The 54979-nt window shown below is 72.8% G+C and carries 55 protein-coding genes (2 of these 55 cut by a window edge); 30 read left to right on the forward strand and 25 right to left on the reverse strand.

Annotated elements, in window-relative coordinates; translation table 11 throughout:
• From ACFZB9_RS29655 to pstA, 3 genes are all read left to right on the forward strand, one after another.
• Positions 1–632: the final stretch of a hypothetical protein gene (locus tag ACFZB9_RS29655; RefSeq protein ID WP_391452229.1), read on the forward strand. It extends 2089 nt beyond the left edge of the window; the window shows 632 of its 2721 coding nt (coding positions 2090–2721); its start codon lies beyond the left edge, outside the window; it ends in the stop codon at positions 630–632.
• A 117-nt stretch (positions 633–749) separates the two neighbouring features.
• Positions 750–1775 carry a phosphate ABC transporter permease subunit PstC gene (pstC, locus tag ACFZB9_RS29660; protein WP_391452231.1) on the forward strand — a complete coding sequence of 342 codons (1026 nt, stop codon included), beginning with the start codon at positions 750–752 and terminating at the stop codon, positions 1773–1775.
• 65 nt (positions 1776–1840) lie between these two features.
• Entirely contained in the window at positions 1841–3010 is a 1170-nt protein-coding gene (gene pstA / locus ACFZB9_RS29665) for a phosphate ABC transporter permease PstA (protein ID WP_391452233.1), read from the forward strand.
• Here pstA and ACFZB9_RS29670 read toward each other — a convergent pair.
• A complete protein-coding gene (locus tag ACFZB9_RS29670; protein ID WP_391452235.1) occupies positions 2968–3156 on the reverse strand; it encodes a pentapeptide repeat-containing protein in 189 nt (62 codons plus the stop codon). The two genes, pstA and ACFZB9_RS29670, sit on opposite strands and share 43 nt — an antisense overlap.
• On the opposite strand from ACFZB9_RS29670, the gene ACFZB9_RS29675 reads away from it, so the two are divergent.
• Genes ACFZB9_RS29675 through ACFZB9_RS29685 form a run of 3 tightly spaced genes read left to right on the forward strand, consistent with a single transcriptional unit; the run spans position 3136 to position 6936 of the window.
• On the forward strand, positions 3136–5106 hold the full coding sequence (locus ACFZB9_RS29675; protein ID WP_391452237.1) for a substrate-binding domain-containing protein: 1971 nt from the start codon (positions 3136–3138) through the stop codon (positions 5104–5106). The genes ACFZB9_RS29670 and ACFZB9_RS29675 overlap by 21 nt on opposite strands.
• Positions 5103–6059, forward strand: coding sequence for a sortase (locus ACFZB9_RS29680; RefSeq protein ID WP_391452239.1), 957 nt, complete (start codon positions 5103–5105; stop codon positions 6057–6059). The genes ACFZB9_RS29675 and ACFZB9_RS29680 overlap by 4 nt, the downstream gene beginning before the upstream one ends.
• A 55-nt stretch (positions 6060–6114) precedes the next feature.
• On the forward strand, positions 6115–6936 hold the full coding sequence (locus ACFZB9_RS29685) for a phosphate ABC transporter ATP-binding protein (protein ID WP_391452241.1): 822 nt from the start codon (positions 6115–6117) through the stop codon (positions 6934–6936).
• Between the two features lie 34 nt (positions 6937–6970).
• On the opposite strand, the gene ACFZB9_RS29690 is transcribed toward ACFZB9_RS29685, so the two are convergent.
• Complete coding sequence (locus tag ACFZB9_RS29690; protein WP_391452243.1) at positions 6971–7828, reverse strand: HAD family hydrolase; 858 nt, start codon at positions 7826–7828, stop codon at positions 6971–6973.
• 320 nt (positions 7829–8148) lie between these two features.
• On the opposite strand from ACFZB9_RS29690, the gene ACFZB9_RS29695 reads away from it, so the two are divergent.
• From ACFZB9_RS29695 to ACFZB9_RS29710, 4 genes are all read left to right on the forward strand, one after another.
• Positions 8149–8787, forward strand: a complete 639-nt coding sequence (locus ACFZB9_RS29695; RefSeq protein WP_391452245.1) for a helix-turn-helix domain-containing protein — start codon at positions 8149–8151, stop codon at positions 8785–8787.
• A gap of 195 nt (positions 8788–8982) precedes the next feature.
• A complete protein-coding gene (locus ACFZB9_RS29700; RefSeq protein WP_391452246.1) occupies positions 8983–9612 on the forward strand; it encodes a hypothetical protein in 630 nt (209 codons plus the stop codon).
• Positions 9613–9685: 73 nt separating this feature from the next.
• Entirely contained in the window at positions 9686–11020 is a 1335-nt protein-coding gene (locus tag ACFZB9_RS29705; RefSeq protein WP_391452248.1) for an MAB_1171c family putative transporter, read from the forward strand.
• 122 nt (positions 11021–11142) lie between these two features.
• Entirely contained in the window at positions 11143–12333 is a 1191-nt protein-coding gene (locus tag ACFZB9_RS29710) for a serine hydrolase domain-containing protein (RefSeq protein ID WP_391452249.1), read from the forward strand.
• Between the two features lie 68 nt (positions 12334–12401).
• Here the strand turns inward: ACFZB9_RS29710 and ACFZB9_RS29715 are convergent, their stop codons facing one another.
• The 5 genes from ACFZB9_RS29715 to ACFZB9_RS29735 all read right to left on the reverse strand — a co-directional run bounded on the left by ACFZB9_RS29715 (position 12402) and on the right by ACFZB9_RS29735 (position 17596).
• A complete protein-coding gene (locus tag ACFZB9_RS29715; RefSeq protein WP_391452251.1) occupies positions 12402–12587 on the reverse strand; it encodes a hypothetical protein in 186 nt (61 codons plus the stop codon).
• 136 nt (positions 12588–12723) lie between these two features.
• A complete protein-coding gene (locus ACFZB9_RS29720; RefSeq protein ID WP_391452253.1) occupies positions 12724–14790 on the reverse strand; it encodes a phosphocholine-specific phospholipase C in 2067 nt (688 codons plus the stop codon).
• A gap of 147 nt (positions 14791–14937) precedes the next feature.
• The gene (locus ACFZB9_RS29725) at positions 14938–15582 is read right to left on the reverse strand and encodes a response regulator (protein ID WP_391452254.1); all 645 of its coding nucleotides are present in this window, start codon (positions 15580–15582) and stop codon (positions 14938–14940) included.
• Complete coding sequence (locus tag ACFZB9_RS29730) at positions 15522–16850, reverse strand: histidine kinase (RefSeq protein ID WP_391452255.1); 1329 nt, start codon at positions 16848–16850, stop codon at positions 15522–15524. The genes ACFZB9_RS29725 and ACFZB9_RS29730 overlap by 61 nt, the downstream gene beginning before the upstream one ends.
• Entirely contained in the window at positions 16847–17596 is a 750-nt protein-coding gene (locus ACFZB9_RS29735; RefSeq protein WP_391452257.1) for a CPBP family intramembrane glutamic endopeptidase, read from the reverse strand. The genes ACFZB9_RS29730 and ACFZB9_RS29735 overlap by 4 nt, the downstream gene beginning before the upstream one ends.
• Before the next feature lie 355 nt (positions 17597–17951).
• On the opposite strand from ACFZB9_RS29735, the gene ACFZB9_RS29740 reads away from it, so the two are divergent.
• The 12 genes from ACFZB9_RS29740 to ACFZB9_RS29795 all read left to right on the forward strand — a co-directional run bounded on the left by ACFZB9_RS29740 (position 17952) and on the right by ACFZB9_RS29795 (position 31422).
• The gene (locus tag ACFZB9_RS29740; RefSeq protein ID WP_391452259.1) at positions 17952–18680 is read left to right on the forward strand and encodes a WXG100 family type VII secretion target; all 729 of its coding nucleotides are present in this window, start codon (positions 17952–17954) and stop codon (positions 18678–18680) included.
• Positions 18677–22414, forward strand: coding sequence for an RHS repeat-associated core domain-containing protein (locus ACFZB9_RS29745; protein ID WP_391452261.1), 3738 nt, complete (start codon positions 18677–18679; stop codon positions 22412–22414). The genes ACFZB9_RS29740 and ACFZB9_RS29745 overlap by 4 nt, the downstream gene beginning before the upstream one ends.
• Positions 22414–22698 (forward strand): hypothetical protein, encoded by a 285-nt coding sequence (locus ACFZB9_RS29750; protein ID WP_391452263.1) that lies wholly within the window; start codon positions 22414–22416, stop codon positions 22696–22698. The genes ACFZB9_RS29745 and ACFZB9_RS29750 overlap by 1 nt, the downstream gene beginning before the upstream one ends.
• Positions 22699–22872: 174 nt before the next feature.
• The gene (locus tag ACFZB9_RS29755) at positions 22873–23760 is read left to right on the forward strand and encodes an LLM class flavin-dependent oxidoreductase (protein ID WP_391452265.1); all 888 of its coding nucleotides are present in this window, start codon (positions 22873–22875) and stop codon (positions 23758–23760) included.
• 325 nt (positions 23761–24085) lie between these two features.
• Positions 24086–24820, forward strand: a complete 735-nt coding sequence (locus ACFZB9_RS29760; protein ID WP_391452267.1) for a hypothetical protein — start codon at positions 24086–24088, stop codon at positions 24818–24820.
• Complete coding sequence (locus ACFZB9_RS29765) at positions 24813–25700, forward strand: hypothetical protein (protein ID WP_391452269.1); 888 nt, start codon at positions 24813–24815, stop codon at positions 25698–25700. The genes ACFZB9_RS29760 and ACFZB9_RS29765 overlap by 8 nt, the downstream gene beginning before the upstream one ends.
• Positions 25697–26542: a hypothetical protein gene (locus ACFZB9_RS29770; protein ID WP_391452271.1), complete on the forward strand. Its 846-nt coding sequence runs from the start codon at positions 25697–25699 to the stop codon at positions 26540–26542. Before ACFZB9_RS29765 ends, ACFZB9_RS29770 begins: the two co-directional genes overlap by 4 nt.
• The gene (locus ACFZB9_RS29775; protein WP_391452273.1) at positions 26539–27636 is read left to right on the forward strand and encodes a hypothetical protein; all 1098 of its coding nucleotides are present in this window, start codon (positions 26539–26541) and stop codon (positions 27634–27636) included. Before ACFZB9_RS29770 ends, ACFZB9_RS29775 begins: the two co-directional genes overlap by 4 nt.
• A 147-nt stretch (positions 27637–27783) precedes the next feature.
• Positions 27784–28779 (forward strand): ABC transporter ATP-binding protein, encoded by a 996-nt coding sequence (locus ACFZB9_RS29780; protein WP_391452275.1) that lies wholly within the window; start codon positions 27784–27786, stop codon positions 28777–28779.
• Complete coding sequence (locus tag ACFZB9_RS29785) at positions 28776–29687, forward strand: ABC transporter permease (protein WP_391452277.1); 912 nt, start codon at positions 28776–28778, stop codon at positions 29685–29687. Before ACFZB9_RS29780 ends, ACFZB9_RS29785 begins: the two co-directional genes overlap by 4 nt.
• Positions 29688–29696: 9 nt before the next feature.
• The gene (locus ACFZB9_RS29790) at positions 29697–30617 is read left to right on the forward strand and encodes an ABC transporter ATP-binding protein (RefSeq protein ID WP_391452279.1); all 921 of its coding nucleotides are present in this window, start codon (positions 29697–29699) and stop codon (positions 30615–30617) included.
• An 88-nt stretch (positions 30618–30705) separates the two neighbouring features.
• Positions 30706–31422, forward strand: coding sequence for an ABC transporter permease (locus tag ACFZB9_RS29795; protein ID WP_391452281.1), 717 nt, complete (start codon positions 30706–30708; stop codon positions 31420–31422).
• A gap of 85 nt (positions 31423–31507) precedes the next feature.
• Here ACFZB9_RS29795 and ACFZB9_RS29800 read toward each other — a convergent pair whose 3' ends face one another.
• Both ACFZB9_RS29800 and ACFZB9_RS29805 read right to left on the reverse strand, forming a co-directional pair.
• Entirely contained in the window at positions 31508–32776 is a 1269-nt protein-coding gene (locus tag ACFZB9_RS29800; RefSeq protein WP_391452283.1) for a CynX/NimT family MFS transporter, read from the reverse strand.
• Positions 32777–32856: 80 nt separating this feature from the next.
• On the reverse strand, positions 32857–33597 hold the full coding sequence (locus ACFZB9_RS29805) for a FadR/GntR family transcriptional regulator (protein ID WP_391452285.1): 741 nt from the start codon (positions 33595–33597) through the stop codon (positions 32857–32859).
• 321 nt (positions 33598–33918) lie between these two features.
• On the opposite strand from ACFZB9_RS29805, the gene ACFZB9_RS29810 reads away from it, so the two are divergent.
• Positions 33919–35634 carry an LCP family protein gene (locus ACFZB9_RS29810; RefSeq protein WP_391452287.1) on the forward strand — a complete coding sequence of 572 codons (1716 nt, stop codon included), beginning with the start codon at positions 33919–33921 and terminating at the stop codon, positions 35632–35634.
• Positions 35635–35670: 36 nt separating this feature from the next.
• Here the strand turns inward: ACFZB9_RS29810 and ACFZB9_RS29815 are convergent, their stop codons facing one another.
• The 9 genes from ACFZB9_RS29815 to ACFZB9_RS29855 all read right to left on the reverse strand — a co-directional run bounded on the left by ACFZB9_RS29815 (position 35671) and on the right by ACFZB9_RS29855 (position 45443).
• Positions 35671–36480, reverse strand: a complete 810-nt coding sequence (locus ACFZB9_RS29815; RefSeq protein WP_391452289.1) for an HAD family hydrolase — start codon at positions 36478–36480, stop codon at positions 35671–35673.
• Positions 36477–37751, reverse strand: coding sequence for a serine--tRNA ligase (serS, locus tag ACFZB9_RS29820; RefSeq protein WP_391452291.1), 1275 nt, complete (start codon positions 37749–37751; stop codon positions 36477–36479). The genes ACFZB9_RS29815 and serS overlap by 4 nt, the downstream gene beginning before the upstream one ends.
• A gap of 509 nt (positions 37752–38260) precedes the next feature.
• On the reverse strand, positions 38261–39196 hold the full coding sequence (pheA, locus tag ACFZB9_RS29825; RefSeq protein ID WP_391452293.1) for a prephenate dehydratase: 936 nt from the start codon (positions 39194–39196) through the stop codon (positions 38261–38263).
• 104 nt (positions 39197–39300) lie between these two features.
• Positions 39301–40563 (reverse strand): iron uptake transporter deferrochelatase/peroxidase subunit, encoded by a 1263-nt coding sequence (efeB, locus tag ACFZB9_RS29830; protein ID WP_391452295.1) that lies wholly within the window; start codon positions 40561–40563, stop codon positions 39301–39303.
• Positions 40564–40572: 9 nt separating this feature from the next.
• Positions 40573–42525, reverse strand: coding sequence for a FixH family protein (locus ACFZB9_RS29835; RefSeq protein ID WP_391452297.1), 1953 nt, complete (start codon positions 42523–42525; stop codon positions 40573–40575).
• Between the two features lie 7 nt (positions 42526–42532).
• Positions 42533–43024 (reverse strand): copper chaperone PCu(A)C, encoded by a 492-nt coding sequence (locus ACFZB9_RS29840; RefSeq protein ID WP_391452298.1) that lies wholly within the window; start codon positions 43022–43024, stop codon positions 42533–42535.
• The gene (locus ACFZB9_RS29845) at positions 43024–43695 is read right to left on the reverse strand and encodes an SCO family protein (protein WP_391452300.1); all 672 of its coding nucleotides are present in this window, start codon (positions 43693–43695) and stop codon (positions 43024–43026) included. The genes ACFZB9_RS29840 and ACFZB9_RS29845 overlap by 1 nt, the downstream gene beginning before the upstream one ends.
• 89 nt (positions 43696–43784) lie before the next feature.
• Positions 43785–44510, reverse strand: a complete 726-nt coding sequence (locus ACFZB9_RS29850) for a YcnI family protein (protein WP_391452301.1) — start codon at positions 44508–44510, stop codon at positions 43785–43787.
• A gap of 129 nt (positions 44511–44639) precedes the next feature.
• Positions 44640–45443 carry a hypothetical protein gene (locus tag ACFZB9_RS29855; protein WP_391452303.1) on the reverse strand — a complete coding sequence of 268 codons (804 nt, stop codon included), beginning with the start codon at positions 45441–45443 and terminating at the stop codon, positions 44640–44642.
• A 270-nt stretch (positions 45444–45713) separates the two neighbouring features.
• Here ACFZB9_RS29855 and ACFZB9_RS29860 point away from each other — a divergent pair, with 270 nt between their 5' ends.
• Together ACFZB9_RS29860 and ACFZB9_RS29865 are read left to right on the forward strand one after the other, a co-directional pair.
• A complete protein-coding gene (locus tag ACFZB9_RS29860; protein ID WP_391452304.1) occupies positions 45714–46355 on the forward strand; it encodes an ATP-binding protein in 642 nt (213 codons plus the stop codon).
• Between the two features lie 69 nt (positions 46356–46424).
• Positions 46425–46694: a hypothetical protein gene (locus ACFZB9_RS29865; protein WP_391452306.1), complete on the forward strand. Its 270-nt coding sequence runs from the start codon at positions 46425–46427 to the stop codon at positions 46692–46694.
• A gap of 6 nt (positions 46695–46700) precedes the next feature.
• Here the strand turns inward: ACFZB9_RS29865 and ACFZB9_RS29870 are convergent, their stop codons facing one another.
• Complete coding sequence (locus ACFZB9_RS29870) at positions 46701–47891, reverse strand: acyl-CoA dehydrogenase family protein (RefSeq protein WP_391452308.1); 1191 nt, start codon at positions 47889–47891, stop codon at positions 46701–46703.
• Positions 47892–48014: 123 nt separating this feature from the next.
• Here ACFZB9_RS29870 and ACFZB9_RS29875 point away from each other — a divergent pair, with 123 nt between their 5' ends.
• Both ACFZB9_RS29875 and ACFZB9_RS29880 read left to right on the forward strand, forming a co-directional pair.
• On the forward strand, positions 48015–48698 hold the full coding sequence (locus tag ACFZB9_RS29875; protein WP_391452310.1) for a TetR family transcriptional regulator C-terminal domain-containing protein: 684 nt from the start codon (positions 48015–48017) through the stop codon (positions 48696–48698).
• 125 nt (positions 48699–48823) lie between these two features.
• On the forward strand, positions 48824–49450 hold the full coding sequence (locus ACFZB9_RS29880) for a TIGR03086 family metal-binding protein (protein WP_391452311.1): 627 nt from the start codon (positions 48824–48826) through the stop codon (positions 49448–49450).
• A 154-nt stretch (positions 49451–49604) separates the two neighbouring features.
• Here ACFZB9_RS29880 and ACFZB9_RS29885 read toward each other — a convergent pair whose 3' ends face one another.
• Complete coding sequence (locus ACFZB9_RS29885; RefSeq protein ID WP_391452313.1) at positions 49605–49826, reverse strand: DUF5302 domain-containing protein; 222 nt, start codon at positions 49824–49826, stop codon at positions 49605–49607.
• A gap of 333 nt (positions 49827–50159) precedes the next feature.
• On the opposite strand from ACFZB9_RS29885, the gene ACFZB9_RS29890 reads away from it, so the two are divergent.
• Positions 50160–50981 carry a protein phosphatase 2C domain-containing protein gene (locus ACFZB9_RS29890; protein ID WP_391452315.1) on the forward strand — a complete coding sequence of 274 codons (822 nt, stop codon included), beginning with the start codon at positions 50160–50162 and terminating at the stop codon, positions 50979–50981.
• A 33-nt stretch (positions 50982–51014) separates the two neighbouring features.
• On the opposite strand, the gene ACFZB9_RS29895 is transcribed toward ACFZB9_RS29890, so the two are convergent.
• On the reverse strand, positions 51015–51137 hold the full coding sequence (locus ACFZB9_RS29895; RefSeq protein ID WP_391452317.1) for a hypothetical protein: 123 nt from the start codon (positions 51135–51137) through the stop codon (positions 51015–51017).
• A 54-nt stretch (positions 51138–51191) separates the two neighbouring features.
• Positions 51192–51794, reverse strand: coding sequence for a TetR-like C-terminal domain-containing protein (locus ACFZB9_RS29900; RefSeq protein ID WP_391452318.1), 603 nt, complete (start codon positions 51792–51794; stop codon positions 51192–51194).
• Between the two features lie 64 nt (positions 51795–51858).
• Here ACFZB9_RS29900 and ACFZB9_RS29905 point away from each other — a divergent pair, with 64 nt between their 5' ends.
• On the forward strand, positions 51859–52353 hold the full coding sequence (locus ACFZB9_RS29905; RefSeq protein WP_391452320.1) for an FBP domain-containing protein: 495 nt from the start codon (positions 51859–51861) through the stop codon (positions 52351–52353).
• A gap of 85 nt (positions 52354–52438) precedes the next feature.
• Here the strand turns inward: ACFZB9_RS29905 and ACFZB9_RS29910 are convergent, their stop codons facing one another.
• Complete coding sequence (locus tag ACFZB9_RS29910; protein WP_391452322.1) at positions 52439–53230, reverse strand: alpha/beta fold hydrolase; 792 nt, start codon at positions 53228–53230, stop codon at positions 52439–52441.
• 72 nt (positions 53231–53302) lie between these two features.
• On the reverse strand, positions 53303–53971 hold the full coding sequence (locus ACFZB9_RS29915) for a DUF4097 family beta strand repeat-containing protein (protein ID WP_391452324.1): 669 nt from the start codon (positions 53969–53971) through the stop codon (positions 53303–53305).
• A gap of 227 nt (positions 53972–54198) precedes the next feature.
• On the opposite strand from ACFZB9_RS29915, the gene ACFZB9_RS29920 reads away from it, so the two are divergent.
• Positions 54199–54930 carry a helix-turn-helix domain-containing protein gene (locus ACFZB9_RS29920; protein ID WP_391452326.1) on the forward strand — a complete coding sequence of 244 codons (732 nt, stop codon included), beginning with the start codon at positions 54199–54201 and terminating at the stop codon, positions 54928–54930.
• Between the two features lie 14 nt (positions 54931–54944).
• On the opposite strand, the gene ACFZB9_RS29925 is transcribed toward ACFZB9_RS29920, so the two are convergent.
• A protein-coding gene (locus ACFZB9_RS29925) for a TIGR03560 family F420-dependent LLM class oxidoreductase (RefSeq protein WP_391452328.1) crosses the window boundary here: on the reverse strand, positions 54945–54979 show its final stretch. The gene runs 847 nt beyond the window's last position; only the last 35 of its 882 coding nucleotides appear in the window; its start codon lies beyond the right edge, outside the window — the gene reads right to left on this strand; its stop codon occupies positions 54945–54947.

The raw sequence follows: 54979 nt of genomic DNA on the forward strand, positions 1-54979 counted from the left end.
AGGGCTTCGCGCAGGACGCCGTCCAGCACGTCGCCGCCCAGGACAGCACCCTGCCCGGCACGCAGACGAAGCCGACCCCGCCGCCGACCACCCCGCCCGCCACCACCCCGGCGACCCCGCCCGCGAGCACCCAGCCGACCAGCACCCCGGTGTCCACCGGCGACCGGCCGACCGCGCCGGTTGCGGGCACCCAGCCGGACACCTCCGGCGGCTCGGGCTCCTCGGGAGGCCTCGCCGTCCCGCCCGCCGAGCCCGTCTCGGGCCAGGGCCTGACGGGCCCGGGCACCGGCCCGCAGGGCCTGGGCTCCGGCGGCGGTTCGGGCACCGGCGGTGACAGCGGCTCCGGCGCGACCCCGCCGGCCGGGACCAGCGGTCCCACCGGCTCCCCGTCGCCCGCGGCCTCGCCCGGCCCGAGCACCACCTCGCCCGCCACCGCCCCGGTGGCGGTGATCGGCACCCCGGCGCCCGACCGGGCCGGGGTGGCCCGGGTGCTGCTGCCCGTGGTGCTGATCACCGGCGCGGTGCTGCTGGTCGGCGGCCCGGCCGCGCTGGTCCTCGGCGGGACGCCGGCCGGCGCCCGGGTGGTCGCCAGGCTGCGGGGCGGTACCGGCCGCGGTGGCCCGTCGGCCTGAGCCCGTGCGGCCGGTCGGCCCCCGCGTCACGGGGGCCGGCCGACCGGCCCCAAGACCGACCCTCCCCGGCTGGCCGGGGGCCGCCCATCCCTTCGGAGTCGGAGAGACAGACCCGCCATGACCACCGCACCGCCCTTCCCGCCACCGCCGGCCACCCCGCCCCCGGCCGCCTCCCCCGAGTCCGACCGCCCGCGCGTGATCACCGCGCCCGCCACCCGCGGCGACCTGGTCTTCCGGATCGTGCTGCGGCTGGCCGGCTACTCGGTCTTCGCGATCATGGGGCTGATCGCCGCCTTCCTGCTGATCCGCGGCAGCGACGCGTTCCGGGCCACCGGCTGGTCCTTCCTGACCACCCAGAAGTGGAGCCCGGCCGCGCACGTCTTCGGCATCGCGGCCGTGCTGCCGGACGGTGTGCTGATCGCCGTGGTCGCGCTGGTCTTCGCGGTGCCCGTCTCGCTGACGGCGGCGCTGTTCATCGCCGAGTACGCGCCGGTGCGGCTGCGCCGCCCGCTGACCACCATGGTCGACCTGATGGCGGCCGTGCCCAGCATCATCTACGGCCTGTGGGGGTTCTTCTTCCTCCAGCCGCGGATCCTGGGCATGGTCCGCTGGATGGCGCTGCACCTGGGCGGCGTGCTGCCCTTCCTCAAGGTGCGCACCGGCGACATCGGCACCTCCTACACCTCCTCGACCTTCATCGCGGGCCTGGTGGTGGCGCTGATGATCATTCCGATCATCACCTCGCTCAGCCGTGAGGTCTTCTCGCAGGCCCCGCAGGGCGAGCGGGAGGGCGCCTACGCGCTGGGCAGCACCCGCTGGGGCATGGTCCGCTCGGTGGTGCTGCCGTTCGGCCGCGGCGGGGTGATCGGCGCGGTGATGCTGGGCTTCGGGCGGGCGATGGGGGAGACCATCGCGGTCGCCCTGATCATCTCCCCGGCGTTCAAGATCACCGGCCACGTCCTGGAGGCGGGTGCCAACTCGATCTCGGCGCTGATCGCGCTGCGCTTCAGCGAGTCCGACGGGATCTCGCTCTCCGCGCTGATGGCGGCCGGCCTGGTGCTCTTCGCGCTCACCCTGGTGGTCAACGTGCTGGCGGGCATCGTGGTCTCCCGCTCGCGCTCCGGCGCCTCGACGGCGGACTGACCGCGGTGACCCATCCAGCGGCGACGGACCACACCGAACCGCGCACCGAGAAAGGCTCGCCACCCGTGACCACCGTCCAGCTCACCGGGACCTCCGCGCCCGACCCCGCGCCGGCCACCGCGCCGGTCGCGGCACCTGCGACGCCCGAACGCCGCCGCAAGCTCGGCGGGGTCACCCGCGCCGAGGTCGGCACCCTGTTCGCCGCCCTGGCCGGCTCGCTCGCACTCGACTGGCTGCTCTACGAGCGGCTGCTGCCGTTCAGCGGGGCGCAGGGCTTCCTGATCCTCTGGTACCTGCTCTTCCTGGGCTTCAGCTACGCGCTCGGCGTGCTGCAGTGGCCCCGGCTGATGGTCCGCGAGCGGCTGGTCACCCTGGTCGCCTGGAGCTCCGGGCTGCTGCTGGCCTTCCTGATCGTCGAGCAGCTCGGCTTCCTCACCCTGCGCGGCCTGCCCGCGGTCGAACACGGCAACTTCCTCACCCAGACCATGAACCGCACCTCGGCGACCTCCACGATCAACTCGGGCGGCGCGCTGCACGCGGTGGTCGGCACGCTCGAACAGCTGGGCCTGGCCACGCTCTTCGCGGTGCCGCTGGGGATCGCGGCGGCCGTCTTCATGTCCGAGGTCGGCGGGCGCACCGCGCGTCCGGTGCGCACCCTGGTGGAGGCGATGACCGCGCTGCCGTCCATCGTCGCGGGCCTGTTCGTGCTCGGCGTGGTGATCCTCACCTTCGGCCTGGAGCCCAGCGGATTCGCGGCCTCGCTGGCGCTCACCGTGATGATGATGCCGATCGTCACCCGGGCCGCCGAGGTGGTGATCCGGCTGGTCCCCGGCACCCTGCGGGAGGCCTCCTACGCGCTCGGCGGCAGCCAGTGGCGCACGGTGTGGAACGTGGTGCTGCCCACCGCCCGGCCGGGCCTGGCCACCGCGGTCATCCTCGGCATGGCGCGCGGGGTCGGCGAGACCTCGCCGGTGCTGCTCACCTCGGGCGTCACCGCCGGATTCAACGGCAACCCGTTCGCCGGCCACCAGATGAGCCTGCCGCTCTTCATCTGGACCTACGTCCGCCAGCCCTACCCGACCATGGTGGCGCGCGGCTTCGCCGCCGGACTCACCCTGATGGTCGTGGTGCTGGTCCTCTTCGTCACCGCCCGGCTGATCGGCGGCCGGCGCCCGGGCGACCTGAGCCGCCGTCAGCGCCGCCGGATCGCCCGCCAGGCGGCGACCGCCCGATGAACAGACGCCCCCTGAAAAGACGCCCCCTGAAAAGACGCCCCCTGAAAAGACGCCCCCTGAAAAGACGCCCAGCGAACAGACGCGGCGTCAGAACAGCCGCTGCCTTCCGTACCGGAGGAACCGCCATGCCGTGGGCCACCGCTCACCGCCCCGCCCGCGCGCCGGGCGCCCGTCGAGGGGCCGGCCGGACGCCGGCCCTGCTGCTCTCCTTCTTGCTGACCGTCCTCGCGCTGCTGCTCGGCCAGAGCGGTACCGCCTTCGCGAGCACCACGCTGAACGCCGACGGTTCGAGCTGGGCGGGGCCGGCCATCGAGAAGTGGCGCACCGACGTCGCCAACCAGGGCATCAACCTCAACTTCAACCCGAACGGCTCGGCGGCGGGCCGCCAGCAGTGGGAGAACGGCCAGGACGACTTCACCGCCTCCGACGTCCCGTTCCGCACCGCCAGCGACAACGGCGCCTCGCAGGACCAGCACGGGGCCGGCGTCGGCAACGCGGAGAACCCGACCTACGGCTACTCCTATGTGCCGATCACCGCCGGCGGCACCGCCTTCATGTACAACCTGTCGATCGGCGGCAAGCAGATCACCGACCTGCGGCTGTCCCCGGACAACATCGTGGACATCTTCACCGGGAAGATCACCTGGTGGGACGACCCGAAGATCAAGGCGTCCTACCCCAAGACGCTGCCGCACATCCAGGTCACCCCGGTGATCCGCTCCGACGGCTCCGGTGCCACCGCGCAGTTCTCCCGCTGGATGGAGCACACCCACCAGGCGCAGTGGGACCAGTACTGCCAGGGCGTGAACCAGGTCGGCTGCGGCGACTACACCGAGTTCTTCCCGCCCTCCGGCCGCATGATCGCGCAGAACGGCTCGGACCAGGTGGCCCACTACATCGAGCAGCCCGCCGACACCGGCGCGATCGGCTACGACGAGTACGCCTTCGCGCTGACCAGCGGCTGGCCGGTGGTCAAGGTGCTCAACCCGGCCGGGTACTACACGCTGCCCACCGCCTCCAACGTGGCGGTCGCGCTGACCGCCGCCAAGATCCGCGGCGTCGACGACAACACCCCGTCGACCGACCCGAACTTCCTGCAGCAGGACCTGGACGGTGTCTACAGCAACCCCGACAAGCGCTCGTACCCGATCTCCAGCTACAGCTACGTGATCGTGCCGCGGGCCGGGGCCGCCCAGCCGCCACCGCCGCGCTTCAACGACGCCAAGGGCGCCGCGCTGAGCCAGTACCTGGACTACGTGCTCTGCGGCGGCCAGGCGACCGGCAGCAGCGGCATCGACTCGATCGGCTACTCCCCGATCCCGCGCGGGCTGGTGCGCGGCGGGCTGCTCCAGGTCACCCACATCCCCGGGTACAGCGGCAACGTCGATCCCAACACGCTGAGCAACTGCCCCAACCCGACCTTCGACTCCTCGGGCCAGCTGACCATTCTGACCAACGCCCCGATGCCGAGCGAGTGCGACCACCAGGGCGCCCCGCTCGGCTGTGACCCGAACAACCCCACGGGGACGCCGACCGGTTCGGGTACCGGCGGTTCGGGCAGCTCGGGCGGATCCGGTGGTTCGGGCGGCTCCGGCGGCGGCAACGGCGGTGCGGGTGGCGCGGGCGGTGGCGGCGCCGGCGGCGGTACGGCTGGCGCCGGCGGTACGAGCGGCGGTGCGGCCGGCCGCGGCAACGGTGCGACCGGGAAGCCCGGTTCGGGCACCGGCGGCGCCAAGGGCGGTACCGGCGGTACCGGCGGGACCGGGGGATCCGGCACCGGCGGGACCGGCGGCGGCTCCGGCGGTGCGGGCGGCGCCGGCGGTACGAGCGGCGGTGCGGCCGGCACCGGCGCCGGCGGTGGCTCCGGCGGCGGGACCACCATCGACCCGCAGACGGGCGAGGTGGTGCCGGACGGTGGCAGCGGTGGTGCGAGCGATGTGGCGGCGAGCGTGGTCAACGTCGGTGGCCGGCCGCAGAACTGGGCGCTGACCACCATCACCGCCGTCGAACTGCTCGCCGTGGTGGCCGTCCCGCCGTTCCTCGGCGGCTGGCTGCGCCGGCGCCGCTCGGCCGGCTCCACCGGGGGCCCGCGATGAGCCCGGCCGGCGCGCCGTCCGCCGGGCCGGCCCTGGCCCCCGCGGCCGCGGCCATCGGCGCCACGGACGACACCGTGGTGCTGGAGCCGATCGTCCCGCCGGCCGGTGGCGCCCAGCCGCCGCCGGCCGCCGGGCCCTCGCCCGCGCGGCGCCGGCTGCTCCAGGCGGCCTGGGCGGGCACCCTGCTCGCCGCCCTGCTGCTCGGCTTCGCCGTCTACCTGGCCGCGCTCTCCCCGTTGCAGGAGATGCACTACCAGGCGGCGGCCTACCAGACCTTCCGCTACCAGCTCGCCCAGGCCACCGCCCCGGTCGGCACGGCGCCGGACGGCGCGCCGGTGGCGATCGTCGACATCCCGAAGATCGGGCTGCGGCACGCCGTGGTGGTGGAGGGCACCACCGGACGCGACCTGATGCGCGGCCCCGGCCACCGCCGGGACACCGCGCTGCCGGGCCAGGCGGGGGTGAGCGTGCTGTTCGGGCGCGGCGCCTCGTTCGGCTCGCCCTTCGGGCGGCTGTCCGAACTGCGGGCCGGGGACCAGATCTTCGTCTCCACCGGGCAGGGCCAGTTCACCTACACCGTCAATGCCTACGGCGACGGCGGGCACCCGGTGAGCGATGCCGCCCCCGACCGGATGGTGCTCACCACCAGCGACTCCGGCTGGATCCCGACCGGCACCGTGCAGGTCGGGGCCCGCCTCGACGGCGACCCGCAGCCCAACCCCAAGGGCCGCCCCGCGATGGCGGCCGCGGACCACGCGCTGGCCCAGGACACCGGGGCGCTGGCCGCCTTCCAGCTCTGGGGCGCCGCGCTGCTGGGGGCGGTGCTGCTGGCCACCCTGGCGGTGCGCTCCTGGCACCGGCGGGCGGCCTATCTGACCTTCGTACCGGTGCTCGCCGCGCTGCTCTGGGCCTGCTACGAAAACGCCGCCGCCCTGCTGCCCAACCTCTACTGATCCGCCGCCCTACTGATCTGCCGCGCCTGTGCAGTCATCCGAAAGGACCCCTCCGATGACCACCACCGTCCCCCGGGAGCCCCTGGCGGCGGAGCCGGCCCGGCTCCGCGGCCTGGAGAGCCGGGACATCTCCGCCTGGTTCGGCTCGCACAAGGTGCTGGAGCGGGTCTCGCTCACCATGGCGGCCGGCGAGGTCACCGCGCTGATCGGGCCCTCCGGCTGCGGCAAGTCCACCTTCCTGCGCATCCTCAACCGGATGCACGAGATGGTCCGCGGCGCCCAACTGGCCGGCGAGGTCCTGCTGGAGGGCGAGGACGTCTACGCGCACGGCCGCCGGCCCGCCGAGGTGCGCCGCCGGATCGGCATGGTCTTCCAGCGCCCCAACCCGTTCCCGGGGATGTCGATCGCCGACAACGTGGCCAGCGGGCTGAAGCTGGCCGGCATCAAGGTCGGCCGGGAGCACCGCGAGCACCTGATCGAGGAGAGCCTGCGCCGGGCCGGGCTGTGGCACGAGGTGAGCAGCCGGCTCGGCACCCCAGGTGGTGCGCTCTCCGGTGGTCAGCAGCAACGGCTGTGCATCGCCCGCTCGTTGGCGGTCGAGCCGGAGATCCTGCTGATGGACGAGCCGTGTTCGGCGCTGGACCCCACCTCCACCCGCCGGGTGGAGGAGACCATCGCCGAGCTGCGCGGGCGGCTGACCATCGTCATCGTCACCCACAACATGCAGCAGGCGCAGCGGGTTTCGCAGTCCTGCGCGTTCTTCCTGGCCACCCACGACACTCCGGGCCGGATCGTCGAGGCGGGCCCGACCGAGCAGCTGTTCACCGATCCGGTCGACCAGCGCACCGCCGACTACGTCAACGGCCGCTTCGGCTGACCGGACCGGCGGTGCCTCGGCAGGTGTCGATGTATCAGAAGGAGGCGGTGGCCCGGGTGATGAGGTCCTCGATCACCCGGGCCACGCCGTCGTCCTGGTTGCTCAGGGTGTGCTGGGCGACGGCGGCCAGCACCTCGGGGTGCGCGTTGGCCACCGCGTAGGAGGTGCCGGCCCAGGCGAGCATCTCCAGGTCGTTGGGCATGTCGCCGAAGGCGACCACCTCGCTGCGGTCGATCCCCCGCTCGGCGCACCAGCGGGCCAGCGTGCTGGCCTTGGTGACGCCGCCCGCGCTGATCTCCAGCAGCGTGATCGGGCTGGAGCGGGTGATCTCGGCCAGTTCGCCGATGGCCGCGCGGGCCTCGGCGAGGTAGCTGTCGGGGTCGAGCTCCGGGTGCTTGGCCAGGATCTTGTAGCAGCCCACCGCCGCGCCCGCGGAGCCGGTCGCGGTGGCCTCGGCCAGCAGGTCCTGTGCCGGGGCTACGGCGAAGGCCTCGTCGTCGCCCCACATCAGGGCCTCGTACTGCGGCTCGCGGGTCAGACCGGCCGCGGACTCGAAGGCGAAGGCCGTGCCGGGCACCCGCTCGCGCAGCCGGGCGACCACCGTGCGGGCGTCGGCGGCGGCGAGCGGGAAGGTCTCCAGCAGCCGCTCGCGCCGCACGTCGAAGACCGCCCCGCCGTTGGAGCAGATCGCCACCCCGTGGCCGCCGATGTGCTCGCCCAGCAGCCGCAGCCAGCGCGGCGGGCGGCCGGTGACGAAGACCACCTCGATCCCGGCCTCCTCGGCGGCCGTCAGCGCGGCGGCGGTCCGCGCGGAGACGGAGCCGCCCTTGCACAGCAGGGTGCCGTCGAGGTCGGTGGCGATCAGTCGGGGGCGTGCGGCTGCCTGGGTCACGCGTCCATCCTCGCAGGTGCCCTACGGGCTCCCGGGTACGGCGCCAAAAGGCTGACGGCGCGCGGTCAACCCCCGTGTGACCGCGCGCCGTCCCAGTGCCGTCTATTTTGTTGGACGGCATGCGCTGAACATACGCTGAACCCTCCCTGGGCTGTCAACCGTGATAACTGAGAGTCACTCTGACCAGGGAGTTTTCCGTTCGCTCGCCTGCGCCGTCCATTTCAGTGGATACTGGGGCCTTCAACACGAACAGCGTCAAGTGCCGGAGCGCAGGGGTGGGTCGCGGTGTGCCCCGCGGATCGGGGGATCAGGGAGTGGCGATGTCGATGCCCGAGCAGGCCGAGGACCGCCGGCGCACCATCGCGGCGAGACTCGACCACCTCTTCCAGGAGATCCATCCCGCCGGTCGTGGCCCCTTCAGCTACCACGAGGTGGCGCAGGCGATCCGCGACCAGGCCGGGCCCGACGGCCCGACCGTCTCGCACGGCACGCTCCAGCAGATCCGGACCGGCGCCAAGACCAACCCGACCGTGAAGACCCTGGAGGCCGTCGCGGCCTTCTTCGGGGTGCCGGTCGGCTACTTCCTGGACGACACGGTGGCCGAGCGGGTGGACGCCAGGGTGCGCGAGCTGAAGTCGGGGGCCGGCACCGGCGGCCGGGGCAGCGGTGCCGACCCGGCCGAAACGGCTGGTGGGAGCGCTGCCAGCGCCGCATCGAGCCCGGCCGCGCGCCCGGCGCCGGCCGCTTCGCCGACTCCTTCGCCGACCCAGGCACCCACTCCTGCCGACGAACTCGCCGACGTGCTCGCGGACAGTGACATCCGCGCGGTCGCCTTCCGGCTGGCCGGCCTGTCGCCGCGCGCCCTCAAGGGCCTGCGGGCGATCGTCGACCAGGTCCGGGCGGTGGAGGGCCTGCCCGAGGTGGGCCGCACCAAGCGCGGTCGCGGACGGGGCCACTGACCTGCGCTCTCGCCGTTCGCGCGGCCCTCGCCCCCGGTGAAGGAAGCGGGGCGCGGCCCGCACCGCACCTGCACAGCGGCACACGTGACCGTCGCTCCACGGAGCGTTTAAGCTACAGGCTCGATCGTCCGGGAGCGGCCGGCGGGCTGCGGCGGTCGAGCGGCGGCACGGCGACAGTGGAGAGGGCAGGCGGCCATGAGATGGCGCAGGCAGCCCCGGTCCGAGTTGTCCGATCTGGCGGACCGGCTGGTCGTGCCCACCCCCTTCGACCTCACCGAGTTCTGCGCGGGCATCGCGGCTGATCGCGGCCGCCCGCTGCACCTGGTGCCGGTGGAGAACGCCGCCGGCGCCGACCTGCCGTGCGGACTCTGGGTCAGCCTGGAGACCGCCGACCTGGTCTTCTACGAGGCGGGGGCGGCACCGATCCTGAAGACCCAGATCGTGCTGCACGAGATCTCGCACATGCTGCTCGACCATGTCTCCCCCGAGGCGGGCTCGCTGGCCGGCCTCGTCTCCGCCGAGTCGGCCGGTCCCGCGCCGTCACCCGAGACGGTGCGGGAGATCGCCACCGCGGCCGTCGCCGCGATCGAGGCCGAGGCGGCCGACCGGGCCGCGGACCTGGAGCTGGGCCTGGCCACCGACCGGCTGATGGCGCTGCTGGCCCGCGACGGCTACGGAAGCCGCCAGGAGGCCGACGCGGAGTCGCTCGCCACCCTGATCCTGGAGCGCGCCACCCGGGTCGGTGCCGAGGCCGTCTCGCCCTGCTCCACCGAGGTGCTGTCCCGACTCAACGACGCCCTCGGCCACCCGGCCCGCCGCACCTGACCGCCCGCCGCACCTGACCGCCCACCGCTGATCACCTCCGCTGTTCGCTTCCCTCCTGGATCCGGCCTCACTCATGACCTGCCCGCCGCTCGCCCTCCTCGGCCCGCTCGCGCTCCACGACCGGCTCGCGCTCCACGGCCCGCTCGCCGCCGGACCCGCCGCCGACACGCCGCTGCCGCTCACCCACGTGGTGGTCCTGGCCATGCTCTGGCTGGTGACCGTCTGGCGGCTGCCGGCGGCCGTGCGCAACCCGCGCCAGCGGATGCTCTGGACCGCCTTCGCCGGCGTGACGATCATGGTCACCCTGGGCCTGCCGGGCCTGACCGCCTGGGTCGACACGACCACCGGTCTGCCCAACGTCGTGGTCCCGATCAAGCATGTGATCGGCCTGGTCGCCTGCGCGGCGATGGTCGCCTTCGTCGCCGAGACCGCCCGGCCCGAGCTGGCCCCCCGGCTGCGCCGGCCGCAGCTGGTCGTGCTGCTCGCGGCCCAGGCCGGCCTGGTCGTCTGCTTCGCGCTGATCCGGCAGGGCGGCGAGGTCACCGACTTCTACCAGGCCTACCCGGGCTCGGTGCCGGCCGCGCTGTACGCGCTGATCGTGGCCGGCTACCTCGGCTCCGCGATGGGCGTGGCCAGCTGGCTCTTCGGCACCTACGCGCGCCGGGCCGGGGCCGGCTGGCTGCGCAGCGGGCTGCGGGTGCTGGCGGCGGGCACGGCGGCCGGGCTCGGCTACTCCGTGCTGCGGGTCTGCCAGGTGCTGCTGGAGCTCGACGCGCGGCCGATGTTCGTGCCCGCCTCGCTGCTGTACGGCATCGAGTGGCTGGCGATCGCGCTCGTCCTGCTCGGCAGTTCGATCCCGGCGGTCGGGGTCGCGCTCGCCACGCTGCGGGCCTGGCGCACGGTGCGCCGGCTGCGGCCGCTGTGGGCCTCGCTCACCGCGGCGGTGCCCGAGGTGGTGCTGACCGCCCCGCTCGGGCGCAGCCCGCGGGTGCTGCTGCACCGCCGGGTGATCGAGATCCGGGACGCCGCCCTGGTGCTGGCCGGCCACGCCGACGACGAGCTGCGCGCCCGGGCGGACCGGTCGGCCGCGGCGAGCGACGTGGCGGGTGACACGGCGGGTGACACGGCGGGTGACCTGGCGAGTGACGCGGCGAGTGACGCGGTGTCGGGCGAGGCGCTGGCCGAGGCGTTCTGGCTGCGGGCCACTTGCGCGCAGCGGCTGGCCGGGCGCCTCCCGGCCACCGGCGCCGCGCCGGACGTGCCCGAGCTGACGGCGGCGGCCGGCTTCGCGGACCTGGACTTCGAGACCGAGACCCGCCGCCTGCTGCGCCTCGCGGCCGCCTACCACTCCCCGGCCGCGGACGCCTTCACCCGCGCCGAGAGCCCGCAGCCCACCGCCGGGCCGTAGGACACGGCCCAGGCCCCAGGGGGGTCTGCCCCACCCGTCGCCCGGGGGCCCGCCCCATGGCCCCGCCCGTCGGCCGCTGCCAGCCTGGAGCCACCAGTAACGGCGTTGACGAGGTGTCGAGCATGCGCAGAACCCGGCCCGCGGTGACCGCGGCGATCACCACGGTGACCATCGGCCTGGCCACCACCCTGGCCGCCACGCTGTGCGCCGCCACCGGCGCGATGGCGGCGAGCCCGGCCCCGGCCGCACCCGAGGGCCTCCCGGCCGTGCTGAGCACCGCCGCCGACCGGGCGGTGGCCGACGGCTACCCCGGCGTGATCGCCTACGGCCGCCGGGGCGAGCAGGTCTCCACCGCCGCCGCGGGCGTCGCCGACAAGGCCACCGGGCGCCCGGCGCGGGCCACCGACCGGTTCCGGATCGCCAGCAACACCAAGTCCTTCGTCGCCACCGTGCTGCTCCAGCTGGTCGGCGAGCACCGGCTCGGCCTGGACGACCCGGTGCAGCGCCGGCTGCCCGGCGTGGTCCAGGGCGCGGGCAACGACGGCTCCGCCATCACCGTGCGTCAACTGCTCGACAACACCAGCGGGATCTACGACCCGACCACCGACCCCGCCTTCTTCGCGCCCTACCTGCAGCAGCACGACCGCGGCTACGTCTACGCACCGCGCCAGGTGGTCGCCGTCGCCGTCGCCCACCCGCCGCTCTTCGCGCCGGGCACGAAGTGGGACTACTCCAACACCAACTACCTGATCGCCGGGCTGGTCATCGAGGCGGTCACCGGCCACAGCGCCAGGCAGGAGATCACCTCGCGGATCCTGGTCCCGCTCGGCCTGACCCACACCGCACTGCCGCTCACCGACCCGCACATCCACGGCCCCCACCTGCACGGCTACGACCTGGCGGGCCAGGACATGACCACCTTCAGCCCCTCCTACGACTGGACCGCGGGCGCGATGATCTCCACGCTCGGCGACCTCGCCACCTTCGACCGGGCGCTGTTCGGCGGCCGCCTGCTGCCCCCGGCCGAGCAGCGCGAGCTGGAGACCCCCGCGAGCGCCCCGGGCGCGGACGGGTACGCGCTCGGCGTCACCGGCCGGCGCATCGACTGCGGCGGCGGCCGCCAGGTGGCCGTCTGGGAGACCGACGGCGGCGGCCCGGGCTTCACCAGCGTCTCGGTCACCGCGGCCGACGACTCCCGCCAGCTGGTCCTGGCCGGCAATGTCTTCGACCTCGGCCAGGACCTGCTGCACCAGCGCCCGGTCCCGGTCTCCAGCGCCCTCGGGGCGGCCCAGCAGGCGGTCTTCTGCACCTGAGCGGCCCGCCCCGGGCCCGGCGGGCCCGGGCCGCCGGGCCCGGGCCGCTCAGCCCGGGCCGGGGCCTGTCAGACCAGCCCCAGCCCGGGCTCCTCTTCGGGCCGGCCCCACCAGTCCCCGGAGCCCAGCGGCAGCCACCCCGCACCGTCGCAGTCCGCGCAGGTCTCGCCCACGTACGTGGTGCCGAGGGCGATGACGTGCCGCCCGTCGTGGCGGACCATCGCCCTGGCCCCCGTCCGGGCCCGTGTGCGCACCCCCTGACTACAGGTGGGGCACAGCATGCGGAACCGCTCGAACCCGTCCGTGGCCGGTTGCTCGCTCGCTTCGCTCATGCGCCCCAGTCTTCCTTGGTCCCGGCTCCGTTGGACACGCCCCGGGCCCGCCCGTCGCTCAGTCGGTGGCCATCGCCGGGTCGCTGGTGCTCGCCGCCCCGGTCTCCAGGTGGCCGGCCAGCCGGCGCAGGAAAGCGGAGTCCTGGTCGGCGGTGACCGTGAGGTCGTACCAGCCGTTGCTCTGCCCGGTGTGCGCCTGGTGCGTGGTGTGCGCGCCCGCCCGCAGCCGGTACTGCGCGGGCTGCTCCTTGCCGTAGCCGTCGGTGACGGTGAGCCGGACGGTGCCGGGCCCGTCGTTGGTCAGGGTCACCTCCAGCCGCCCGCTGCTGCCGTCCTGGCAGGCGGTCACCGTCACCCCCGGGCTGCCGGGGCGGCCGGTGAGCCGGCGCTGGAAGCCGTTGGGGCCGTGCACGGTGAAGTCGTAGCCGTCCGGCGGGTCCGCCGGCAGGCTCCAGTCGGCCGACAGCTCGCGCCCGGCCTCCACGGTGTAGCTCCACGGGCCGTCCGGCTGCGACTGGGAGGTCACCAGGAAGTGGGCACCGGCCCGGCCGCGGCTGGCGAAGTCGATCCGCAGCCGTCCGTCGGCGCCGATCCGCCCGTCGGCCTCCAGGGTGTACGGCAGCGCCCGCGCCGGTCGCAGCCCGCGCTCCTGGCGGGGCAGTTGCGGGTCGGCGGGCGGCACCGGCTTGTAGTCGGGGTGCCGGTTGTCGTCCGGCGGCAGGTAGCCGCTGGTGTCGGGCAGCCCGGGCACCCGGGCGTCCGGGCTGCGGAAGTCGAAGGCCGAGGTCAGGTCGCCGCAGACGGTGCGGCGCCAGGGCGAGATGTTCGGCTCGTGCACCCCGAACCGGCGCTCGATGAACTGGATGATCGAGGTGTGGTCGAAGGTCTGCGAGCAGACCGAACCGCCCTTGCTCCAGGGCGAGACGACGAGCATCGGCACCCGCTGCCCCAGGCCGTACGGTCCGGCGGTGCTGGGGTCGCCCGCGGCCGGGGTGAAGAGCTCCCCGGTGGTGTCGACGGTGGAGTGCCCCTGGGCCGGCGAGGCGGGCGGGAACGGCGGCACCACGTGGTCGAAGAAGCCGTCGTTCTCGTCGTAGGTGATGAGCAGCGCCGTGCGGCTCCACACGTCGGGGTCGGCGGTGAGCGCCTCCAGCACCTGGGAGACGTACCAGGCGCCGTAGTTGGCCGGCCAGTTCGGGTGCTCGGTGAACGCCTCGGGCGCCACGATCCAGGAGACCTGGGGCAGCCGGCCGCCCGTCACGTCCGCCCTGAGCCGGTCGAAGAGGCCCTCGCCGCCCTGGGCGTTGGTGCCTGTCCGGGCCTTGTCGTAGAGCGGCTCGCCGGGCTTGGCGTTGCGGTACTGGTTGAAGTAGAGCAACGAGTTGTCCCCGTAGTTGCCCCGGTAGGCATCCTCTATCCAGCCCCAACCACCGTTCGCGTCCAGCCCGTTGCCCACGTCCTGGTAGATCCGCCAGGAGACCCCGGCCTGCTCCAGGCGCTCGGGGTAGGTGGTCCACGAGTAGCCGGCCTCGGCGTTGGTGACCACCGGGCCGCCGCCGCGCCCGTCGTTGCCGACGTAGCCGCTCCACATGTAGTAGCGGTTGGGGTCGGTGGGGCCGATCAGCGAGCAGTGGTAGGCGTCGCAGATGGTGAACGCGTCGGCCAGCGCGTAGTGGAACGGGATGTCCTCGCGGGTGAGGTAGGCCATCGTGGTGGCGGTCTTGGCGGGCACCCACTGGTCGTACCGGCCCTGGTTGCGGGCCTGGTGGCTGCTGTTCCAGTCGTGCGCGAGGTCCTGCAGGAACTGCAGCCCGAGCCGGTCGGCGCTCGGCCGGAACGGCAGCACGTCCTTGGCGCCGTCCGACTGGTACCAGACCGGCTTGCCGCTCGGCAGCGTCACCGGGCGCGGGTCCCCGAAGCCCCGTACGCCGCGCAGCGTCCCGAAGTAGTGGTCGAAGGAACGGTTCTCCTGCATCAGGACGACGATGTGCTCGACGTCCTGCAGGCTGCCGGTACGGCGGTGCGCCGGGATCTCGGCGGCCCGCGCGATGCTGGTCGAAAGCGCGGACAACGCAGCCGTTCCACCGGCCATTTGGATGAACCGTCGACGATTGATAGCGCTCATGGCAGTCCTGTCCCGTACGGTGCCCCGGAGCGGCACGAGTGCTGAGACAGTGTCATGAGTCGGCCAAGAACTCACGGCGGAACGCGGGGAGATTTCGCGGAAACCTTCCGTCGGCGGCGGATCCCGCGGTGGATCCCGCGGTGGCGTTCAGCGGTTGAGGTAGGCCAGCACGGCGAGCACCCGGCGGTTGTCGTCGTCGGAGGGCGGCAGCCCCAGCTTGTCGAAGATGGCGCCGGTGTGCTTGGTCACGGCGCTCATCGTGACGCCCAGCCGCTGGCTGATCGCCGCGTTCGAGCGGCCCTCCGCCATGAGTTCGAGGACTTCGCGCTCCCGCGGGCTGAGTTCGGCGGTGCGGCCCCGGGCATCGCCGCGCGTCAGGAGCTTGGAGATGACGTACGGGTCCATCACCGTGCCCCCGGCGGCGACCCGGGTGACCGCGTCGACGAACTGACCGATGTTCGAGACCCGGTCCTTGAGCAGATAGCCGACCGCGCCGGCCTCGTCGGCCAGCAGCTCGCGGGCGTAGAGCTGTTCGACGTACTGCGAGAGCACCAGCACCGGCAGGCCGGGCGTGCGGCGGCGCGCTTCGAGGGCGACCTGCAGCCCTTCGTCGGTGTAGGAGGGCGGCAGCCGTACGTCGACGACCGCGATGTCCGGCCGGTGGTCGATCAGGGCCTTGCGCAGCGAAGGGCCGTTGTCCACGGCCGCCACGACCTCGAAGCCGTGCTCGATCAGCGTGCGGACCAGTCCGTCTCGCAGGATGAAGAGGTCTTCGGCGAGGACAACGCGCATGGGATCTCCAGGAGGATGCCGGTCGGGCCGCCGCGCGGGCTGGCCACGGTCAGGGTGCCGTCGAAGGCGGCCAGTCGGCGCCCGACGCCGCGCAGGCCGGTACCGAGGGCGGGATCGGCGCCACCTTGGCCGTCGTCGGTGACCTCGACGGTCAGCGCGCCGTCCCGGTGGCCTATGACGATGTCCACCCGGCTCGCGCCGCTGTGCTTGGCCGCGTTGGCGAGCAGCTCGCTGACCGCGAAGTACGCGGCGGACTCGATCGGCGCGGCCGGCCGCCCTGCCAGCTGCGCCCGCACCTCGACGTCCAGCAGGGCGTCGAGCGCGAGTGCGCGGACGGCGTCGGCGATCCCGCGGTCGGCGAGGACGGGCGGATGGATGCCGCGCACCAGGTTCCGCATCTCCTCCAGCGCCTTTGACGACGCCTCACGGGCGGAGACCACCAGCGCCCGGGCCGCCTCGGGATCGGCGCCGATCAGGTCTTCGGCGTTGCCCAGGCTCATCCCCACGGCGACCAGGCGGGCCTGCGCGCCGTCGTGCAGGTCGCGCTCGATCCGGCGCAGCTCCGCGGCCTGGGTGTCCACGGCATCGGCACGGGTGTCGGCGAGCTGGGTGACGCGCTGGTGCAGCCGCGCGGAGCGGGACGGCGCCAGCAGCAGCGCGGTCCACCGGGCGTGCAGCCGCAGCACCGGCGGCCCGGCGAACAGGCCGGTGGCGATCAGGGCGAGACCGATGGGGACGGCGGCGAGCGCGGTCGCGGTGGAGTGCACGTGGACGGCGGTGTACCAGTTGCTGCCGCCGGCCCGGTCGATCGGCTGCCAGACGAAGGGCTGGACGAAGGCCCCGAAGACGCCGTACCCGATCAGCGCCGCGGGCGCCGCCGCGAGCCCTCCCCCGATGCAGGGGTCGGTCATCGACCAGCACAGGTCCCGCAGGGTGGCCGGATCGTTCAACAGCGCCCGGCTGTACTGGATCCGGCCGCGGAGCCCGGCCCGGGGCGGCGGCAGGGGACGGTAGGGCGCGGGGATCACCGGACCGCCGAAGCGCCCGGCCCGGGCGCGTGCCGTCGCGGCCACCTCGCGCAGCCGGTGGAGGGCGGGCGGCAGCAGGTAGAAGCCGATGCCGGAGCCCAGCAGCAGACTGGCCGCGGCGATCGCGAACGCCACCGTGGCCTCGACGAACGCCAGGCCGGAGAGCAGCAGGCCGTGGCCCGGCGCGGCCAGGCGGGCGCGCCAGTCGTCGCCGGCGACCCGGTTCGCGGAACTCTTCACCGGGACATCCTCCGGTATCGGCCCGCGACCTGGTGAACCGAGATCGCGGCGAGGACCGAACCACCGGCGAGTATCACCATGTTGACCAGACTCCCCTGTTCACAGTCGAGCAGCGTCAGCGTGCCCAGGTTCAGCAGCCAGTGGAAGGCACCGGCGACCAGCAGTGCCCCGGCGCCAGCGCCCCCGATGAGCTCGCCCATGACGACGGAGACCGCCACCGTCATCACCAGGAACGCGGTCACGAACGCGAGGCCGAACGCGTAGTACTGCACGTGCCAGGTCCCCCACAGCACGCCGACGACGGCTGCCGACAGCACGCGGGGCAGCCGCGTCTCCAGGTGGCGCTGCAGGAAGACCCGCCAGCCCAGCTCCTCGCCGCACGCGCCGAGGAGCTGAAGCGCGGCGATCAGCCAGAAGGGATGGGCGAACGACCCGGGACCCGCCAGGTGAACCGGTCGGCCCGCCAGGGGCAGAGCACCGAGGCAGAGCGCGAACACCGCGCCCAGCAGGCCGGCCCCCACGCCGACGCGGGCGAGCACCGACCGGGTCACCCGCAGCGACACCACCGGGGCGGGCGCGGGCCGGTACGGTTCCGTCCGGGTCTTCCGGCGGCGGGCCGCCAGGACCACCAGCACCCCGATGCTCGGCCCGAACTGGGGCAGCATCAGGAGCTGAGGGTCGAGGTGGACGACCGGCTGGAGCGCCAGCAGGGCGCCGGCGCCGAGCCAGGTCGCGATCGTGAACACGGCGGTCGTCCGCCAGAAGCGGGACCGCGGCACGGCCCCGGTCGTGGCAACGCCCCGCGCTGCCTGCATGGTCCCGGACAATGTGCCCCCCTCGTCGAATGCCCTGATCGGCACCTCTGACGATGCCGCAGGCCCGCGCCCGGCACCCTGCGGCTACCTCCACGTGCGCAGGTGCACTTTTGTCCACCTTCCTCGCCGTCCACCTTCCTCCCCGTCCACCTTCCTCCCCGGCCACCCTCCTCGCCGTCCACCTCCTCACGTGGCACTCCGATTGTGTGAAGGTCGGCAAAGCCCTTCGCCCTGTCACCGTCCTGGACTAGCGTCTGCTTCGCACATGTGACTGGACGGGGGAAACATGGCGATCGAACTACCCGGCGAAGTCGTCTCGATGCTCCAGTTCATCGGGGTGAACTGGCCGAACGTGAACGAGGACAAGGTCCGCGAGATGGCCTCCCACATCCGTGAGTTCGCGGACAGCGTGGACGGCACGCACCAGAAGGCGACGGCCACGGTCAACCAGATGGCCGCCAGCTACCAGGGCGCCTCCTACGAGACGCTGGTGGCGAACTGGGCGAAGCTGTCGTCCACCCACATGACCGACCTGGTGAACGCCTGCCACGCGGTGGCGACGGCGCTGGACGCCGCGGCCGACACGATCGTGGCGATGAAGTGGCAGGCGATCGGTGAACTCGGCGGGCTGGCCGTGACGTTCGCGGCCGACCAGGCGGCCTCGGTGATGACGCTGGGGCTGGCGGAGGCCGGCATGGCGCTGATCGTCGAAGGCGCGGAGCACATCACCGACTACCTGGAGCAGCAGCTCGAGCAGTACATCATCGGCGAGGTGATCGAGGCCGCGATCGGTCCGCTGGTGGACATCGTGAGCAAGGCGGTCAGCGGCTTCGCCTTCGAGGCGCTCGAAGGCGTGCTGGGCGTCTCGGGCAGCGCCGGACCTGGCGGCAGCGGCTTCATGATCGACCCGAAGGCGCTGGAGGACCACGCCGACACCGTGACCTCGCACGCCCAGGAGGTCGAGGGCCACGCCCAACTGCTGAAGGGCCGGCTGACGGGGGTGGACTTCACATGAGCAACCGGATCGTCAAAGCGCTGGAGGACGGCGCCAAGCGGCTGGGCAAGACGCTGGCCGAGGACGCGAGCAAGACGGTCAAGGACTTCTACCACTCGGCCGGCTCCAAGCTGAAGACCGTGGCCAAGCGCACCGCGGACGCGGACGCCGAGCACGAGTCGGCGCTGAAGAAGATCATGGGCGACGCCAAGCACGACGAACCGCACGAGCCGCACCTGCCGGGCGAGGGCGGTGGCCGCTCCAAGCCGGGGGACGAGGGCGCCGGTCGCCGGCAGGCGGCGAACCCGCGCGAGGCCGGCCGCAAGGAGGACGCGGTCTGCCCGGGCGGTGAGCCCGTCGACATGGCCACCGGGCGGATGTTCATCGACCAGGTGGACGCCTCGCTGCCCGGCTCGCTGCCGCTGCTCTTCACCCGCAACTTCGAGTCCGGCTACCAGGCCGGGCGCTGGATGGGCCGCCGCTGGGTCTGCACCTTCGACGAGCGCCTGGAGATCGACGCCGAGGGCGTGGTCCACATCGGCGCCGACCGCCGCACCCAGGCCTACCCCCACCCCGAACCGGGCGATCCGGTCCAGGCGAGCGCGGGCGAGCGCCGCGACCTGGCACTCGCCCCCGGCGGCTACACCCTCACCGACCGCGCCACCGGCCTGATCCGCGAGTTCACCCTCGAACCCGGCGGTACCGAGGCCCTGCTCACCCGGGTCCGGGACCGCTCCGGCCGCCACTACGACCTCGCCTACGACCTCGACGGCGTCCCGCAGTCCATCACCCACTCCGGCGGCTACCGCCTCCTGGTCACCGTCGACAACGACCGCATCACCGCCCTGCGCCTGGCCGCCGCCGGCCCGGACGGCCACGACGCCCTCCTGCTGCGCTACGGCTACACCGGCGGCCACCTGACCAGCGTCTACAACTCCTCCGGCAAGCCCATGCGCTTCGCCAACGACGCCGGCGGCCGCATCCTCTCCTGGACCGACCGCAACGACTCCCAGTACCTCTACGTCTACGACCACCTCGACCGCGTCATCGACGAGGGCGGCGCCGACGGCTCCCTCAAGTTCCGCTTCACCTATGGCGATCCGGACCCGGTCACCGGTCTCAAGACCCACACCGAGACCAACGCCCTGGGCCACACCACCACGTACACCGTCAACGAACACGCTCAGATCACCGCCGTCACCGACCCCCTCGGCCACACCACCCACTACGAACGCGACGCCTACGACCGCCTGTTGGCCGAGACCGACCCCCTGGGCCGCACCACCCGCTACGACTACGACGGCGCTGGCGACCTGATCACGGTCACCCGCCCCGACGGCGAGCAGGTGACGGTGGCGTACACGGCCGGGTTGAGCCTGCCTGCAGAGATCACCGAACCAGGGCGCGGGACCTGGCGATTCAGTTACGACGAAGCCGGGAGCCGCACCGAGGCGACCGATCCGCTCGGCGCCGTCACTCGCTACGGCTACGACGAACTCGGCCACCTCGCATCCCTCACCGATGCGCTCGGAAACACCACAGTGGTGTCCTGCGACCCGGCCGGGCTGCCGGCGGCTGTCACCGATCCGACGGGAGCAGTCACCCGCTACGAGCGCGACGCCTTCGGTCGCACCACAGCGGTGATCGATCCGCTCGGCTCAGCCACACGCATGACCTGGACCGTGGAGGGCTACCCGGCCACGCGTACCGCTGCGGACGGCAGCACCGAGTCGTGGACCCACGACGGTGAGGGGAACCAGCTCAGTCACACCGACGAGATCGGCCAGGTCACCACTTTCGAGTACACCCACTTCGAGACCCTCGCGGCGAGGACCACTCCTGACGGTGCCCGTGTCGCCTTCACCCACGACGCCGATATGCAGTTGGTCGCTGTCACCAACGCGCTCGGCCAGCGCTGGACCTACGCCTACGACGCGGCCGGACGGCTCACCGGAGAGACCGACTTCGGGGGCCGGAGCATCGCCTACGAGCTGGACGCGGCCGGGCAGACCCTGTCGATCACCAACCCCTTGGGACAGGTCAGCCGCTACAGGTACGACAGGTCGGGGCGTCCGGTGGCCAAGGACGCCGACGGTCGCACGACCACCTACGCCTACAACCCCGCAGGACTGCTCGTCCGGGCCACCAGCCCCGACGCCGACTTGATCCGTACGGTCGACGCCCTGGGGAACCTGCTCACCGAGACCGTCAACGGGCTTACCCTCAGGGTTGGTTACGACGCCCTTTCGCGCCGCACCCGACGCACAACCCCGGGCGGCCACACCAGCGACTGGGCCTACGACCAGGCCGGCCGGCCCGCTGTGCTCGCCACCACGTCCGGCGCCATCGACTTCAGCTACGACGCTGCCGGCCGCGAGCAGCAGCGCACCGTTGCCGAGCACTTCACCCTTGCCAGCGTCTGGGACGACCGCGACCGCCTCACCACCCAGACCCTGCGGGGGCGCCACGGGGTTCTGCACCGGCGTGCCTACGGCTATCGGGCGGATGGCAGCCTCACCAAGGTTGAGGACCAGCTCGCCGGAGGCCGCACGTTCGAGCTCGACCGGGCCGGTCGGGTGACCTCGGTACGCGCCGCCGACTGGACCGAGTCCTACGCGTACGACCTGGCAGGCAACCTGAGTTCTGCCGACTGGCCCGCCACCGGCGCCACCCGGTCCGCCCTCGGTACCCGCACGTACACCGGCACCCGGCTCGCCACTGCCGGCCGCGTCCGCTACGAGCACGACGCTGCCGGCCGCATCACCCTCCGCCAGGTCACCCGCCTCTCCCGCAAACCCGACACCTGGCGCTACACCTGGGACGCTGAGGACCGCCTCACGGAGGTCACAACTCCTGACGGCACCCGCTGGCGTTACCGGTACGACCCGTTCGACCGCCGCATCGCCAAGCAGCGGCTGGCCGAGGACGGCACCACCGTTCTGGAGCGGACCGACTTCACGTGGGATGGCGTGACCCTCGCCGAGCAGACCACGCATGCCCCGTACCTCCCGGGCCCGCACACGCTCAGCTGGGACCACCAGGCCTTCCAACCGCTGGCACAGAGCGAGACGATCACCACCCAGGACCAGACCGATCGCCGGTTCTTCGCGATCGTCACCGACCTGGTCGGCACCCCCACCGAACTCGTCGACCCCGCCACCGGCACCATCGCCTGGCGCACCACGCCGACCCTCTGGGGCCACACAACCTGGCCGAGCGACAGCAGCACTTACACCCCGCTCCGCTTCCCCGGGCAGTACTTCGATCCCGAAACCCGGCTCCATTACAACCTCCACCGCTATTACGACCCGGAGGCCGCCCGCTACACCAGCCCCGATCCGCTCGGCCTGGCCCCCGACCCCAACCCGGATACCTACGTTCACAACCCCCACACCTGGGCCGACCCGCTCGGGCTGTCGCCGCACAATGACGGAAAGCCCGAAGAGGAGGAAGAACCCCCGACAATTCGCATGCGGCACTACACGAACAGTGCCGGCAAGCGCGGAATCATGGCATCGGGTGAAGTTCGGGCCAGCGATCAGAACAAGGTGTTCATGGTCCCGGCGAAGGGGAAGCCCTGGAGCCCCACCGATGCAGAAGCCAAGCTGGGCATCGGGCGGGGGCGAGGACGGCACGTGCTCGAATTCGACGTCCCAGCCGACCGGATCACCAAGGAGTACAATCCGACAATGGGAATCCACGAATGGACCGCGACGGGCAACCTCAAGGTTTCCAACATCAGGGCGGTGCGTTGATGACCGAGTCGGTACCCGGCGAAGGAACGGTGGAGATCCCGCTGGCCGATATGGTGAACGCGGTTCGGGACCTCAACGAGTACGTCGTGTCGCTCGACCGCATCCTGTCGCGGATCGGGACCGGCGGAAAGAGCCCGGAAATCCTGTTGCAGTACATCGTCGACCGGAACGTGCTGCGGCGGATCGCTGACCTCAGGACAGTTGTCTGTGACGCTCTGGAGGACCGGATCGGCGAGGAAGCCGTGGACGAGATCGCGGATGGGGCGTATTTCTACACGGACTGACGATCCGGAACACCGACCGGACCGATCGTCGTAGGTGTCGACCGTCACCTCGTCGACCAGCGCGGCGAGTCCTCGCTTGCTCAACGTGCTCATGGCATTACGCCGGCCGAGCCCGGGGCGTGTTCCGCAAGTGGTCCGAAAGTCCCCCGGCATTTCGCGCGTAGGGTCAGGGGCATGCGACTGAGCACCGTGATCCTCCCCATCCACCGCTGGTCCGAGGGTCAGAAGATCTGGCAGCAGGCCGAGGACCTCGGCTTCCATGCCGCGTACACCTATGACCACCTCTCCTGGCGGTCCTTCCGCGACGAGCCGTGGTTCGGGGCGGTCCCGACCCTGACCGCGGCCGCGACCGCCACCAGCCGGATCCGGTTGGGCACGCTCGTGACCTCGCCCAACTTCCGTCACCCGGTCACCCTGGCGAAGGAGCTGCTGACCGTCGACGACATCTCGGGCGGCCGGCTGACGGTGGGGATCGGGGCCGGCGGAATGGGGTTCGACGCGACGGCGATGGGGCAGGAGGCGTGGTCGGGCAAGGAGCGGGCCGACCGGTTCGGGGAGTTCCTGCCGCTGTTGGACGAGCTGCTCACCGAGGACGCGACCACCAGTGAGGGCCGGTACTACTCGGCGGTCGAGGCGCGCAACATCCCCGGCTGCGTGCAGCGGCCCCGGGTGCCCTTCTACGTGGCGGCGACCGGGCCGCGAGGGCTGCGGCTGGCGGCGGAGTACGGGCAGGGCTGGGTGACGTACGGCGACCCGCGCGGGCCCGGCGACGTGCCGGTGGAGCAGGCGCCCGCGGTGATCGAGGCGCAGCTGGCCAAGCTGCGGGCCGCCTGCGAGGCGCGGGGGCGGGATGTGGCCGAGCTGGAGAAGGTGCTGCTGCAGGGGTCCACGGCGGAGCGGCCGCTCGGATCGCTGGACGCGTTCGTGGACTGGGCGGGGACGTACCAGGAGATCGGCATCACCGAGCTGGTGATCCACTGGCCGGTGCCGGACTCGATCTTCGCGAGCGACTTCGCCGTCTTCGAGCGGATCGCCACCGAGGGCCTGGCCCAGCTCGGCTGAACCAGGGGAGCGTCGTGGGAGCGCCGAGGGGAGCGCCGAGGGGGACGCGGGTGGGCGAACGGTTGCGGTTCGATCACGACGTGTCTGATTGGTGAAGTTATGAGGGGAGAGGCGTGGATTGTCGCGTTGAGGCAGTCCACGCCGAACTCTCATAATTCCTGGTGCCTGACGGTGCTTCACTCCTTGGGGGAGTCTTTTGTCCGCGCCCGAAAACGCCACTGATCACGAGTCAGCAGGCACACCACCCGTGGCCGAACTCGCGCCGGCAGGGGCGTCGGAACCGGCGGCGGAGGTTCCCGCTGCGGCTCGCCGACGGCCTCGGGCGGTGGCCGTCACGCTGGCCACCCTCGGCCTGCTCGTGGTGACCGCGGCCAGTGCCACCGTCACCGTGGCGGTCGGCAGGCCCGACCACCCGCACTCCCGGGCGGCCGCGGCCGGCGCGAGCTCCGCCCCGAGCCCGGATCCGGACGCCGGTCCGGGGCCGAGCGCCAGCCCGACCCCGGTGCCGCTGCCCACCGTCACCCTCGCCCCGGCGCCCACCAGCACGCTGCACGGCACGGTCAACGGTGCGACGCACGGCGGTGACCTGCGGTTCTTCCTGCTGCCGATCCCCGACGGCGGCGAGTCGTACGGCTCGCCGGACGGCGTCGCGGTCAGCATGGACGACCTGGCCAAGGAGTACGCGAACGCTGCCGGGCTCAAGGCCGTCCTGGACTCCTACGGCTACCAGGAGGCGGTCTACCGCGACTACCGCACCGCCGACGGGAAGGCGGAGGTGACGGCCCGGTTGATGCGCTTCTCCTCGGCCGACAACGCCAAGGCCTTTCTGCAGGGCGCCAGTTACGGCGACGGCCAGGCGACGGGCGTGGACGGCGACAGCGAGGCCCGGGGCTTTGTCTTCAAGCCGGAGCAGCAGGCGTACACCGGTGGCCTGGTCGGCGTCAGCTGTGTCGGCGACGTCGAGTACGAGGTGAAGGTCTCGGTGAAGGGCGATCCGGACAAGGCGCTGCTCGCCGATGTGATGAAGCGTCAGCGCGATCGGCTGGTCACCGGTGGCTGAGCCCGGGGACCTCAGCGGTCCGCCCCCGACCCCCGTTCCCACCGCGCTGGAGCCCGCCCTGAGCACCCCCGCCCCCGAGCCCGCCGACGCCTCTCCCGCTGCCGCGCCTGACGAGGCGATCGCCGGGCCGATCGCCGGGCCGATCGCCGGGCCGATGGCCGATCCGGCGGACGAGCCCTCCCCCGCCCGTCGCCCGCGGACCGCGCTGCTGCTGGTCGCTGCCCTGCTGCTCGGCCCGCTGCTGGGCGGCGGCATCGGCTACGCGGTCCAGCAGTACCGCCCGCCGACGCCGCTGCCCGCCCTGCTGCCGGCGGCGGCCCCCGCCTACCCGGCGGCCCACCTCAGCCTCCAGGACTCGGCGGCGATCGCCCCCCGGCCGCTGGCCATCGACGGCGATCTCCGTCCGCTGCTGCTGCCCAAGCCGGGCGACGCCCAGGACTGGGACGACTTCGGCCTCGCGGACGCCGGGGACTGGGAGAGCATCAGCGAACTCGCCATGGAGACCTCCCACTCGGCTGACAACTTCGCGCAGCTGGCCACCAACGGATTCCGTCGGGCGGCGGTCAACTCCTGGCAGAAGGACGGCGTGAAGTACCGGGTCCAACTGATCCAGTACTTCACCGACAAGTCCTACTCGGCGCTGGCGGCCATGAGTTCGCTGCGCTTCACCGGCACGGCGTTCGGCGGTGGCATGGAGGGTAGCTACGAGGCCCCCGCAAAGCAGCAGACCTATGCCGACACCACCATGTCCTTCTACCACGGTCGCGCGGTGACCCGGCGAGGCGATGTGGTGGTGAGCGTGGAGGCGTTCGGTGACGCCCAGGTGAGTGCGGACGTGGTCAGGGATCTGGCCAAGCAGCAGTGGGAGCGGCTGGCGTGAGCGACCTCGACAATCTCCGGACGGCCCCGGAGGCTCCGACCCCGGAAGCCCTGGTCGACCCGCCCGTCCCCGCAACCCCACCCACCGCCCCACCCGCAACCCCGCGCGCCCGCTTCGTGCTGCGCGCGACGGCCGCCGTGGCCGCCGCGGTGCTCGTCGGTGCGGGCATCGGGGTCGCCGTCATCAAGGTCAGGTACGACGACGCGCCCGCCCCGGTCGCCGCCGCCCCGGCCGGCGCGGCAGCAGCGCCCAGCCCGAACGCGTCACCGAACTACGGTGCCTGGTCGAACGGTTCGCACTTCGGCTCGCTGCGCGATCTGCTGCTGCCGTTGCCGATCGGCTACCAACTGGGCCCGGACGAAGGCGACTACGGCGACGACACCAGCCTGACGCCGGACCAGCTCAACTCCTACCTGGACGAGCGGGTCAAGGATCTGCCCAAGGAGAAGCGCGACCAGGTGAAGGCGGCCCTGCGCGCCGAGGGCCGCAAGGGCGCGGGCGTGCGCAGCTACCTTTCCGCGGACGGGAAGATGGTCGCGACGCTCTGGCTCGACCAGTTCAACCAGCACGCGGTGGAGGCGGAGAACGCCGTCATGGGGGCGCTCTCGGACACCGGAGTGTTCCGCCAGGGGCCTTCCGTGCCGGGGTACTCGGACGCGCACTGCTTCCTGCCGCCGCTCGACCCCGGTGCGCCGCTCGACGACCTGGAGTGCACCGCCGGCGTCGGCGACCTGCTGGTGAGCATGCACGTCGAAGGAGTCGCGCCGCTTCCGAAGAGCGAGGCCGTGTCCATCTTCCGTCAGCAGCTGGAGCGGCTGGCCATTCCCGGAGCATCCGCATGACCGAGCAGAGCACCACTCCTGAGCCCGCCCCCGCAGACCCCGACCTCGCCGACCCCACTCCCACCGACCCCGCCCCCGCGGACCCCGACCCCGCCGAGCCCTGGACACCCCCCACCCAGTTCGCCATCGACCCGCTCGCCGCCACCGAGGCCCCGCGCCGCCGCCCCGGGCGGGCCACGGTGCTGCGCTGGAGCGCGGCCGCGCTGCTCCTGCTGTCCGGCGCCACCGGCACGGCCTTCGCGGTCATGGCACCGCAGCGCACCGACATCCCCGGCCTGGCCACCCCGGGCGACGGCCGCTACACCTTCGCCGCGCTGTCGCTGCCTCGGCTGCCGGCCGGCATGCCGTCCCCGGCCGCCCCGCAGGCGCACCAGCGGCACTACGCGGATCTGAGCCGGCTCCTGTTGCCGGCCCCGAAGGAGGCCGTCTCGGTCGAGGGCACGGGCCCGACCCGCAACAGCCCCGCCCCGAGCCAGAGTCCGACCGCCGCCGCGAGCCCCACCACCACGGCGAGCCCGTCCGGCGTCGCCAACATCGCGGACATCTCGCCGGCCCCGAGCACGCCGGCCCCGAGCACGTCGGCCCCGAGCACCCCCGCCCCGAGCACGCTGGCCCCGAGCACACCTGCCCCGAGCACGCCCACCACCCCCGCCCCCGTCACGACCTCCTGCGCCGACTACGCCAAGCTCCACGACGACGCCGCCAACCTGCCGACCCTGCTCACCACCAACGCCTGCCGCGCCGCCGCCACCCGCGTCTGGACCGCCAAGGACGGCACCCGCACCGAGATCTGGCTGCTCCGGTTCGGCTCGTCGAGCGAGGGCGACACCTTCTACGGGGCGCTGAACGACGGCGGCAGCCCGAAGGCGATCCCGCACGCGGTCTCCGCGAGCGACCTGCCGGTGAGCGGCAGCGTCGTCTCCAACGACTGCGTCCGGACCGCGCCCCGGCAGGGTTCGCAGGCGCCGACCGGTGAGATCGCCTACCTGGAGGCGGGCGACGTCGTGGTCACCGTGCTGATGACCAATCCGCACGGCGTGCCCGAGCAGGCCTTCCGTCAAGTGGCGGGCCTGCAGGCGGACCTGCTCGAATAGCGCGCCCGACGGCGAGTCAGCAGCGGACGGGCCGGTCGGCAGCGGACGACCCCTAGGGGTCGTCCGCACCCCGGTCATCCCGCAGCACGAGGGACCTCTGACCTCCAGCCAGCTCCCAGGGCGCACCCCGCAGGCTAAGTTCGGACTGTGTCCACCTCGACCCCAGTCATCAGAACGGACGCCCTCACCAAGCGGTTCCCCGCCGTCACCGCGCTCGATCAGCTCACCGTAGAGGTGCAGCCGGGCGTTGTGGGGCTTGTGGGGTCCAACGGGGCGGGCAAGTCCACACTCATCAAGATCCTGCTCGGGCTCGCCCCGGCCACCTCGGGCAGCGGCGAAGTGCTCGGCCTCAACGTCGCCACCCAGGGATCGGAGATCCGCGAGCGGGTCGGCTACATGCCGGAGCACGACTGCCTGCCACCGGACGTGTCCGCCACCGAGTTCGTCGTCCACATGGCCCGGATGTCCGGGCTGCCGGCCACCGCCGCCCGCGAGCGGACGGCCGACGTGCTGCGCCACGTCGGCCTGTACGAGGAGCGCTACCGGCCGATCGGCGGCTACTCCACCGGCATGAAGCAGCGCGTGAAGCTGGCCCAGGCCCTGGTCCACGACCCGCGCCTGGTGCTGCTGGACGAGCCGACCAACGGCCTCGACCCGGCCGGCCGGGACGAGATGCTCGGGCTGATCCGCCGGGTGCACAGCGACTTCGGCATCTCGGTGCTGGTCACCACCCACCTGCTCGGTGAGCTGGAGCGCACCTGCGACCACCTGGTGGTGATCGACGGCGGCAAGCTGCTGCGCTCCTCCTCCACGGCCTCCTTCACCGAGGCGACCCAGCTGCTCGCGGTGGAGGTGACGGACAACGCCGAGGGCACCGCCGACGCGGACGTCCGGCAGCGGCTGACCGCCGCCGGGCTGACCGTCACCGCCGACTCCGCGCACATCCTGCTGGTCGAGATAGCGGGCGACGACACCTACGACCTGATCCGTGACACGGTCGCCGACCTCGGCCTCGGTCTGGTCCGCCTGGAGCAGCGCCGCCACCGTGTCTCCGAGATCTTCACCGGGGAACAGCCCGAGTCGGAGCCGGCCTCCGGACGCGGCCCCGACACCCTCACCGAGCCGGCCGGGGAGCACCGATGACCACGCAGTCCGACGTCCCACTCCCGCCGGCCCGGGCCGGCGCCACCGACGGCGTCATCCACAACATCGGCTACCGCGGCTACCAGGGCCCCAGGCTCGGCCGCAGCTACGCCACCCGCTCGCTCTTCGTGCAGGGGCTGCGCGGTGCCTTCGGTCTGGGCCGGTCGGCCAAGTCCAAGGTGCTGCCGATGCTGATGCTGGCGGGCGCCACACTGCCGGCCGCCATGGTGGTGGTCCTGGCGTTGATCCGCAAGAGTGACCAGCTGACCACCGACTACCCGCACTACCTCAGCGGGGTCGGCCTGCTCTTCTTCGAGATCTTCGTGGCGTCCCAGGCGCCGGTGCTGCTCTCGCGCGACCTGCGCTACGTGACCGTTCCGCTGTACTTCTCCCGCCCGATCACCCGCGGCGACTACGTGCGGGCCAAGTGCGCGGCGATGGTGGCCGCGACGCTGGTCGTCACCGTGCTGCCGCTGCTGGTGCTCTACGTGGGCGCGCTGCTCGGCGGGATGGACTTCGCGCACAACACCGAGCACTTCGGCATCGGACTGCTGGCGGCGCTGCTCTACTCGCTGGTCTTCTCCGCGATCGGCCTGGTGATCGCGGCGGCCACGCCCCGGCGCGGCTTCGGTGTGGCGGCGATCATGGGCGTGCTGCTCGTCTCCGAGGCGGTGGCGTCCGTCCTCGCCCATCTGCACGGCGGCCCGGAGGACGCCTCCAACGCCTGGCCCTACGTGCTCGGGCCCAGCTCGCTGGTGGAGCGTTTCGTCAACCGGATCTTCAGCCTGCCGACGGACGTCCCGACCACCACCCCCGGTGCGGTCGGTGCGGTGGTCTTCGGCCTGGAGATCGTCGTCCTCGTGGTCAGCGCCTATGCGCTGCTGCTGCGCCGCTACCGGAAGATCTGAGGGGTCGTCATGGCTGTCATCACCATCGACAAGGTCTCCCGCTGGTTCGGCAACGTGGTCGCCGTCAACGACATCTCGATGTCGATCGGCCCCGGGGTGACCGGCCTGCTCGGGCCCAACGGGGCCGGCAAGTCCACGCTGATCCACATGATGAGCGGCTTCCTCGCTCCCTCGGCCGGCACCGTCACGCTGGACGGCGCGCCGATCTGGCGCAACCAGGAGGTCTACCGGGCGATCGGCCTGGTGCCGGAACGGGAGTCGATGTACGACTACCTGACCGGCTGGGAGTTCGTGCTCGCCAACGCCGAACTGCACGGCCTGTCCGACCCCGGCGCGGCCGCGACCAGGGCGCTCGCCCTGGTGGAGATGGAGCACGCGCAGGAGCGCCGTACCGGGACGTACTCCAAGGGCATGAAGCAGCGGGTCAAGATGGCCTCCGCACTGGTCCACGACCCCTCGGTGCTGCTGCTCGACGAGCCGTTCAACGGCATGGACCCGCGCCAGCGGCTCCAGCTGATGGAGCTGCTGAGCCGGTTCGGCGCCGAGGGGCGCACGGTGCTCTTCTCCTCGCACATCCTGGAGGAGGTCGAGCAACTGGCCCGGCACATCGAGGTGGTGGTGGCCGGACGGCACGCCGCCTCGGGCGACTTCCGCAAGATCCGCCGGCTGATGACGGACCGTCCGCACCGCTATCTGGTGCGCTCCAGCGACGACCGGCGCCTGGCGGCGGCACTGATCGCCGACGGGTCCACGGCCGGGATCGAACTGGACTGGCAGGAGCGGGCGCTGCGGATCCAGGCGATCAACTTCCAGGGCTTCACCACCCTGCTGCCCAGGGTGGCCAAGGAGGCCGGCATCCGGCTCTTCACCGTCTCCCCGGCGGACGAGTCCCTGGAGAGCGTCTTCTCCTACCTGGTCGGTTCCCGATGACCAACCGTTCCTTGCCCCACCGTTCCCTGCCCCACCGTTCCTTGCCCCACCGGGCCCTGCCCAGCTCCGCCGTAGAAAGGCTGACACCGTGAACCTGACCGTGGCGCGGCTGACCGTACGCGGTCTGCTCGGCAGGCGGCGGGGCATCCTGCTGCTGGTCGTCCCGGTGCTGCTGTTGCTGCTGTCCGTGGTGGCGAGCAACTCCAGTGCCGACAAGCACGACATCGCCGTCAACATCGTGGGCAAGCTGGGCCTGGGGACGCTCGTCCCGCTGCTCGGGCTGGTGGTGGGCACCGGCGTGATCTCCACCGAGATCGACGACGGCTCGATCGTCTACCTGCTCTCCAAGCCGCTGCCGCGGTGGCGGATCATCACCACCAAGCTCGCCGTCGCCGTCGTCACCACCTGGCTCTTCACCGCGATCCCGGTCCTCGTCGCTGGGCTGGTCATCAACGGGACGAACGACGGGCTGGCGGTCGGCTACGCGGTGGGCACCCTGGTGGCGGGCGCCGCGTACAGCGCGCTCTTCCTGCTGCTCGGCGTGGTCACCCGCAACGCGGTGGTGGTGGGCCTGGCCTACGCGCTGATCTGGGAGAGCCTGATCGGCAACTTCGTCGACGGCGCCAAGACGCTGAGCATCCAGCAGTGGGGGCTGGCCATCGCCAAGAGCGTCGCCGCCCCGGACGCGATCAGCGCCCAGGTCGGCCTCGGCGCGGCCATCCCGCTGCTGCTGGTCGTCATCGTGGGGGCCACCGCCTTCGCCGCGGTCCGGCTGGCCGGCCTGACCTTCAACTCGGGCGACTGATCACCCGACGAGCCGACGAACCGCCCACGCAGAAGGGGTGGGGCCGCGACCCGCGCAGCCCCACCCCTTCCGCATGCCCGACGGGCTACAGCGTCCGGTCCCGTCCCGCGCCCCACCCCGCGACGGCCGCCGCCCCGGCGAGCACCAGCAGCACCACCAGCACCGCCGTCCAGCTGCCGGTCAGCTGGTGCAGCGCGCCGCCGCCCACCGGGCCGATGGCGGCGATCAGATAGCCGACCGCCTGCGACATCCCGCCCAGCTGTGCGGCCCCGGCGGCACTGCCGGTGCGCAGCACGATGAACGCCAGCGCCAGGCCCAGCGAGCCGCCCTGCGCCAGGCCCAGCACCGCGGCCGAGACCCAGGCCCCGGACACCGGGGCGATCAGCAGTCCGGCCACGCCCAGTGCGTTCAGCCCGGCCATCGCCACCGCGAGCCAGCGCTGGCTGCGCAGCCGGCCCGCCAGCAGCGGCACCACGAAGGCGCCGGCCACCTGCACCAGGTTGCTGAACGCGAAGACCAGGCCGGCCTGGTCCCGGCTCATCCCGTGGTCGGCCAGGATCGTGGGCATCCAGGCGACCAGTGTGTAGACCATCAGCGAGGAGATGCCCATGAACAGGCTGATCTGCCAGGCCAGCGGCAGTCGCCAACAGTGCTCGATCGCCTTGGCTGCGATCGGCTTCTCCGCCACCGGCCGCGCCTGAGCGGTGGCGAGCGGCGCGACCTGCGCGGCCCGCTCCTGACGGGCCCGCAGCACCTGCGGCAGCCAGGCCACCGCGGCGATCAGCGCCAGCAGCGACCAGGAGCCGAGCGAGGCCCGCCACCCGCCGCCCAGCGCGTGCTCCAGCGGTACCGAGCTGCCGGCCGCCAGCGTGGCGCCGACCAGCATGGTGGTCGAGTACACCCCGGTCATGGTCGCCGCCCGGTCCGGGAACTCGCGCTTGACCAGGCCGGGCATCGAGACGTTGAGCACCGCGATCGCCACCCCGATCACCACGCAGCCCGCGAACAGCGCGACCACCGAGGGCAGCACCCGCAGCAGCACGCCCGCGCCCAGCAGCAGCACCGCCCCGAGCACCACCCGCTCGGTGCCGAACCGCCGGGTCAGCCGCGGGGTGAGCGGTGCGCCCACGCCCTGGAAGAGCACCGGCACGGTGGTGATCAGTCCGCTCACGGTGGCCGACAGGCCGAAGGTGCGCTGGACCTCGCCCACCATCGGCGAGATCGCGGCCAGACAGGCCCGCATGTTCAGCGCGACCAGCACGATCCCGGTCAGCAGCAGCGCCGGGTGGGCGAGCTTGGTACGGACACGGACGGCCGAAGTGGGCAGCGACTGCTGAACCCGGGTGACGGACATGGTGGTGCCATTTCTAGGGAAAAGGGAGTGGCAGGGGGAAGCCGGGGGCGCGCTGTGGTGGCGCACCGGGGGGCTTCCTACTACTTGCGTGCCGCGAACTCCGCGAGCAGCTGCTCGACCGCCGCGATGGGCTCCAGGAGCAGCGCGCGACAGGCGGCCTCGGCCCGGTCGGGGTCGCCGCCGGCGATGGCGTCGACCAGCGCCGCGTGGGTGGCCACGACCACCTCGGGCATCTCGTGGTCGCCGAACGCGGTGCGCATCGCCTCGCGGACCGAGGCGCCGAAGTAGCGGTAGACCTCGGTCAGCGCGGGATTGTGGGCGGCCTCGACGACCGCGGTGTGGAACTCCAGGTCGTGCTCGACGGTGGCCTCGCGGCCGACCCGCTCGGTGTGCGCGGCGATCACCTCGGCCTCCCGGGCGAGCGCGGCCCGCATCCGGTCGAGGTCCTCGGGGGTGTGCCGCACGGCGGCCAGCCGGGCCGCCTCGGCCTCCAGCGCCGCCCGGACCTCCAGCACGTCGCGCACGCCGGAGCGCTGCACGCCGCGCAGCACGGCGGCGGGGTCGCTGGTGCTGCGCACGAAGGTGCCCTCACCCTGGCGGGTGGCCAGCATCCCCGCGTGCACCAGCACCCGGATCGCCTCGCGCACGGTGTTGCGGCCGACCTGGAGCCGCTCGGCCAGCTCGTGCTCGGTGGGGATCCGCTCGCCCACGGCCCAGACGCCGGCCGCGAGCTGCTCCCGGAGCTGCTCGATCGCGACGTCCACCAGGGAGCGCCGACCGGCGGCCCGCAGGCTGTCGCCGTTGCCGTTCTCGCTGCTCACCTGCCACCTCCGATCACGCGCCGTGCTTGCCCGGTCATCCTACAACCTCTTGCCCGGTCATCCTACAACTGACCCCGCGTCGGGCGTGTCGCGACTCCGGTGCATGCTTGCGCAATCCTGCAAGCCAAAGCCCAGGTCAAGACTCCCCCGTGACTTCGTGATGATGGCTTTATATGCTCCGCTGAATAGCTCAATGTGTCGGTATGGGATGAGAGCGGAGCCACAGGGCATCGCGGCACGTCCCCGAGGGCGCTGGCGTTGCCTCTACAGAGGTCTAGACCGCAGGTAGGGCTCTGTCAGTGGCCGGTGGAGGGTGTACGAATGTCAGGCCAGAGGGCGGGTGCGTCGAGCCACGACGCGCCGAAACCGCATCCCACCGACGCCTCCGACCAGCCGCGCCCCGGCGGCCGGGCCGAGGCGCGCCGCGCCCAGGGTCGGGCCCAGGGCCGGTCTCAGGGCGCAGCGCAGGGCCGGGCGCAGAACCGGGCCGCGGGTCGAGGCCGCCGCAAGCCGGGCAGGCCGACGAGCAAGAAGAAGATCATCGCCTGGACCGCCGCCTCCGCGGTCGTCCTGCTCGCGGCCGGCACCGGCGCGGTGTACATGAAGCTGAACGGCAACATCAAGAGCTTCGACAAGGCCGGCATCGCGACCGACCGACCGCCGGAGGCCACCGCCGACGCCAACGGCAACAAGCCGGTCAACGTCCTGCTGATCGGGTCCGACTCGCGCGGCGCCGGCAACAACAGCCTCGGCGGTGGCGGCGACGACGGCGCCCGCTCGGACACCACGATCCTGCTGCACGTCTACGCCGACCACAAGCACGCCGTCGGCATCTCGATACCGCGCGACTCGCTGGTCGAGATCCCCTCCTGCCTGGTCAACGGCAAGTGGACCAAGCCGCAGCCGGAGACCATGTTCAACGCCGCCTTCTCGATGGGGAACACGGACACCGGCAACCCGGCCTGCACGCAGAACACCGTCGAGAAGCTGACCGGGATGCGGGTGGACCACACCCTGGTGGTCGACTTCAACGGTTTCGCCTCGATGACCAGTGCGGTCGGCGGCGTCCAGGTCTGCGTGCCGAACGCGGTCTACGAGGGCGACCTCAACCCCAACCTGGGCCACAAGGGCAAGCAGATCTTCACCAAGGGCGTGCAGAGCGTGGCCGGGCAGCAGGCGCTGGACTACGTCCGGGTGCGGCACGGCATCGGCGACGGCTCGGACATCGGCCGGATGCAGCGTCAGCAGGCCTTCCTCTCCGCGCTGATCAAGAAGGTCAAGGGCGAGGGGATGAACCCCACCACCCTGCTGCCGCTGGCCGACGCCGCCACCAAGTCGCTGACCGTCGACCCCGGCCTCGGTTCGGCCGAGAAGTTGCTCAGTTTCGGGCTGTCGATGAAGAACATCGACTTGAAGGACATCAAGTTCATCACCGTGCCGTGGCGCTTCGAGGGCCCCCGGGTGGCCTGGGTGCAGCCGGACGCCGACCACCTCTGGGCCGCTCTGAAGGCCGACCGCACCCTGGACGGCCAGGACGCCAGCGGTCAGCACCCCGACGCCCCGGCCTCCGGCGGTCCCAGCCCCTCGACCCCGCCCGCCGCCGGCAGCCAGCCGCCGAGCGCCGCCGCGCCCGGGGACGTGAACGGCGCCGGTGCCAGGGTCATGGTCTACAACGGCACCACCACCAAGGGCCTGACCACCTCGGCCGCGGCCAAGCTCAAGGACGCCAGGTTCACCGTGGCCGGCGCCGCCAACGCGGCCACCCAGGACCACGACACCACGGTGATCGAGTACGGCCCGAGCCAGGCCAAGGCCGCCCAGACGCTGGCGCAGCTCTTCCCGGGCGCGACCCTGCAGAAGAGCGGCACCGCCGCGCTGAACCTGATCCTGGGCAAGGACTACGCGGCGGCGAACGGTGGCGCCGCCGGTGCTTCCGCTGCCCCCGGCAGCGCGGTCCCGGCCCCGCTGCCGTCCAGCATCAGCGACAACGCCCGGTCGGCCGACGACGACCCGTGCTCCAACCTCACGTACAACTGACCGGGGTGACGGCTGACCGGCCAAGGTGACGTCCGGTCAGCCGTAGAGGCGTTCCAGGACCAGTGCGACGCCGTCCGCCGCGTTGCTCGCGGTGACCTCGTCGGCCACCGCCAGCAGCTCCTGATGGGCGCCGGCCATCGCCACCGAGTGCGCGGCCCACTGGAACATCGGTATGTCGTTGGGCATGTCGCCGAAGGCGATGGTGTCCTTCGCCCGCAGGCCCAGGCGCCGGGCCGCGATTGCCAGCCCGGTGGCCTTGGACAGGCCCAGCGGCAGCAGCTCCACGAGCCCCGGTCCTGCCATCGTCACGCCGGTCAGGTCGCCGACCATCCGCCGGGCGGCGTCGGCGAGTTGATTGTCCGTCAATTCGGGATGCTGGATGTAGAGCTTGCTGATCGGCTCCTCGAACAGCTCCGCGCTGGTGCCGACCCGCTGCAGCGGCAGATCGCCGCCCATCTCCAGCCGGTAGGAGTGCAGCGCCAGAATCAGGCCGGCCAGGCCGTCCTGGCCGGCGGCCACCGCCAGCGGGCCCAGCTCGGCCTCCAGCTTGGCCAGCGCCAGCTGGGCCACCTTGCGGTCCAGCGTCATCGAGGTGAGCAGCTTGTGCGCGCCCGCGTCGTAGACCTGGGCGCCCTGTGAGCAGACCGCCGTCCCGGTGTACCCGATCTCCTCGAAGACCGGCCGGGCCCAGGAGGCCGAGCGGCCGGTGACGATGATGTGGGTGGCCCCGGCCGCCGTGGCGGTGGCCAGGGCGGCCTGGGTCCGGGGGGAGACCGTCTCCTCGGGGGTGAGCAGGGTGCCGTCCAGATCGGTGGCGACCAGCCCGTACGGCAACCCGCTGGTCACTTGACCGGGTCCAGCGTGGTCCGGCCGCCCAGGTACGGACGCAGCGCCTCGGGCAGCACCACGGAGCCGTCGGCCTGCTGGTGGTTCTCCAGCAGCGCCACGATCACCCGGGGCACGGCGACCAGGGTGCCGTTGAGGGTGGCCAGCGGACGGACCTTGCCCTCCTCGCGCAGCCGGATCGACAGGCGACGGGACTGGTACTCGGTGGTGTTCGAGGTGGAGGTGACCTCGCGGTACTTGCCCTGGGTCGGGATCCAGGCCTCGATGTCGAACTTGCGGGCGGCCGAGGCGCCGAGGTCGCCGGAGGCGACGTCGATCACCCGGTAGGGCAGCTCCAGGGCGTTGAGGAAGTCCTTCTCCCACTGGAGCAGGCGCCGGTGCTCGGCCTCCGCCTCCTCCGGGGTGGTGTAGACGTACATCTCCACCTTTTCGAACTGGTGCACCCGGATGATGCCGCGGGTGTCCTTGCCGTACGTCCCGGCCTCGCGGCGGAAGCAGGAGGAGAAGCCGGCGTAGCGCAGCGGCAGCTGGTCGGCGTCCAGGATCTCGTCCATGTGGTACGCCGCGAGCGCGACCTCGCTGGTGCCGACCAGGTACCGGTCGTCCTGCGCCAGGTGGTAGACGTTCTCGGCGGCCTGGCCGAGGAAGCCGGTGCCGTCCATCGCGGCCGGGCGCACCAGGGTCGGGGTGATCATCGGGATGAAGCCGGCCGCACCGGCCTGCGCCATCGCCATGTTGACCAGGGCCAGCTCCAGCAGGGCGCCGGGACCGGTCAGGTAGTAGGACCGCGCGCCGGCCACCTTGGCGCCGCGCTCGGTGTCGATCGCACCCAGGATCTGCCCGAGCTCGACGTGGTCCTTCGGCTCGAAGCCCTCGGCCGCGAAGTCGCGCGGGGTGCCGATCTCCTCAAGGGTGACGAAGTCCTCCTCGCCGCCGACCGGGGCGGCCGGGTCGATCAGGTTGGCCAGCGAGCGCAGCAGCCGCTCGGCCTCCTCCTTGGCCTCGGACTGCTCGGCGTCGGCGGCCTTGACCTCCTCGGCCAGCGTCTTGGTGCGCTGGAGCAGGGCGGCGCGCTCCTCGCCCTGGGCCTTGGCGACCTGCTTGCCCAGACCCTTCTGCTCATTGCGCAGCTCGTCGAAGCGACTGCCCGAGGATCGGCGCCGCTCGTCGGCCGCGAGCAGGGCGTCGACCAGGTCGACGTCCTCGCCACGGGCGCGCTGCGAGGCGCGCACTCGGTCAGGGTCCTCACGAAGCAGGCGAAGGTCAATCACAGGGGCAAGCCTACCGGGATCGGGGTCGCCTGTGGATAACTCGCCGATTCATGTGGATAACTCGCCCTGGACGGCCCTCGCCCGTGATTTGTCCACAGGGACGGGCCCTGTCCTGTGGATGGCGGAGTGAGGCGTAACCGACGGCTGTCGAATCACGTTTTCCATGTTTCAAACCTCGATCTGCCCTCACGGCCGAGGTAATTCACTCACTCGGAGTGGTGAATTCTGAGGAGAAGGGTGACTCTGGTGCGATGAGTCCTATTTAGCCCGCTTACCGATGATCAGATCGGACCTGGGAGTGGCTAAGCCGGTTTGTCGACTCATCCCCAGGCCTGTGGATAACCGGTGGATAACTGTCCCGGGGACGGGCCTGTGGATGACCGGCGGGCCGGCCACCGGCCTGTGGATGACGTGCGGGAACGGCCTTCCGCCCGGGTGTACGCCCGGTTTCGGGCAGCCGTCCCGCACCTTTCCGGCAAGCGAACCAACGGCTGTGGCCAGTGGCCGGATCAGCTCTCGCCGCGCCCGTCCAGGCAGCGCGACAGCCAATCGGCGGCCCGGTCGAAATCCTCGTCCGAGGTGCCCGGCTGGCGCGGCGTGGCCGTGCGCTGATCGGCCCGCGGGTAGGAGCCGAGGAACCGGATCTGCGGGCAGATCCGCCGCAGGCCCATCAGCGCCTCGGAGACCCGGCGCTCGGTCAGGTGCCCCTCGCAGTCGATCGAGAAGCAGTAGTTCCCGAGCCCGTGCCCGGTCGGCCGCGATTCGATCCGCATCAGGTTGACCCCGCGGACCGCGAATTCCTGCAGGAGTTCCAGCAGCGCACCCGGGTGGTTGTCGCCGAGCCAGACCACCATGGACGTCTTGTCCGCCCCGGTCGGCGAGGAGACCCGCCCGGGCCGGCCCACCAGGACGAAGCGGGTGATCGCGTTCTGCGCGTCGTGGATGTCGGTGACCAGCGGCTCCAGCCCGTAGAGCGCGGCGGCGAACTCGCCCGCGAAGGCGCCGTCCGCCTGCCCCTCCTGCACCAGCCGGGCACCGTCGGCGTTGGAGGCGGCCGCCTCCCAGCGGGCCTGCGGCAGGTGGTCGCCCAGCCAGCGGCGCACCTGCGGCTGGGCGACGGGGTGGCTGGTGACGGTCTTGATGTCGGCCAGCGTGGTGCCGGGGCGCACCAGCAGCGCGAAGCTGATCGGCAGCAGCACCTCGCGGTAGATCATCAGCGGTGCGCCGTGGGCCAGTTCGTCGGCAGTCGCGGTGACCGCGCCCTCCACCGAGTTCTCGATCGCCACGAAGGCCCCGGCGGCCTCGCCGGCCCGCACCGCGTCCAGTGCGGCCTGCACCGAGGGCAGCGGCACCAGTTCCCGGGTCGCGGCCTCCGGCAGCGTGTGCAGGGCGGCCTCGGTAAAGGTGCCGGCGGGCCCGAGGTAGGTGTAGCGGGTAGCCGACATGCCGCGCCTCCGTGAGCTTCGCAACCGATACCAGACGTGCCACCTTAGCCACTCCGGACCACCCGCCGTGCCGCGGTCCACGACGTGGTCCCAGCCGCCCGCGACTACCCTTCCAGCAACGCCTGCCCCAGGTATCCTTCGCCGCCCTGGACGCCGCGCGGTACCGCGTACAGCCCGCTGGCCTCGTGCCGCAGGAAGCGGGTCAGGCCGTCGCCGCGGGCCAGCTTCTGCTGCACGGGGATGAAGCCGCGCGCCGGGTCCGCCTGGAACGCCAGGAAGAGCAGGCCCGCGTCCGGCGAGCCGTCCGGCAGCACCCCGTCCGCGTAGGAGAAGCCGCGCCGCAGCATCGCGGCCCCGCCGTTGGCGGCCGGCGCCGCCACCCGGATGTGCGCGTCGGCGGGGATCGCCAGGGTGCCGTCCGGGTTCTGCTCGGTCAGGTCGACGGCGGTGGTCTCGGTGCCGCCGGACAGCGGCGCGCCGTCCGACTTGCGCCGTCCGATGAACCGCTCCTGACGGTCCGTCGGCAGGTTCTCCCAGTCGTCCAGCAGCATCCGGATCCGCCGCAGCACCAGGTAGCTGCCACCGGCCATCCAGTCGGGCCCGGTGGCGAAGACCTTGGCGGCGAAGTCGGGATCGGTCGGCTTGGGGTTGTTGGTCCCGTCCACCTGGCCCATCAGGTTGCGCCCGGTCATCGGCGCGGCGGTGGCGCCGGGGGTCCGCGCGAAGCCGGCCATCTGCCAGCGGACGGCGGCGGTGCCGGCGGCCTGCTGCTGGAGCACCCGCAGTGCGTGGAAGGCCACCAGCGCGTCGTCCGCGCCGATCTGCACCCACAGGTCGCCGTCGCTGCGCGAGCGGTCGATGGCGTCCTGCGGGAAGTCCGGCAGCGGGTTCAGCTGCGGCGGGCGGCGGTCGGCCAGGCCCGCCTTGTCGAACAGGGTGGCGCCGAAGCCCACCGTGAGGGTCAGCGAGCTGGGCCCGGCGTCCAGCGCGATCTGGTTCTCGTGGCTGGGGGCCGGCTCGCCCACCGCCAGCCGGGCCGCGGTCTGCGACCAGAGCTTGAGCAGCGCCTGCAGCCCGGCCCGCCCGGCGTTCGGCGCCAGGTCGAAGGCGGCCAGCTGGACCCGGGCCTGCTGCGGTTGGACGATCCCGGCCTGGTGCGGCCCCTGGAAGTCGACCCGGGCGGCACCGAGCGCCGGCGTGCGGTGCCCGCCGGTCGCTGTCGCCCCCTGGGCGAGCATCCCGCCGGCCGCGCCGACGGCGAGCCCGGCCCCGGCGCCCGCGAACAGCGTCCGGCGCGAGAATCCCCCGCCGCTCGCGGGCTGCCGCACGGGCACGGCCGGCTGACTACTGGTCTCCTGCGTGGACATACCCGTACCTCAGCCGATCGTCAGTTGCTTGGTCTCGGTGTCCTGGTCGATGTCCGAGGACCGGACGACGACCGCGGCCACCCACTCGCCCGCCAGCGGGAGTTGTGCCGTGCCGGTCCAGCGCCCGGTGCCGGCCTTGGTCAGGGCCACCGCCAGCGGGCCCAGATCGCGGTCCGGCAGGGTGAAGGACACCTGGGTCTCGGGCACGTCCACCGGCTGCCCCGAGCCGTCGGTGACCAGCAGGGTCAGCTGGCTGCTGCCGGTGGCCGCCGGGTCGACGGTGAGCACGGCGGTGCCCTTGGCGCCCTTCTCGGTGCCGCCGGTGTTGTAGGGCAGCTTGAGCTCCACGCTCTTCGCGGCCGTCTTGGGTGCCGGGGCGGTGGCGCTGCTGGCCGCGGCGACCTCGGCGGCCACCCGCCCGGGCGGCGAGTTGGTCAGCACCGTGGTCACCACCAGCACGCCGATCGCCACCGCCGCCTCGATCAGCACCGAGCGCCGCAGCCGCGCCTGCACCGGAGTGCCGTCCTGCGCCTTGCGGACCCCGGCCGCGGTCATCGCGGCCCGCTGGCGCGCCAGCTGCTCGCGCCGCACCGGGTCGTCAGCCGCTGCCTCCTCGGCCTCGCCCGACCGGCCGCCGACCGTGACGTCGACCTGATCGACTTCCTGCGCCGGGGCTGTCCGCAGCCGGGCCGTCCACCGCCGTGAGAAGAAGGCCGCGCCCAGCATCACCAGCACCAGCCCGACCTTGAGCAGCACCAGCTGCCCGTACTCGGTGTCCACCAGCGCGTCCCAGCTGCCCACGCCCCGCCAGACCTGGTAGACGCCGGTGAGCACCAGGCAGGCCACCGAGACCAGCGCGACCTTGGAGAACCGCTCGGCCGCCGCCGCCCCGCCGCCGTGCCGCAGCGCGGCCGCCAGGGTGACCAGGCCGCCCAGCCAGCAGGCCATCGCGATCAGGTGCAGCATGTCGAACGGCAGCGCCACCCACACCTGGATCCCGACCGCCGCGTGGTCCGCCGCGGCCCAGGTGGCCGCCAGCGCCAGCGCCAGCACCAGCCCGCCCGCGCCCAGCGCCAGCCGCGCCTCGCGCAGCGGCCGCTCGGCCGCCCGGCGCTCCAGCCGGCGCAGCTCGTCCTCCTCGGCGTCCCCGGTGGAGGCGATCTCGTTCTCTTCCGCGTCCTCCTCCTGCCCCAGCCGCCCCACCAGCAGCGACAGGAAGACCCCGCCCGCCGCCAGCAGCAGCAGCCGCGCGGCCAGCGCGGTGCCGAGCCGCTCGTCCAGCGAGCCGCGCACCAGCGACAGGTCGAAGACCTGGCCCAGCCCGGTCCCGCGCTCATAGGGCCCGCGCAGCAGCAGCACCGCCACCGTGGCGGCCAGCAGCGCGACCCAGCCGCCCATCAGCAGGCGCTGCACCGAGCGGGTCGCCGCCCCGCGCGGCCAGCACAGCAGCACGAAGGCCGCCGCCCCGACCAGCAGCGCGAACGCCCCGTACGCCACCGCCCGCCCGGTCCCGTACAGCGCCGAGACCACCTCGTCGGCCTTGGCGCCGTTCGCCTGCGAGAGCGAGACCGAGGTGGTCGAGGGCGCGCCGACGGAGAAGGTGAACGCCCCGCCGACCGGGTGCGTGTCGGCCGAGACGGCCCGCCAGGCCACCGTGTAGGTGCCGTTGCCCAGGCCCGGCCGCAGCCCGACGGTGGCGGTGTCGTCCTTGCCGCCCGCGTGCGTGGGGTTGCCGGTGTCCACCGGCTTGCCGGCCGGGTCGAGCACCCGCACCGAGTCGCCGGCGAGCGTCACCCCTTCGCTGAAGGTCAGGGTCACGGCGGTGGGCGCGCTCGCCACCACCGAGTTCTGCGCGGGATCGGTCTGCAGCAGCGCCGCGTGCGCCGAGGCGGGTGCGGCGGTGCCCAGCAGCAGGAGCAGCAGGGTGCCCGCGGTGGTGAGCCAGGCCCAGGCTTTGCGCATCTCTTCGTCAGCTCCCGGGGCGGTAGGTGAGGGGTTTCACCGGCACCTGGACGGCGATGGTGCCGCTGTGTGCGAAGGTCAGGTCCAGCTCCAGCTGGTCGCCGACGGCGGGTGGCTTCTGCCACCCCATGATCATCAGGTGGGCGCCGCCGCGGGTCAGCTGCAACGCGCCGCCGGCCGGCACCGGCAGGCTGTCCACCTCCTGCATGGTGGTCTCGGTGGACCGGTGCATGCTCACCGAGCCGGCGCCGGGGCTGCTCACCCGCACCAGGGTGTCCGCCGTGCCGCCGGTGTTGCGCACCGTCAGGTAGCCGGCCGCCATGCTGTCGCTGCCGGGGCTGCCGGCGGGCAGCGGGATGTACGAGTCCGCGACGCTGAGCTTGGCGCTCGACGCCTGGCTGCTCCCGCCGCCGTAGACGACGACTATCGCGCCCGCGGTCAGCACGGCGGCGACCGCGGCCCCGGTCAGCGCGGTCTGGCGGAAGTTCCTGGCGCCCATCAGGCCGCCACCCCCTTGGCCAGCAGCGGCAGGTCGTGGGCGAAGACGTCCTGCGAGGTGTTGCTCAGGTAGACCAGGTGCGCCTTGTTGTCGGAGGGCATGAAGGCCAGCACCTGGGCGCCGTGCGAGGAGGTCACCGTGCCGTCCTTGTTGACCACCGGGTCCTCCACCAGGATGCCCAGGCTCAGCGCGGCCGCCTTCACCTTCTGCAGGTCGCCGGTCAGCCCGATGAAGTTCTTGTTGAAGGAGTCCAGCCAGGTCCGCAGCACCTTCGGCGTGTCGACCTGCGGATCGGTGGAGACGAAGACCACGTTGAGCTTCGCCTGCTCGTCCGCGGGCAGCTTCTGCAGCGCCACGGCGATGTCGCCCATGGTGGTGGGGCAGACGTCCGGGCAGCTGGTGTAGCCGAAGAAGAGCAGCGTGGTCTTGCCCGCGGTGCGCTGGCGCAGGTCGAAGGGCTGGCCGCTGGTGTCGGGCAGCACCAGGTCGGGCATGTCGAAGTGCTTGCCCAGCACCGTGCCCTGGTAGGGCGAGTTCTGGGACTGCTGGGAGACGATGGCCGCGCCGTTGGTCGACTTGCTGCCCGAGCCGCAGGCGGTCAGCGCGAGGGCGGCGGTCAGGGCCAGCGCGGCGGCGCCGGCGGCGCGGTATCGGGTGGAGAACAGCTGCATGGTGGGGGGTCCTTCGTTCGGGCTCGTGGCGGTGGGTCGCCCGCCGGGGCCGGCCGCTCCCGGGGGAGGGCCGGCCCCGGCGACCGGCCTCAGGAGGCGGGGGTGCCGCTCTTGCGGCGCAGGCCGACCACGCCGAGGGCGGCACCGAGCACGCCGACCACGATCCCGGCGATGCCCAGTGCGCGGGCGGTCGAGTCGTCCGACGTGGCCGCGGCGGTGGCCGACTTGCCGTCCTGCGAGGCGCCGGCGGCGGGCGAGGGCGCGGTGCCGGTGGCGGCCGTCAGGCGCAGCGTCGGCGCGGGGTGCTGCGGCTCGGCCTGGCCGGCCTTGGCCTCGTCGATCCAGCGCACCACGGTGCCGTCGTCGTAGGTCTGCAGCGCCTTGAAGACGATCTGGTCGGCGTCCTTCGGCAGCGGGCCGAGCGAGATCTTGAACTCCTGGAACTGGCCGGGACCGATCTTGCCGGTGGCGTCGGCGGTCCAGGTGATCTTGCTGACCGCGTCGGTGACCTGCCCGTCGTCGGTGGTGACCGGGGTCGCCAGGTGGGTCTTGTCGACGGTCGCGGTCCAGCCGGGCACCGGCTGGGTGGAGACCGAGGCGACCGGGTGGTCGGTCGGCACGGTGACCTCCAGCTTCACCGTGCTCGCCTTGTCGCTCTCGTCCGGCACCCGGAACGCGACAGCGGTGTAGCCGCCCTGCGTGGCGGTGTTCGGGTTCACGGTGACGTGCGCGAAGGCGGGAACGGCGGTGACCAGCACGGCACCGGCGGCGAGAACGGCGGCGGCGGTGGAACGGCGGGCGGTGAGCGAACGCATCGGTGGCGGTCTCCATCGGGAGCAGGACACACGGGTGCCCTGGACAGGTTGGGGTGACGAGCTGCGGGGGTACGCGGCGCCGACACCCGGACCCGTCAGCCGACGCCGAGGCGCGGGGGTGACGGCGGGTCAGCGCGCGAGGACCGCCACCGGCGGACCACGGCGCACCACGCTGTGCCGCAGCACGGCCGCCACCGGCAGCCGGTACTCCTCCCGGTCGGGGCGCGGCCCCCGCCCCGCGGCCCCCGCCATGCCGAGCAGGCCACGCAGCACGGCGGCGACCAGCGCGAGCGCGCGCCCCAGCGGGGCGCTCCACTGCTGGAGTTCGCGGGCGGCGCTGCCGGCCAGCCGGATCAGCCGCCACAGCGCGGCCTCGCCGCGGCGCAGCCACCAGCCGACCAGCACGGCGGCTATCAGGTGGCCGAGCAGCATCGCGGGGGTCAGCCCGAACAGCCACCAGGGACCGGTGGCCACCGCGTGGTAGCCGTTCGGGTCCAGGCCCGCGCTGTCGACCAGTTGGGCCGGGCTCACCCCGGGGGGCAGCACCCGGGCCATCCCGGGCATGTCGTTGCAGATCAGCCGGCCGGCCACCTGATCCAGGGTCATCCCCGGCATCGCGTGATGGCCGAGGCTGTGGAAGAGCAGGTGCAGCGCGAGCTGACCGCCCCCCAGCGCCGTGGCGATCCCCGGCAGCGAGCGCTCCCGGCCGCCGAGCGCCGCCGCGAGGGCGGCCACCAGGGCGAAGCCGAGCAGCAGCGAAGGCACGGCGACGTCGCCGCCGCCGCTCAGGCTGTGGCCGAAGGCGGCCACCACCGTGCACACCACCGCGAACGGCACCGCGCGCAGCAGCCGCAGGTCCCACCCCGCGCGCAGCGCTGCGGGGCGCGCCGGCTCGGCGGCGCCCGGCTGCGGGGCGAGGTGGTGGTCAGTCATGGCCGGGCCATCATCTCATCGGGCCCCGGCCCGTTCGGGGCGGGGTGCGAAAGTGCCAGGGCGTCAGCGGGACCGGCCGCCGGCTCGCCCGCGGACCAGCCGTACCCCCCAATGGCCCCGGCGTGCGGTGGTCCGTGCGCGCCGTTCGGCACAACGCGCCGCGCCCGTCCATCCGCCGAATGGGCGGACCGCCCGCAGCGCGACGGTTCACGGCCCGATCCCTCGGAAATACCTAGTTGTATGTGGAGCCCCAGCCTGGAGGGACCAGTCGTGGACATCTGGTGGACTCTGCATCTCAAGCGCGAGCTGGCCAGCGTGCCGCTGGCCCGGCGCTTCCTGCTCGGCACCATGGAGAGCGCCGGGGTCGACCCGGGCATCGCCCACGACCTCGGCCTCGCGCTGACCGAGGCCTGCGCCAACGCGGTGGAGCACGCGGGCGCCGGGCTGCCCAGGGCCGACGACGGCTTCCAGGTCACCGCCACGCTCGACGGCGACCTGCTGCGGATCGAGGTGATCGACCGCGGCCCGGGCCTGCCCACCGCTCCCCGGCTGGTCCCGGCCCGTCGCACGCTGCCCGCCCTGCCGGAGCCCGGCCATGGGGCGGCGCGGCCGCACCCGCGCCGCCGCCGCGGCCGGGCCACCCTGCCGGGCCCCGCCGCCCTGGGCCCGGCCCGCCGCTCCCGTCCCACCGCCTACGACACCCACGTGCTGCCGCCGGGCCGCCCGCACCCCGCCCTGCCCCGGCTGCCCGACCTGGACACGCTGCCCGACCTGTTGGGCGAGAGCGGCCGCGGCCTCTTCCTGATCCGCGCCCTGACCGACCACGTCCACCTGCGCAACCACCCCCAGCGCGGCGCGATCGTCAGCTTCGACAAGCTGCTCAACCGCCAGGCCCTGCGGGTGGCCTCCTGAGCCCAGGGTCCGGCCGTCCGGCGGCCCACTCGCCTGGCGCCCGCACCGGGCCGGGGGCACTGTGGAGATATGTTGCATCGGATGCACGCCGAGTACGGCGACCAGGGCCGATCCGGCCCGGTGAAGCAGTGGCACATGGTCCAGGACCAGCAGCTGGTCGGCCTGTGCGGACGTGAGCTGACCGAGGGGGCGGCCACGCTGGAGCCGACCGAGTGGGGGCAGACCAAGGAGCCCTGCTGCCGCGCCTGCGGGGTGGTCTGGTTCCAGTCGGTGCCCTTCCTGGCGGACGAGCACGACCGGTCGACCTACCTCCCGGACGAGCACGGCGCGCAGAGCTGAGCCCGCTCAGCGGTAGGCCGACTCGCCGGTGATCGCCTCGCCCAGCACCAGGGTGTGGATCTCGCTGGTCCCCTCGTAGGTCAGCACCGACTCCAGGTTGTTGGCGTGCCGCAGCACCGGGTAGTCCGTGGTGATCCCGTTGGCCCCCAGCACGGTCCGGGCGCTGCGCGCGATCGCCAGCGCGGTGCGCACGTTGTTGAGCTTGCCGAAGCTGACCTGGGCCGCCTTCGCGCGCCCGGCCTCCTTCAGCCGCCCGATCCGCCAGGCGACCAGATAGGCCTTCTCCAGCTCCACGGCCATCTCCACCAGCTTCTCCTGGGTCAGCTGGAAGCCGGCGATCGGGCGGCCGAACTGCACGCGGCTCTTGGCGTACGACAGGGCCGCCTCGTAGCAGTCCCGGGCGGCGCCCACCGTGCCCCAGAGGATCCCGTAGCGCGCCTCGTTGAGGCAGGAGAGCGGCCCGCGCAGCCCGACGACGCCGGGCAGCACCGCGTCGCCCGGCAGCAGCAGCTCCTCGAAGCTCAGGCCGCTGGTCACCGAGGCCCGCAGCGAGAGCTTGCCGGGCACGTCGGTGGCGGTGAACCCGGGGGTGTCGGTGGGCACCACGAAGCCGCGCACCCCCTCCTCGGTCTGCGCCCAGACGACGGCGACGTCCGCCACGCTGCCGTTGGTGATCCACATCTTGCTGCCGGAGAGCACCCAGTCCGCGCCCTTGCGCCGGGCGGTGGTGCGCATCCCGGCCGGGTCGGAGCCGAAGTCCGGTTCGGTCAGCGCGAAGCAGCCGATCGCGCGCCCCGCCGCCAGCTCCGGCAGCCAGCGCTGCTTCTGCTCCTCGGAGCCGAAGGCGTGGATCGCCCGCATCGCCAGCGAGCCCTGGACCGAGACGAAGCTGCGCAGCCCCGAGTCGGCGGCCTCCACCTCCATGCAGGCCACGCCGTACGCCACCGCGCCGGCCCCGGCGCAGCCGTAGCCCTCCAGGTGCATGCCGAGCAGGCCCAGTTCGCCCAGCTCGGGGGCGAGTTCGCGGGCCGGGAAGGTGCCGCGCTCGAACCAGTCGGCGATCTGCGGGCGGATCCGGTCGTCGGTGAAGCGGCGGACCGTGTCGCGGATCAGCCGCTCCTCGTCGGTGAGCAGTTCGCCCACGGCGAGCAGGTCGATCGGGTCGGGGGCGCCCGGACGGGCAGCGGTGGCGGACATGCGGCGCTCCTGGGGGTTCGCGGGTCGGTGGCGAGGGTTGCGCGGTGCCGGACCATCCGTATCAGGCTTTACGCTGGCCGGAAAGCAGTCGCCGGGCGGTGCCAGGGAAGACGGTGGTGTGCAGTGACGGAATCCACGAACCACGCGCCGGGCCCGGCCGTGGACACCGCGGTCGACTCCACCGACGGGCGGGTCCAGAAGGGCAACGAGACGCGTCGCCTGGTGCTGGCCAGGGCGGTCTCGATCGCCTCGGTCGAGGGGCTCGGCGGGCTCTCGCTCGGGCGGCTGGCTGGTGAGCTGTCGCTGAGCAAGAGCGGGGTGTTCGCGCTCTTCGGCTCCAAGGAGGAGCTGCAGCTGGCCACCGTGCGCGCCGCCCAGCGGATCTACCGGGACACCGTGGTGGAGCCGGTGCGCCGGCTGCCGCCCGGGGTGGGGCAGTTGTGGGAGCTGGCGCTGCGCTGGCTGGAGTACTCGCGCGGGCGGACCTTCGCGGGCGGCTGCTTCTTCTACGCGGTGGGCGCCGAGTTCGACGCCCAGCCGGGGCGGGTGCGCGACGTGCTGGCGGAGAGCAGCCGGCGCTGGCACCGTCTGGTGCTGGAGCTGCTCGAAGCGGCCAAGTCCGCCGGTCAGTTGCGTGCGGACGCCGATCTGGAGCAGCTCGCCTTCGAGTTGATCAGCTTCCTGGAGTACGCCAACGCGATGTCGCTGCTGCACGAGGACGAGGCCCCGTATGCGCGGGCCCGGCGTGCGGTGCTGCTGCTGCTCCGCTCGGAGTCGGTCGACGAGTCGCTGCTGCCGACGTCCTGACGCTCTGTGCGGGCCGTTCGGTGGTTGATTCTGTGGGCTTAAAACTGACCGAACGATCGTGCTAACGTCCGGCGAGCAAGGTCACGCGTTCTTCCCACCGGCCACTAGCTGACGGAGGCACCACCATGACGACCCTGATGACCCAGCCGGTACTCGCCCCGCTCCACGCCGACGCGCTCGCCCTGATCGCACCGCTGGTGGCCGGGATCCGATCCGACCGGCTCGATCTGCCCACCCCGTGCGCGGGCTGGCCGCTGCGCCGGCTCCTGGCGCACCTGATCGGCCAGCAGTACGGGTTCGCGGCCGCGGCCCGGGGTGACGGCGCGGACCCGGCCGTCTGGGCGGACCGGCCGGTGGCCGACGGCCCGGGCACGGTGCTGGCGGTGCTGGCGGGCTTCGCCGACTCGGCGACCGAGCTGGTCGACGCCTTCGCGGCGGCCGAGGCGCGCGGCGCGAAGATCGCGCTGCCCCAGGTCCGGCCCGGTCACGCCTTCCCGGCCGCCCAGGCGATCGGGTTCCACCTGCTCGACACCCTGGTGCACGGCTGGGACCTGGCGGCCACCCTCGGGGTGCCGTTCGGCTGCCCGCCGGAGCTGGCCGAGCTGGCGCTGCGGATCGCCGAACAGGTCCCGTCCGAGGCCGGGTCCCGGGGCCCCGGGCACGCCTTCGCCCCCGTGCTGCCGGGCGGTGCGGACTCGCCCTTCGACGGCGCGCTGCTGCTGCTCGGCCGCGATCCGCACTGGCGGCGCTGAGCGCACCACGGCCGGGCGCGAGGCCGGGCGCGAGGCCGGGCCGGGACGTGCCGTGCGCGGGCAGGTGGGGGCATGCGCGAGGGCCGACGCCCGTGCTGGGCGCCGGCCCCCGCTACCGTCCGACCGCTACCGGCTGACAGCTGTCAGCTACCGGTCAGCCGCTCTTGCGGCGGAAGGTGCGCTTGCCGCCGGCGGCGTTGTGCGCGCCGTGGACCTTGGACTCGCTGCCGGGGCCACCGCCGGCCCCGTCCGTCTTCGCGCCGTGCTTGCGCTGCAGTGCGGCCAGGAACTTCGCCTTCACGTCGTCCTGCTCGGCCGCCGCGGTGGGCTCGGGGTTCTCCTCGCTTGCCACGGGTGCTGCGTCGCTGCTGCTCATACGGACCTCCTGGACGGGTTGGTGCATGGTCGTGCCGCTTGCCACTGTGTCACGACGGGCGGCCGACGTGCCGTCAGTTTCCGCGTGGTCCGGGGGAGCGGTCGCGCCACGTCGGTCCGCCGATGTAGAAGAGCAGCACCATGGTGGGAAACACCAACGAAGCCACCGTCACCACGATCGCCTGCCACCACATCCCGATCTCCGCCTCTGTCGTTGCGATATGTCCGGTATGTGACGCTAGGTGAAAAGCGGAGGCACTGCCACCGCACCTCGATCGGGCGAACCCGTGCCGAGGACTGTCCGCCGGGCGCTCCGGCACCGCACACTGGCGGCATGCAGGTACAACTGGCCGGTGAGGCGGGGCAGCCGGGCCAAGAGAACGAGGACTTCGCCGCGAGCACCCCCGAGGCCCTGGTGCTGCTCGACGGCTCGGGCTCGCCCACGGGCATGGAGTCCGGCTGCCGGCACGGCACCGCCTGGTACGTCCGCCGCCTGGGGGTGCACCTGCTCGCCCGGCTGACCGACCGCCCGGACCGCAGCATCGCCGAGTGCCTGGCCGACGCCGTCGCCGAGACCGCCGCGCTGCACGGCGCCCGCTGCGACCTGGCCCACCCCGGCACCCCGGCCGCCTCGGTGGTCGCGGCCCGGCTGCACGGCGCCTCGCTGGAGTACCTGGTGCTCGGCGACTGCCTGCTGCTCCTGGAGCCGCGCGACGGGCCGGTGAAGGTGGTCGGCGACAACCAGCCCTACCCGGCCGGGCAGGAGCTGCGCCGGGCGCTGTACGCGGCCGAGCCGGGCAGCGACGAGCGCGCCGCGCTGCGGCTGCGGTACGCGCTGGCGGTGCGCGCGGTGCGCAACACCGGGCGCGGCCCGTGGATCGCCGCTGCCAGCCCGAAGGCCGCCGCCCGGGCGGAGACGGGCTTCGTCAAGCTGACCGGGCTGCGCGCGCTGGCCGCCGTCACCGGCGGGGCCGCCCGGTACGCCGCGCCGTTCGCGCTCGGCGACTGGCCCGCGGCGCTGCGGTTGCTGGCCGAGGCCGGCCCGGCCGCGCTGATCGCCCGGGTGCGCGAGGCCGAGGCGCTGGACCCGCGCTGCGAGCGCCGGCCGCGTGACCCGGCCCGCGAGGACGCCACCGCGCTCTACGCGTTGATCTGATCGCCCCTCAACCGGCCTGCCGGATCTGCCAGGTCACCACGGGATCTTCCGCCGGTCGCGGAAGAAACCGCCGGTCGGGCCGCCGCTGGGCAGGGTGGCGGCCCGGACCACCCCGGCCGCGCCCTCGGCCACCGGGCGGCCGCCGCTCCCGCCCATGTCGGTGTCGACCCAGCCCGGGCAGACCGCTGTCCAGGGCGAGCTGAGGCTACGTCAGCTCCATGGGGCCGGTGGGTCGATGGGCCGGTCGGAGCGCACCCAGTGGGACAGCACCAGGTGCAGGGCGGTGATCGACCGCTCGAAGGAGACCTGCACCGGGCGCGCGTGGCCGAAGCCGCCAGCCGCCTCCAGGCTGACGTAGCCGTGCAGTGTGGCGCGCAGCAGGCGGCCCGCGTCGATCAGGTCGGGCTCGGCCAGGCCGTAGCCGCGCAGGATCGCCGAGCAGGCGGCGATCGAGCGCTGGGCGGCGGGGGAGGCGGCCACCGTGTCCTGGTCCAGGGGCAGTTGGGTGGCGGCGTAGCGGCCGGGGTGGGCGAGCGCGTAGTCGCGGTAGGTCCGGGCGAAGGCGCTCAGCGCGTCCCGGCCCGCCAGCCCGGCCACGGCGGGCACGATCCGGTCGGCGAGTTCGCCGGCGGCGAGCAGGGCCAGGCGCACCCGCAGGTCCTGGGAGTTGCGCACGTGCGAGTACAGGCTGGCGTCCTTGACGCCGAAGCCGCGGGCGAGGGCGGACAGGGTGACCTTCTCCAGGCCGACCTGGTCCGCGAGGTCGGCCGCGGCGGCCACCACGCGCTCGGTCGTCAGGCCGGCTCGGGCCATGAGGTCCTCCTAGGAGTATTAACCAGTTGCCTAGGAAGTCTAGGCAACGTTAGCGTCCTCGACCATGAAGCCAGTGACCGAGCGGGACATCCGCGCATCCTTCGTCAATTGTTCCAAGGGCGCGGCCCAGCGCCTGCCCGTCCCCCGTGACCTCGCCGAACTCCCTTGGGACGACCTGGACTTCCTCGGCTGGCGGGACGGCGGCGCGCCCGACCGGGCGTACCTCGTGGTGCCGTTCGAAGGGGCGCTCACGGGCATCGTGCTGCGCTACTCGGCCCAGCAGCGCGGCTTCCTGCGGCGCAGTATGTGCAGCCTCTGCCTGACCACCCATCCGGGCAGCGGTGTCTCGCTGATGGCCGCGCCCAAGGCGGGGGCGGCCGGCCGTGAGGGCAACTCGGTCGGCGCCTACATGTGCACCGACCTGGCCTGCTCGCTCTACGTGCGCGGCAAGCGGGTCGCCGAGCCGGGCGCGCGGATCGAGGAGTCGCTCACACTGGCGGAGCAACTGGACCGGATGACCGGCAACCTGGCCGAGTTCGTGGCGAGGCTGCACGCCTGACCGGCGCTGTTCCGGCGCTCTCCCGGCGCTCTCCCGGCGCTGTTCCGGTGCGGTTGCGACGCTCTTCCGGTGCGGTTGCGGCGATTCAGGCGCGGGCGGCGGCGAGCTCGCGCACCGCCTCGGCGACGGCTCCGAAGTCCTTGCGCAGGATCTTGGAGTGGTTGCTCGCGACCTTCGCGCCGACCCGGATGTTCGGGTTGCGGGCGAGCACCGGGTCGAGGTTGGCGCGGATCTGTTCCATCACCTTCGCGTCGGCGCCGAGGTTGCCGCCGGTGCCGAGCACGTACCGGGTGGGTACGGTCACGCGGTCGAAGACCGGGTCGAGCGAGGCGGGCGCGCAGAGCTGGTTGAGCTCGATGTTGATCTCGGCGTGCTGGGCGGCGCTCATCCGCGCGGCCAGGCCCAGCGGGCGGCAGATCGGGAAGACCGGGCTGAGCCGGCGGAACAGCGTGCGGATCTGCTCCTGGGTGGCGTCGTCGAGCCATTCGCTCGGCAGGGCGCCGTCCACGGACACCACTGCCTGGACGCGGTCCGGGTTCCGCGCGGCCCAGTGCATCGCGATCAGGGCGCCGTAGGACCAGCCCACCAGGATCGGCTTCGCCACGCCCCGCGCCTTGAGGACGGCGTCGAGGTCACGGATGCACGCCTCGAACGAGTAGTCCGTGGCGCGCTTCGACTTGCCACGGGCCCGCTCGTCGTAGGTGATGTGCCGGTAGCCGTCGCCGAGTTCGGCGATGACGCGCCGCCAGTTCGTCTGGTCGGCGTAGGAGCCGTTGAGGTAGACCACGGGGGTGCCGGTGCCGCCGGTGTCGGTGACGGCGAGGGCGGTGTCGTCGATCGGTACCAGGCCGGTCCAGGTGGGCTGCTCGGTGGTCATGGTCTGCCTTCTTCCCGTGTTGGAGGTGGAACAGGGGCGGTGCTGTCGAGCGGTGCTGTCGAGCGGTGCGGTTCAGAGGCTTCGGGCGGTGATGTCGCCGTAGGCGGTGGTCGCGTGGATGGTCAGACCGGCGGCGCCCTCGGTGTTCTTGAGCGCGTTGTGGATCCGGCCGTAGGTGGTGCCGGCGTCCAGGGCGGCGCAGACGCCGCGGGCGGCGCCGACCGACACCTCGCCGAACTCGGTGCGCAGCACGACCGCGCCGCGCACGGCCTCGCGGATCCGGATGTCGCCCTTCTGGGTGCTGATCCGGGCGGGGCCGCCCAGCCGGCCGACCGAGACGTCACCGGCGAGGAGGGTGACGTGGGCGCTCTCGGTCTCGTCGAGCTTGACCGAGGCGTGTGCGCCCTCGAAGGTGACGTCACCGAGCCGTCCGACGCCCCGGAGTTCGGCGCCGGCCGTCTTCGCCTCGACGCGGGAGCCGGCCGGCAGCTGGATGGTCACCTCGATGGATCCGCAGGAGCCGAGGATCCGGTTCTTCGCCGGTGCGGCCACGATCCGCAGGACGCCGTCGGCGTATTCGACGGTGATCTGCTCCGCCGCCTTCACGTCGCGGCTCTTCGAGGCGTCCGCGGGCAGGACCTCGACCGTGGTGTCGGTGCGGTCGGCGGCGATGAACCGCACGCGCCCGGCGGGGATGTCGAGGACGGTGGTGACCGGGGCGGGGGTGTCGAACTTCTGCATCGTTCTGTCCTTCGGCTCGTTGTTTCTGACACCGGAAACGCTACGTTGCGTTCAAGGATCCTGGCAACGGTGAAGTTGCGTGGGATCGGCATCTATGCAGGTCAGGGCCGAACTATCGTTGCAACGCCCTGGGCTTTAATGCAACGGAAATCCGCTCGATCGTTGCAATGGAATGGAAGCGAACGCTATGCTGGCGGCATCGGGGAAGCAGGTGAAGGGAGATCGCGGTGCCGGGAGGCAGGCTCACTCAGCAGGAGCGCCAGCAGATCGCGCTGGGGGTGGCCGACGGCCTCGCCTACGCGGAGATCGCCAGGCGTCTCGACCGCCCCACCTCGACGGTCACGCGTGAGGTGATGCGCAACGGCGGCCCCACCGCCTACCGGGCCGACCTGGCCCACCGTGCCACCGAACGCCGCCGCGCCCACCGGCGCGCGCCGGCCGCTCCCCGAGGGCCGCAGGCGCCCCCGCAGGTCCACGGACGCGATGTCCAGGCCGTGCGCGAGTACGAGGAGCTCTACACCACCGTCCTGATGGGTTCGGGCACGCCCAGGATGATGGCCCGGGTGCTGGCCTGCCTCACCCTCACCGACGCGGGCAGCCTCACCGCGTCCGAACTCGTCCAGCGCCTCCAGGTCAGCCCGGCGTCCATCTCCAAGGCGATCACCTACCTGGAGAGCCAGGGCCTCGTCCGCCGGGAACGCGACGAGCGCCGCCGTGACCGCTACGTCGTCGACGACGACGTCTGGTACCAGTCGATGATCGCCAGCGCCCGCGGCACCGCCCACCTCGTCGAGATCGCCCGGCAGGGCGTCGGCATCCTCGGGCCCGACACCCCGGCCGCCGCCCGCCTGGAGAACATCGCCCGCTTCGTCGACTTCGTCTCCGAGAGCATCGCCCGCGCCGCCGAGCAGGCCCGCGAGATCCTCCACACCAAACCCGAAGCGCCCGCCGGCCCGTAGACCACGCCGGGCCGCTAGCCGATCCGGGCCAGGCGCGGCAGCAGGTGCT

The organism is Kitasatospora sp. NPDC008050, from assembly GCF_042957465.1.
GTDB lineage: Bacteria > Actinomycetota > Actinomycetes > Streptomycetales > Streptomycetaceae > Kitasatospora.

What these genes read in the sequence shown, in the direction of transcription:
- ACFZB9_RS29900 (WP_391452318.1), bottom strand. Translation starts at nt 51,794, where the DNA reads ATGGCCCGAGCCGGCCTGACGACCGAGCGCGTGGTGGCCGCCGCGGCC.
- ACFZB9_RS29710 (WP_391452249.1), top strand. Translation starts at nt 11,143, where the DNA reads ATGCGCAGAACCCGGCCCGCGGTGACCGCGGCGATCACCACGGTGACC.
- ACFZB9_RS29810 (WP_391452287.1), top strand. Translation starts at nt 33,919, where the DNA reads ATGTCAGGCCAGAGGGCGGGTGCGTCGAGCCACGACGCGCCGAAACCG.
- ACFZB9_RS29750 (WP_391452263.1), top strand. Translation starts at nt 22,414, where the DNA reads ATGACCGAGTCGGTACCCGGCGAAGGAACGGTGGAGATCCCGCTGGCC.
- ACFZB9_RS29840 (WP_391452298.1), bottom strand. Translation starts at nt 43,024, where the DNA reads ATGGGCGCCAGGAACTTCCGCCAGACCGCGCTGACCGGGGCCGCGGTC.
- ACFZB9_RS29895 (WP_391452317.1), bottom strand. Translation starts at nt 51,137, where the DNA reads ATGGGCGGGAGCGGCGGCCGCCCGGTGGCCGAGGGCGCGGCCGGGGTG.
- ACFZB9_RS29850 (WP_391452301.1), bottom strand. Translation starts at nt 44,510, where the DNA reads ATGCGTTCGCTCACCGCCCGCCGTTCCACCGCCGCCGCCGTTCTCGCC.
- ACFZB9_RS29705 (WP_391452248.1), top strand. Translation starts at nt 9,686, where the DNA reads ATGACCTGCCCGCCGCTCGCCCTCCTCGGCCCGCTCGCGCTCCACGAC.
- ACFZB9_RS29910 (WP_391452322.1), bottom strand. Translation starts at nt 53,230, where the DNA reads ATGACCACCGAGCAGCCCACCTGGACCGGCCTGGTACCGATCGACGAC.
- ACFZB9_RS29785 (WP_391452277.1), top strand. Translation starts at nt 28,776, where the DNA reads ATGACCACGCAGTCCGACGTCCCACTCCCGCCGGCCCGGGCCGGCGCC.
- ACFZB9_RS29775 (WP_391452273.1), top strand. Translation starts at nt 26,539, where the DNA reads ATGACCGAGCAGAGCACCACTCCTGAGCCCGCCCCCGCAGACCCCGAC.
- ACFZB9_RS29885 (WP_391452313.1), bottom strand. Translation starts at nt 49,826, where the DNA reads ATGAGCAGCAGCGACGCAGCACCCGTGGCAAGCGAGGAGAACCCCGAG.
- ACFZB9_RS29700 (WP_391452246.1), top strand. Translation starts at nt 8,983, where the DNA reads ATGAGATGGCGCAGGCAGCCCCGGTCCGAGTTGTCCGATCTGGCGGAC.
- pheA (WP_391452293.1), bottom strand. Translation starts at nt 39,196, where the DNA reads ATGTCGGCTACCCGCTACACCTACCTCGGGCCCGCCGGCACCTTTACC.
- ACFZB9_RS29720 (WP_391452253.1), bottom strand. Translation starts at nt 14,790, where the DNA reads ATGAGCGCTATCAATCGTCGACGGTTCATCCAAATGGCCGGTGGAACG.
- ACFZB9_RS29865 (WP_391452306.1), top strand. Translation starts at nt 46,425, where the DNA reads ATGTTGCATCGGATGCACGCCGAGTACGGCGACCAGGGCCGATCCGGC.
- ACFZB9_RS29915 (WP_391452324.1), bottom strand. Translation starts at nt 53,971, where the DNA reads ATGCAGAAGTTCGACACCCCCGCCCCGGTCACCACCGTCCTCGACATC.
- ACFZB9_RS29755 (WP_391452265.1), top strand. Translation starts at nt 22,873, where the DNA reads ATGCGACTGAGCACCGTGATCCTCCCCATCCACCGCTGGTCCGAGGGT.
- ACFZB9_RS29800 (WP_391452283.1), bottom strand. Translation starts at nt 32,776, where the DNA reads ATGTCCGTCACCCGGGTTCAGCAGTCGCTGCCCACTTCGGCCGTCCGT.
- efeB (WP_391452295.1), bottom strand. Translation starts at nt 40,563, where the DNA reads ATGTCCACGCAGGAGACCAGTAGTCAGCCGGCCGTGCCCGTGCGGCAG.
- ACFZB9_RS29725 (WP_391452254.1), bottom strand. Translation starts at nt 15,582, where the DNA reads ATGCGCGTTGTCCTCGCCGAAGACCTCTTCATCCTGCGAGACGGACTG.
- ACFZB9_RS29790 (WP_391452279.1), top strand. Translation starts at nt 29,697, where the DNA reads ATGGCTGTCATCACCATCGACAAGGTCTCCCGCTGGTTCGGCAACGTG.
- ACFZB9_RS29685 (WP_391452241.1), top strand. Translation starts at nt 6,115, where the DNA reads ATGACCACCACCGTCCCCCGGGAGCCCCTGGCGGCGGAGCCGGCCCGG.
- ACFZB9_RS29740 (WP_391452259.1), top strand. Translation starts at nt 17,952, where the DNA reads ATGGCGATCGAACTACCCGGCGAAGTCGTCTCGATGCTCCAGTTCATC.
- ACFZB9_RS29835 (WP_391452297.1), bottom strand. Translation starts at nt 42,525, where the DNA reads ATGCGCAAAGCCTGGGCCTGGCTCACCACCGCGGGCACCCTGCTGCTC.
- pstC (WP_391452231.1), top strand. Translation starts at nt 750, where the DNA reads ATGACCACCGCACCGCCCTTCCCGCCACCGCCGGCCACCCCGCCCCCG.
- ACFZB9_RS29845 (WP_391452300.1), bottom strand. Translation starts at nt 43,695, where the DNA reads ATGCAGCTGTTCTCCACCCGATACCGCGCCGCCGGCGCCGCCGCGCTG.
- ACFZB9_RS29745 (WP_391452261.1), top strand. Translation starts at nt 18,677, where the DNA reads ATGAGCAACCGGATCGTCAAAGCGCTGGAGGACGGCGCCAAGCGGCTG.
- ACFZB9_RS29890 (WP_391452315.1), top strand. Translation starts at nt 50,160, where the DNA reads ATGCAGGTACAACTGGCCGGTGAGGCGGGGCAGCCGGGCCAAGAGAAC.
- ACFZB9_RS29680 (WP_391452239.1), top strand. Translation starts at nt 5,103, where the DNA reads ATGAGCCCGGCCGGCGCGCCGTCCGCCGGGCCGGCCCTGGCCCCCGCG.
- ACFZB9_RS29905 (WP_391452320.1), top strand. Translation starts at nt 51,859, where the DNA reads ATGAAGCCAGTGACCGAGCGGGACATCCGCGCATCCTTCGTCAATTGT.
- ACFZB9_RS29675 (WP_391452237.1), top strand. Translation starts at nt 3,136, where the DNA reads ATGCCGTGGGCCACCGCTCACCGCCCCGCCCGCGCGCCGGGCGCCCGT.
- ACFZB9_RS29870 (WP_391452308.1), bottom strand. Translation starts at nt 47,891, where the DNA reads ATGTCCGCCACCGCTGCCCGTCCGGGCGCCCCCGACCCGATCGACCTG.
- ACFZB9_RS29855 (WP_391452303.1), bottom strand. Translation starts at nt 45,443, where the DNA reads ATGACTGACCACCACCTCGCCCCGCAGCCGGGCGCCGCCGAGCCGGCG.
- ACFZB9_RS29695 (WP_391452245.1), top strand. Translation starts at nt 8,149, where the DNA reads ATGTCGATGCCCGAGCAGGCCGAGGACCGCCGGCGCACCATCGCGGCG.
- ACFZB9_RS29880 (WP_391452311.1), top strand. Translation starts at nt 48,824, where the DNA reads ATGACGACCCTGATGACCCAGCCGGTACTCGCCCCGCTCCACGCCGAC.